53 protein-coding genes and 1 pseudogene (1 of these 54 running past the window's edge) are annotated in these 57,050 nt (G+C 63.7%); 26 read left to right on the top strand and 28 right to left on the bottom strand.

What is annotated here, in order from left to right; all coding sequences use genetic code 11:
* From RBA41_RS29170 to RBA41_RS29140, 7 genes are all read right to left on the bottom strand, one after another.
* Positions 1–1,783: the 5' portion of an EAL domain-containing protein gene (locus tag RBA41_RS29170; protein WP_306627874.1), read on the bottom strand. It extends 728 nt beyond the left edge of the window; the window shows 1,783 of its 2,511 coding nt (coding positions 1–1,783); the start codon lies at positions 1,781–1,783; its stop codon lies off the left edge, out of view.
* 1 nt (position 1,784) lies between these two features.
* Entirely contained in the window at positions 1,785–2,156 is a 372-nt protein-coding gene (locus tag RBA41_RS29165; protein ID WP_306627873.1) for a response regulator, read from the bottom strand.
* Positions 2,157–2,168: 12 nt separating this feature from the next.
* A complete protein-coding gene (locus RBA41_RS29160) occupies positions 2,169–5,087 on the bottom strand; it encodes a PAS domain S-box protein (RefSeq protein ID WP_306627872.1) in 2,919 nt (972 codons plus the stop codon).
* A gap of 327 nt (positions 5,088–5,414) precedes the next feature.
* Positions 5,415–6,845, bottom strand: coding sequence for a GntP family permease (locus RBA41_RS29155; RefSeq protein ID WP_306627871.1), 1,431 nt, complete (start codon positions 6,843–6,845; stop codon positions 5,415–5,417).
* 25 nt (positions 6,846–6,870) lie between these two features.
* Positions 6,871–7,293, bottom strand: coding sequence for a universal stress protein (locus RBA41_RS29150; protein ID WP_306627870.1), 423 nt, complete (start codon positions 7,291–7,293; stop codon positions 6,871–6,873).
* A 223-nt stretch (positions 7,294–7,516) separates the two neighbouring features.
* Positions 7,517–8,923: a DEAD/DEAH box helicase gene (locus tag RBA41_RS29145; RefSeq protein WP_306627869.1), complete on the bottom strand. Its 1,407-nt coding sequence runs from the start codon at positions 8,921–8,923 to the stop codon at positions 7,517–7,519.
* A gap of 415 nt (positions 8,924–9,338) precedes the next feature.
* On the bottom strand, positions 9,339–10,706 hold the full coding sequence (locus tag RBA41_RS29140; RefSeq protein ID WP_306627868.1) for a transglycosylase SLT domain-containing protein: 1,368 nt from the start codon (positions 10,704–10,706) through the stop codon (positions 9,339–9,341).
* Positions 10,707–11,189: 483 nt separating this feature from the next.
* Between RBA41_RS29140 and RBA41_RS29135 the strand changes: the two genes are divergently transcribed.
* Positions 11,190–11,759, top strand: a complete 570-nt coding sequence (locus tag RBA41_RS29135; protein WP_306627867.1) for a DUF1415 domain-containing protein — start codon at positions 11,190–11,192, stop codon at positions 11,757–11,759.
* 7 nt (positions 11,760–11,766) lie between these two features.
* The gene (locus tag RBA41_RS29130; RefSeq protein WP_229423505.1) at positions 11,767–11,952 is read left to right on the top strand and encodes a DUF1289 domain-containing protein; all 186 of its coding nucleotides are present in this window, start codon (positions 11,767–11,769) and stop codon (positions 11,950–11,952) included.
* Between the two features lie 53 nt (positions 11,953–12,005).
* Here RBA41_RS29130 and RBA41_RS29125 read toward each other — a convergent pair whose 3' ends face one another.
* Positions 12,006–12,512, bottom strand: coding sequence for a DUF1993 domain-containing protein (locus RBA41_RS29125; RefSeq protein WP_306627866.1), 507 nt, complete (start codon positions 12,510–12,512; stop codon positions 12,006–12,008).
* A 317-nt stretch (positions 12,513–12,829) separates the two neighbouring features.
* Here RBA41_RS29125 and RBA41_RS29120 point away from each other — a divergent pair, with 317 nt between their 5' ends.
* Together RBA41_RS29120 and RBA41_RS29115 are read left to right on the top strand one after the other, a co-directional pair.
* On the top strand, positions 12,830–15,958 hold the full coding sequence (locus tag RBA41_RS29120) for a bifunctional diguanylate cyclase/phosphodiesterase (protein ID WP_306627865.1): 3,129 nt from the start codon (positions 12,830–12,832) through the stop codon (positions 15,956–15,958).
* Between the two features lie 68 nt (positions 15,959–16,026).
* A complete protein-coding gene (locus RBA41_RS29115) occupies positions 16,027–18,309 on the top strand; it encodes a xanthine dehydrogenase family protein molybdopterin-binding subunit (protein WP_306627864.1) in 2,283 nt (760 codons plus the stop codon).
* A gap of 24 nt (positions 18,310–18,333) precedes the next feature.
* Here the strand turns inward: RBA41_RS29115 and RBA41_RS29110 are convergent, their stop codons facing one another.
* The 10 genes from RBA41_RS29110 to RBA41_RS29065 all read right to left on the bottom strand — a co-directional run bounded on the left by RBA41_RS29110 (position 18,334) and on the right by RBA41_RS29065 (position 28,054).
* On the bottom strand, positions 18,334–19,329 hold the full coding sequence (locus RBA41_RS29110; protein ID WP_306627863.1) for a DUF2059 domain-containing protein: 996 nt from the start codon (positions 19,327–19,329) through the stop codon (positions 18,334–18,336).
* The gene (locus RBA41_RS29105; protein WP_306627862.1) at positions 19,326–20,312 is read right to left on the bottom strand and encodes a DUF2059 domain-containing protein; all 987 of its coding nucleotides are present in this window, start codon (positions 20,310–20,312) and stop codon (positions 19,326–19,328) included. Before RBA41_RS29105 ends, RBA41_RS29110 begins: the two co-directional genes overlap by 4 nt.
* 85 nt (positions 20,313–20,397) lie before the next feature.
* Complete coding sequence (locus tag RBA41_RS29100; RefSeq protein WP_306627861.1) at positions 20,398–21,357, bottom strand: DUF2059 domain-containing protein; 960 nt, start codon at positions 21,355–21,357, stop codon at positions 20,398–20,400.
* Positions 21,358–21,427: 70 nt separating this feature from the next.
* On the bottom strand, positions 21,428–22,285 hold the full coding sequence (locus RBA41_RS29095) for a DUF2059 domain-containing protein (RefSeq protein WP_306627860.1): 858 nt from the start codon (positions 22,283–22,285) through the stop codon (positions 21,428–21,430).
* Positions 22,286–22,317: 32 nt separating this feature from the next.
* Complete coding sequence (locus RBA41_RS29090; RefSeq protein ID WP_306627859.1) at positions 22,318–23,379, bottom strand: hypothetical protein; 1,062 nt, start codon at positions 23,377–23,379, stop codon at positions 22,318–22,320.
* 169 nt (positions 23,380–23,548) lie between these two features.
* On the bottom strand, positions 23,549–24,703 hold the full coding sequence (locus tag RBA41_RS29085) for a tetratricopeptide repeat protein (protein WP_306627858.1): 1,155 nt from the start codon (positions 24,701–24,703) through the stop codon (positions 23,549–23,551).
* 40 nt (positions 24,704–24,743) lie between these two features.
* A complete protein-coding gene (locus RBA41_RS29080) occupies positions 24,744–25,808 on the bottom strand; it encodes a tetratricopeptide repeat protein (RefSeq protein WP_306627857.1) in 1,065 nt (354 codons plus the stop codon).
* A 30-nt stretch (positions 25,809–25,838) separates the two neighbouring features.
* Positions 25,839–26,615, bottom strand: coding sequence for a hypothetical protein (locus RBA41_RS29075; protein ID WP_306627856.1), 777 nt, complete (start codon positions 26,613–26,615; stop codon positions 25,839–25,841).
* Positions 26,616–26,869: 254 nt separating this feature from the next.
* Positions 26,870–27,538, bottom strand: a complete 669-nt coding sequence (locus RBA41_RS29070; protein ID WP_306627855.1) for a hypothetical protein — start codon at positions 27,536–27,538, stop codon at positions 26,870–26,872.
* A 93-nt stretch (positions 27,539–27,631) separates the two neighbouring features.
* Positions 27,632–28,054, bottom strand: a complete 423-nt coding sequence (locus RBA41_RS29065) for a thioredoxin family protein (protein WP_306627854.1) — start codon at positions 28,052–28,054, stop codon at positions 27,632–27,634.
* 117 nt (positions 28,055–28,171) lie between these two features.
* Between RBA41_RS29065 and tsaB the strand changes: the two genes are divergently transcribed.
* Genes tsaB through RBA41_RS29045 form a run of 4 tightly spaced genes read left to right on the top strand, consistent with a single transcriptional unit; the run spans position 28,172 to position 31,197 of the window.
* Complete coding sequence (gene tsaB / locus RBA41_RS29060) at positions 28,172–28,888, top strand: tRNA (adenosine(37)-N6)-threonylcarbamoyltransferase complex dimerization subunit type 1 TsaB (RefSeq protein ID WP_306627853.1); 717 nt, start codon at positions 28,172–28,174, stop codon at positions 28,886–28,888.
* Positions 28,885–29,355: a ribosomal protein S18-alanine N-acetyltransferase gene (gene rimI, locus RBA41_RS29055; protein ID WP_306627852.1), complete on the top strand. Its 471-nt coding sequence runs from the start codon at positions 28,885–28,887 to the stop codon at positions 29,353–29,355. The genes tsaB and rimI overlap by 4 nt, the downstream gene beginning before the upstream one ends.
* Positions 29,352–30,254, top strand: coding sequence for a uracil-DNA glycosylase (locus RBA41_RS29050; protein ID WP_306627851.1), 903 nt, complete (start codon positions 29,352–29,354; stop codon positions 30,252–30,254). Before rimI ends, RBA41_RS29050 begins: the two co-directional genes overlap by 4 nt.
* The gene (locus RBA41_RS29045) at positions 30,238–31,197 is read left to right on the top strand and encodes a DUF1853 family protein (protein WP_306627850.1); all 960 of its coding nucleotides are present in this window, start codon (positions 30,238–30,240) and stop codon (positions 31,195–31,197) included. The genes RBA41_RS29050 and RBA41_RS29045 overlap by 17 nt, the downstream gene beginning before the upstream one ends.
* Here RBA41_RS29045 and lplT read toward each other — a convergent pair whose 3' ends face one another.
* Complete coding sequence (lplT, locus tag RBA41_RS29040) at positions 31,198–32,460, bottom strand: lysophospholipid transporter LplT (protein WP_306627849.1); 1,263 nt, start codon at positions 32,458–32,460, stop codon at positions 31,198–31,200. It lies immediately after the preceding gene.
* Between the two features lie 127 nt (positions 32,461–32,587).
* Here lplT and alr point away from each other — a divergent pair, with 127 nt between their 5' ends.
* From alr to RBA41_RS29010, 6 genes are all read left to right on the top strand, one after another.
* Entirely contained in the window at positions 32,588–33,694 is a 1,107-nt protein-coding gene (alr, locus tag RBA41_RS29035) for an alanine racemase (RefSeq protein ID WP_306627896.1), read from the top strand.
* Positions 33,687–35,063: a DNA repair protein RadA gene (gene radA, locus RBA41_RS29030; RefSeq protein WP_306627848.1), complete on the top strand. Its 1,377-nt coding sequence runs from the start codon at positions 33,687–33,689 to the stop codon at positions 35,061–35,063. Before alr ends, radA begins: the two co-directional genes overlap by 8 nt.
* Before the next feature lie 60 nt (positions 35,064–35,123).
* Positions 35,124–35,444: a PilZ domain-containing protein gene (locus RBA41_RS29025; protein WP_306627847.1), complete on the top strand. Its 321-nt coding sequence runs from the start codon at positions 35,124–35,126 to the stop codon at positions 35,442–35,444.
* Positions 35,445–35,636: 192 nt separating this feature from the next.
* Positions 35,637–37,004 (top strand): flagellar filament capping protein FliD, encoded by a 1,368-nt coding sequence (gene fliD / locus RBA41_RS29020; RefSeq protein WP_306627846.1) that lies wholly within the window; start codon positions 35,637–35,639, stop codon positions 37,002–37,004.
* Between the two features lie 11 nt (positions 37,005–37,015).
* Positions 37,016–38,386, top strand: a complete 1,371-nt coding sequence (locus RBA41_RS29015; protein WP_306627845.1) for a glutamine synthetase family protein — start codon at positions 37,016–37,018, stop codon at positions 38,384–38,386.
* Between the two features lie 91 nt (positions 38,387–38,477).
* Entirely contained in the window at positions 38,478–39,527 is a 1,050-nt protein-coding gene (locus RBA41_RS29010; protein ID WP_306627844.1) for a hypothetical protein, read from the top strand.
* Between the two features lie 64 nt (positions 39,528–39,591).
* Here the strand turns inward: RBA41_RS29010 and RBA41_RS29005 are convergent, their stop codons facing one another.
* From RBA41_RS29005 to RBA41_RS28995, 3 genes are read right to left on the bottom strand one after another with little or no spacing between them, the layout of a single operon-like run.
* Positions 39,592–40,191, bottom strand: a complete 600-nt coding sequence (locus RBA41_RS29005; RefSeq protein WP_306627843.1) for a YdeI/OmpD-associated family protein — start codon at positions 40,189–40,191, stop codon at positions 39,592–39,594.
* A 30-nt stretch (positions 40,192–40,221) separates the two neighbouring features.
* Positions 40,222–40,632 (bottom strand): SRPBCC family protein, encoded by a 411-nt coding sequence (locus RBA41_RS29000; RefSeq protein ID WP_306627842.1) that lies wholly within the window; start codon positions 40,630–40,632, stop codon positions 40,222–40,224.
* Complete coding sequence (locus RBA41_RS28995) at positions 40,629–40,955, bottom strand: ArsR/SmtB family transcription factor (protein ID WP_306627841.1); 327 nt, start codon at positions 40,953–40,955, stop codon at positions 40,629–40,631. The genes RBA41_RS29000 and RBA41_RS28995 overlap by 4 nt, the downstream gene beginning before the upstream one ends.
* 391 nt (positions 40,956–41,346) lie before the next feature.
* Here RBA41_RS28995 and RBA41_RS28990 point away from each other — a divergent pair, with 391 nt between their 5' ends.
* From RBA41_RS28990 to RBA41_RS28940, 11 genes are all read left to right on the top strand, one after another.
* Positions 41,347–42,528: a type II secretion system F family protein gene (locus RBA41_RS28990; RefSeq protein WP_306627840.1), complete on the top strand. Its 1,182-nt coding sequence runs from the start codon at positions 41,347–41,349 to the stop codon at positions 42,526–42,528.
* Positions 42,529–42,548: 20 nt separating this feature from the next.
* Positions 42,549–44,201, top strand: coding sequence for a GspE/PulE family protein (locus tag RBA41_RS28985; protein WP_374709616.1), 1,653 nt, complete (start codon positions 42,549–42,551; stop codon positions 44,199–44,201).
* On the top strand, positions 44,182–44,838 hold the full coding sequence (locus tag RBA41_RS28980; RefSeq protein WP_306627839.1) for a hypothetical protein: 657 nt from the start codon (positions 44,182–44,184) through the stop codon (positions 44,836–44,838). Before RBA41_RS28985 ends, RBA41_RS28980 begins: the two co-directional genes overlap by 20 nt.
* Complete coding sequence (locus RBA41_RS28975) at positions 44,835–45,404, top strand: PilN family protein (protein WP_306627838.1); 570 nt, start codon at positions 44,835–44,837, stop codon at positions 45,402–45,404. Before RBA41_RS28980 ends, RBA41_RS28975 begins: the two co-directional genes overlap by 4 nt.
* Positions 45,401–45,946 (top strand): GspMb/PilO family protein, encoded by a 546-nt coding sequence (locus RBA41_RS28970; protein WP_306627837.1) that lies wholly within the window; start codon positions 45,401–45,403, stop codon positions 45,944–45,946. The genes RBA41_RS28975 and RBA41_RS28970 overlap by 4 nt, the downstream gene beginning before the upstream one ends.
* Positions 45,943–46,428 (top strand): hypothetical protein, encoded by a 486-nt coding sequence (locus RBA41_RS28965; protein ID WP_306627836.1) that lies wholly within the window; start codon positions 45,943–45,945, stop codon positions 46,426–46,428. Before RBA41_RS28970 ends, RBA41_RS28965 begins: the two co-directional genes overlap by 4 nt.
* Complete coding sequence (locus RBA41_RS28960) at positions 46,425–48,299, top strand: secretin GspD/PilQ domain-containing protein (RefSeq protein ID WP_306627835.1); 1,875 nt, start codon at positions 46,425–46,427, stop codon at positions 48,297–48,299. The genes RBA41_RS28965 and RBA41_RS28960 overlap by 4 nt, the downstream gene beginning before the upstream one ends.
* Before the next feature lies 1 nt (position 48,300).
* Complete coding sequence (locus RBA41_RS28955; protein WP_306627894.1) at positions 48,301–48,771, top strand: type II secretion system protein; 471 nt, start codon at positions 48,301–48,303, stop codon at positions 48,769–48,771.
* A complete protein-coding gene (locus RBA41_RS28950) occupies positions 48,746–49,129 on the top strand; it encodes a prepilin-type N-terminal cleavage/methylation domain-containing protein (protein ID WP_306627834.1) in 384 nt (127 codons plus the stop codon). Before RBA41_RS28955 ends, RBA41_RS28950 begins: the two co-directional genes overlap by 26 nt.
* Positions 49,130–49,736: 607 nt before the next feature.
* Positions 49,737–50,792: a pectate lyase family protein gene (locus RBA41_RS28945; RefSeq protein WP_306627833.1), complete on the top strand. Its 1,056-nt coding sequence runs from the start codon at positions 49,737–49,739 to the stop codon at positions 50,790–50,792.
* Positions 50,793–50,856: 64 nt separating this feature from the next.
* Entirely contained in the window at positions 50,857–51,669 is an 813-nt protein-coding gene (locus RBA41_RS28940; RefSeq protein ID WP_306627832.1) for a pectate lyase, read from the top strand.
* 90 nt (positions 51,670–51,759) lie between these two features.
* Here the strand turns inward: RBA41_RS28940 and RBA41_RS28935 are convergent, their stop codons facing one another.
* From RBA41_RS28935 to RBA41_RS33520, 4 genes and pseudogenes are all read right to left on the bottom strand, one after another.
* Positions 51,760–52,275 (bottom strand): type II secretion system protein, encoded by a 516-nt coding sequence (locus tag RBA41_RS28935; protein WP_306627831.1) that lies wholly within the window; start codon positions 52,273–52,275, stop codon positions 51,760–51,762.
* On the bottom strand, positions 52,268–52,966 hold the full coding sequence (locus tag RBA41_RS28930; RefSeq protein ID WP_306627830.1) for a FadR/GntR family transcriptional regulator: 699 nt from the start codon (positions 52,964–52,966) through the stop codon (positions 52,268–52,270). Before RBA41_RS28930 ends, RBA41_RS28935 begins: the two co-directional genes overlap by 8 nt.
* 239 nt (positions 52,967–53,205) lie before the next feature.
* Entirely contained in the window at positions 53,206–53,535 is a 330-nt protein-coding gene (locus RBA41_RS28925; RefSeq protein ID WP_306627829.1) for a hypothetical protein, read from the bottom strand.
* A 154-nt stretch (positions 53,536–53,689) separates the two neighbouring features.
* Positions 53,690–53,786: pseudogene (locus RBA41_RS33520) on the bottom strand (IS5-like element ISDge16 family transposase); the annotation flags it as partial.
* Between the two features lie 266 nt (positions 53,787–54,052).
* Here RBA41_RS33520 and RBA41_RS28915 point away from each other — a divergent pair.
* Positions 54,053–55,192: a polyamine ABC transporter substrate-binding protein gene (locus RBA41_RS28915; RefSeq protein ID WP_306627828.1), complete on the top strand. Its 1,140-nt coding sequence runs from the start codon at positions 54,053–54,055 to the stop codon at positions 55,190–55,192.
* Positions 55,193–55,525: 333 nt separating this feature from the next.
* Here RBA41_RS28915 and RBA41_RS28910 read toward each other — a convergent pair whose 3' ends face one another.
* Both RBA41_RS28910 and RBA41_RS28905 read right to left on the bottom strand, forming a co-directional pair.
* The gene (locus RBA41_RS28910) at positions 55,526–55,951 is read right to left on the bottom strand and encodes a hypothetical protein (protein WP_306627827.1); all 426 of its coding nucleotides are present in this window, start codon (positions 55,949–55,951) and stop codon (positions 55,526–55,528) included.
* Between the two features lie 150 nt (positions 55,952–56,101).
* The gene (locus RBA41_RS28905) at positions 56,102–56,629 is read right to left on the bottom strand and encodes a PEP-CTERM sorting domain-containing protein (protein WP_306627826.1); all 528 of its coding nucleotides are present in this window, start codon (positions 56,627–56,629) and stop codon (positions 56,102–56,104) included.
* Between the last annotated feature and the right edge of the window lie 421 nt (positions 56,630–57,050).

Raw genomic sequence — 57,050 nt, 5'->3', positions numbered from 1 at the left:
GCTGCTTGAGCCTGTGCAAGATCTCGGTGGTGCGCTCGGTATTGGCCATTAAGGACGTCTCGGTCAGCTCCAGATCGAGCAGCTCGGCCGGAATGCCGTGCAGCGCCAATCCCTTGATGACGTCTCCATCCAGGTCGCCTTCCGCAAATTGCCTCCCGGAGACGTTGACCGCCACCTGGATCGGACCAACCGGCGAACGCAGCCACAAGCCGATCTGGCGGCACGCCTGCGCCACGACCCAGCTGCCGACTTGCACGATCATCCCCGTCTCTTCCAGCACCGGAATGAATGCATTGGGCGGGACCAGGCCATGGCCGGGGCGGTCCCAGCGCAGCAGCGCTTCCAGACCGGCGACGCGCCCGCTGTTGAGGTGCACCTTCGGCTGGTAATGGAGCACGAATTCCTCGTTTTCGATGGCCTTGCGCAAGGCGGTTTCGAGCGTCAGGCGGGCCAGCACGTCGGCGTTCATTTGCGCGGTGAAGAAGCGGTAGGTGTCGCGCCCGGCGTGCTTGGCCTGGTACATCGCCGTATCGGCGTACTTGATCAGCGTATCCGGATCGGAGGCGTCGTCCGGATGGACGGTGATGCCGATGCTGGCGGTGATCGTCACTTCGTGCCCGCTCAGGATGAATGGCGCGCGCAAGACGTCGCGGATCTTCTGGGCGATCACCACCGCGCCCTGCTGGCAATCCTGCATGATCAGGATCAGCGCAAATTCGTCTCCCCCCAGGCGGCCGACCGTGTCGCGCACGCGCACGCACTGCATCAGGCGGTTGCTGAACTGCAACAGCAGCTCATCGCCAATCGCATGGCCCAGGGTATCGTTGATATTCTTGAAATTGTCGAGGTCGAGGAACATGACCGCGACCAGCGCGCCGCTGCCGCGCGCCAGCGCCAGGGTGCGCTGCAAGGTGTCATAAAATAGCGTGCGGTTGGGCAGACCTGTCAGGGAGTCGTGATGGGCCAGGTGGGTCAGGCGCTTTTCCGCCTGCTTGCGCTCGGTAATGTCGCGCACCACCACCACAATGGTCCAGTCGTTACCGGAGCGCAGCGCCTGGCTGTGCACTTCCACCTGCACGCTCAAGCCATCTTTGCGCGTCATCATCATTTCCCGCTGGTCGCGGTCGGCGCCGTCGACAATGAGTGCGTCATACTGGCACTCCAGCGCAGCGCGGCTCGTCTTGATCAGTTCGGCAGGCCCCATGCTCAGCAGGTCCGCGCGCGAGTAGCCGAGCAAATGGCATGCTGTCTCGTTGACCTCGCTAAAGCGCATGCTCGCGCGGCTGATCAGCATGATGGCATCGGCGGTGGCATCCATCGCCGTGCGAAAGCGCTGCAGGTCGACCGTGCGCGCCAGCACCTGGCTCTCCAGCCTGGCGCTGTGGTCCTGGAGGTCGCCGTACGCTTTCAGGCGCAACAGGTTGCGCACCCTTAACCATAGTTCCGCCCGGTCGACCGGTTTGGTCAGGAAGTCTTCGGCCCCGGCGTCCAGGCCGGCCAGGCGCGCGGTGCGCTCCATGTGCGCGGTGACCATGATGATGGGAATATTGGCGGTGGCCGGATCGGCCTTCAGGATGCTGGCGACCCGATAGCCATCCATGCCCGGCATGGTAATGTCGAGCAGGATCAGGTCCGGGGCCGAGGCGCCGATGGCGGCCAGCGCTTCCTCGCCGCTGGCCGCGCCGCAGGTGCTGTAGCCCTCGGGCTGCAACAGTACCGCCAGCAGGCGCCGGTTCTTGGCTTCGTCGTCGACGATCAGGATGGTGGGTGCGCGCAGCGTCATGTTACTTCTCCGGGGGCAGCAAGGCGTCGATCGCGGCATACAGTTCCTGATGGCGCAGCGGCTTGGCGATATAGGCATCGCAGCCGGCGCTTTCGCTTTTTGCCCGGTCTTCCTTCATTGCCATCGCGGTCAGGGCGATCACGGGGATGGCACCGGTGCCGGCATCCTGTTTCAGCAGCGCGGTCGCCGCCAGCCCGTCCATGCCGGGCAGCTGAATATCCATCAGGATCAGGTCGGGTTTGTCGGTACGCGCCATGGTCAGGCCGCTTTCGGCGTCGGGGGCGCACAATACCGCATGCCCGGCATGGCGCAGCAGCAGCGAGGCCAGCTTCATGTTGGCCGGGTTGTCTTCAATGATGAGTATCCTTGCCATGGCCGGTCCTCCCTAAGGGGAGAGCACGGCGCGCCGCACCTCGGCGACGAAGCGGGCCTGGTCGAGGCCGCGCTTGTCGGCGCTCTGCGGCCCGGTCGCCTGGGCCGCCGCGCCGACCAGGACCGGGATGCGCGCCGTCGCCGGGTTGCGCTGCAGCGCCTCGGCCACGTCGATACCGCTCAGGTCCGGCAGCATCAGGTCCAGCAGGATCAGGTCGGGGCGCATGTGCTGGGCCAGGAAAATGGCTTCGCTTCCCGTGTAGGCGCGCAGCACCGCATACGCGGGGCTGGGCAGCAAGCCGGCGATGGCTTCGACCGCCCTGGGGTCGTGCTCGACCACCAGCACCGTGCATGTGCGTTCGAGCGATGGCTGCAAGCCCAGGCCGCTCAGCGAGGCTTGCAGCTGGGCGTGGCTGATCGGCTTTTGCAGCATGGCGGCGGCGCCCCCGGACAGGGCCAGGTTGGCATCGGCGATGCCTGAAATGACCACCACCGGCACCCGCGCCAGCGCCGGATTCTCGCGCAGGCGCTGGAGCAACTGCCAGCCATCCATGCCGGGCAAGCGGATGTCGAGCGTGATCAGGCTCAGCGCCTGCCGTGGCGCCATCTCCAGCGCCTGCTCGGCGCTCGCAGCGCGCAGCACGGTAAAGCCTTCCGCTTCGAGCAGCAGGCGCGCCAGTGCCGCGGCCTGGTCGTTGTCTTCCACCACGAGTGCGATGCGCTCGGCCGGGCCGGGGCGCGCGGGGGCCATGGTATCGGGCGCGGGCGGCGCTGCGGCGCCGTGCAGCGCGGGGCGCGCCCCCGGCACCAGCGTGCGCAGCGGCAGCCAGACGGCGAAGCGCGATCCCTCTCCCGCGCGGCTGGCGACCGCCACCGTGCCGCCCTGCAGCTCGGCCAACTGCCTGACCATCGCCAGGCCGAGGCCGGTGCCTTCGAATTTGCGCGCCAGGCTGCTGTCGATCTGGCTGAAGGCCTGGAACAGGGTCGCCATGTCCGGCTCCGAAATCCCGATGCCGCTGTCGCTGACGCACAGTTCGAGAAAATCGTTGTACTCGTTGTCGGCCAGGGGGAAGCCATGCACCGGCCAGTGTCCGGCAAGATGGCCGACGGCGCGGCGCGGCACGCGCCGCGCGTGCAAGGTGACGGCAGCGCCATTGGCGCTGAATTTGACGGCGTTCGAGAGCAGGTTGTAGACAATCTGCTTGGTCTTGCGGATGTCCAGTTGCGGCATGCCGAGGTCGTCGCCAATCTCCAGGCTCAGCGCGATGTTCTGGGCCGCCGCCTTTTCGCGCACGATGGTCAGGCTGTTCGGCAAAAGGCTGTGCAGGTCGACGGCGTCGAGTTCGAGCGCCATCATGCCGGCTTCGACTTTCGACAGATCCAGGATGTCGTTGATCAGCGAGAGCAAGTGCAGGCCGCTGCTGAAGATGTCGCCGACGCATTCGTGCTGCAGTGTGCTGGTCTGGCCCAGAAAACCGTCCTTGAGCGCCTCGGAAAAGCCGATGATGGCGTTGAGGGGCGTACGCAACTCGTGCGACATGGTGGCCAGGAATTCGGACTTCATGCGGCTGGCGCGTTCCAGCTCAATATTTTTCATCTCCAGCGTGTGCTCGAAACGCTTGCGCTCGGTGACGTCGCGCGCGGCGGCGAACACGCCCTGCAGCTTGCGGTCGCGGTCGTGGAAGGTGGCGGCGTTGTACGACACCACGGTTTCGACCCCGTTGAGGGCACGCACCGTCAGTTCGTAATCGGTCACCTTGTTTTCCTGGAGCACGCGCTTGATGGCCGCATCGGCCTGGCTCTGGTCGGTAAAGAATTTCTTGCTGGGGGCGCCGATCAGTTCATCGCGGGTGCGCCCGGTGAGGGCGACCATCTGCTGGTTCACGTCCGAGATGATGCCTTGCGGGTCGGTCATCATCAAGGCGTCGAGATTGGACTCGATCAGCGAACGGGTATAGAACTGCTGGTCGCGCAGGCGCTGGTCCAGCAGCGCCTGCGCCGCCTCGACTTGCTTGCGGGCGGTATTGTCGGTGCCGATCAGCAGGTAGCCGATGATGTCGTCGTGGGCGTCGCGCAGGGCGGTCACCGAGACGATGGCCGGAAAGCGGCTGCCATCCTTGCGCACGTAGGTCAGCTCGTAAATATCTTCAATGCCGCGCGACGCCTTGAACACCAGCGCTTCAAAGCCGGGCGTGATGGGCGTTTCCAGCTCCAGGCTGAGGGCCTTGGCGCGCGCGATCACTTCCTGGGGATCGGAGATATCGGCCGGGGTGATCGTGTTCATCACTTCGAGCGCCGTGTAGCCGAGCATGCGTTCGGCCCCGACGTTGAAGATCTGGATGACGCCCTTGGCGTCGGTGGCGATACTGGAAAAATTGGCGCTGTTGAAAATGGCGCTCTGCAGCGCGCCGGCCTTGAGCAGGGCTTCTTCGGCCCGCTTGCGCGCGGTATTGTCGGTGCCGATCAGCAGGTAGCCGATGATGGCATTGTGATCGTCGCGCAAGGCGGTGACCGACACGAGCGCCGGGAAGTGGCTGCCATCCTTGCGGATATAGCTCAGCTCGTAGATGTCTTCGATGCCGCGCGAGGCCTTGAAGACCAGGGCTTCGAAACCGGGCGTGATGGTGGTGTCGAGTTCGAGGCTCAGTTCCGCTGCCCGCGCGATCATTTCCTGCGGATCTGAAATGTCGGCCGGCGTGATGCGGTTGACGACGTCCAGCGCGGTATAGCCCAGCATGCGCTCGGCGCCGACGTTGAAAATCTGGATGACGCCCTTTTCGTCGGTGGCGATGCTGGAGAAATAGGCGCTATTGAAAATGGCGTCCTGTAAAGCGCCCGTCTTGAGCAAGCTTTCCTGGCGCTTGAATTCGATATTTCCGTCTGTAATTAATTTATGCTCGATCGTGCCGATGTCAAACCCGGGCGTATGCATGTGCTCTTTCGCGTGAACGACTTATGATCAGTCTGTGGCACGAAATTGGCGCACTCGCAACTGCAGAACAGGCTGGCCGAAAGGCTGGGAAAGTTACGTTGCCGACGCGGCGAGAAATGTAAATACGAATAAAGTATAGCAGTTACTACGCTTTGCAACCGGAAAAACGTAGTCGTGCGGCAACAAGAGGCCGGCGGCGCGCGGTATATGCCGCAGCGGGACGCGCGTGGTGGGCACGCGGGGGCGGTTGTGTGTTCGACAACGAGCGGCAGTTTCCAGCCGGAGCGCGACGATATTCTTGCCCGCTGCCGTACCTGCGCACTCTGATCAGAACGATCCTGCCAGGCTGCCCAGCGTGACCACGACGGCCAGTGCGGCCACGGGGCCGGCGACGGCCACCATGAAGATATCGCCGTAGGCGCGGCGGTGATCGAGCTTGCAGATCGACAGCAAGGTGATGACGGCCCCATTGTGGGGCAGTGCATCGAGACCACCCGTGGCGATGGTGGTGACCCGGTGCAGCAGCTCGGGCGCGATGCCGGCGCTGCGCGCCAGCGCCAGATAGTCGGGGCCAAGGGTCTGGAGGGCGATACTCATGCCGCCCGACGCCGAGCCGGTGATCCCGGCCAGCAGGTTGACGGCGATCGCCAGCGAAATGAGCGGTTGCCCGGGTGCGATCCCGAGCACCGCGTCGCGGATCGCGGAAAAGGCGGCCAGCGAGGCGATGACCGCGCCAAAACCGACCAGCGATGCCGTATTAAAGATCGGCAGGATGGCGCCATTGGCGCCCTCGTCGAGGACCTGGCGCAGGTCGTGCAGGCGCTGGCGATTGAGCGCCACCAGCATCAGGATCGAGAGCGCCAGCGCGCACAGGATGGACCAGATGCCGCTCACCTGCGCCAGGGTGGCCGGACCGTAGGGCGCCAGGGCCAGATAGGAGGTGTCGAGTGCGGCGAAGACATGGGCGGAGAACACATAGTTGAGCGTCAGCACCAGCACGATCGGCAGCAGCGCCACCCAGGCCGGCGGCGCGGCGCCGGCCTGGGTGGCGCCGCACGGTCCGCCCGCGCCCATGCCGTCGCCCGGCGGGCCCGGGGTGGGCCCGCCGATGGCAGCCGCACAGGGCTCGTCGCGGCCGTGCAGCCGGCGCGCGCGCCAGTTCAGCCAGGCCATGCCCAGCCCCAGCATCACGGCCCCGGCCAGGATGCCCAGGCCGGGAGCGGCGAACGGGGTGGTCTGGAAATAGGGCATCGGAATCGCGTTCTGGATCGCCGGCGTGCCCGGCAGCGCCGTCATGGTGAAGGTGAAGGCGCCCAGCGCGATACTGGCCGGTATCAGGCGTGCGGGCAGGCGCGCGCGCTCGAACAAGGCGGCGGCGATCGGATGCACCGCGAACGCGACCACGAACAGCGACACGCCGCCATAGGTGAGGATGGCGCAGGCAAGCACGATGGACAAGATGGCGCGCTGCGGACCGAGGTGCGCGCTGAACCAGTTGGCCACGGCGCCGGCGGCGCCGCAGGCTTGCATCAGCTTGCCGAAGATGGCGCCCAACAGGAACAGCGGAAAATACAGGGCGATGAAGCCGGCCAGGGCCTTCATGAAGACCTGGGTATAGCTGGCCAGCAGCGGGGCGTCGGCGCTAAACAGCGCGGCCAGCATGGCCAGCAGCGGCGCCAGCAGCAGCACGCTGACGCCGCGGTAAGCGAGCCAGACCAGCAGCGCCAGGGCCAGCGCGATACCCGCGATGCCGCTCATGCGGGCCAGCCGGCGGTGCGCGCCCTCATTTGACCAGCGTTACCGGCACACTGACAAGTTGCAGCACACGCGTGGCGACCGAGCCGATCAGGATTGCGGCGAACGCTCCCATGCCGCGCGTGCCCATGACGAGTGCATCGCATCCGGCTTCGTGGACATACAGGGCGATCTCGGAGGCGGGGGAGCCGGCGCGGCAGTGCAGTTCGACGCTCAATCCGGCGCTCTCGAACGCCTGGACGGCCGGCGCCATGAGGGCGGCGGCCTCGGCGCCGTAGCGGCTGTCGACTTCGTTGCGCACCAGTGCGCCGTGCGGCGCCAGGGTCACGGGATCGAACACGTGCAGCAGGCTCACGCGCAGGCCGGGAATCAGGACGGCCAGCTCGGCGGCGTGGCGGGCGGCGCGGGTGGCGCTGGGGGAGCCGTCGAACGGCAGCAAAAGGTGTTTCATCGGAGGGCTCCGGGTAAGCGCTGTCTGGCGGTAAAGCAAAGGTTACCGATTACATCCACCATTTCCCTTGACCTGCATCAAAAACATGGGGCTTGCTTGCCGGTGAAACGCGTATGGCGATCCCTGATGTCGGTGCAGCGTCGTTTGATGCGCAAAAAAGCGAGGGACGAAAAAAACGGCCGCCGAAGCAGCCGTTCTCTGGTCAGTCGCAACAAGCGAACGATTAACGGTCGCCGTACGAGCTGCGGGTGCGCTCGGAAGCCGGACGCGGGTTCGAACCCTTGTAGCCGCCGCCGGTCGCGCCTTCCTTGCGTGGGGCTGCGCCCGGCTTGCTGAACGTACGCTGGCCTGGCTTGGCGCCGCCGCGGTTGTCGCCTGGTTTCCAGGTGCCTGGACGGGCAGCCGAACGTGGCGCCGACGCGGTTTTCTTCGGCTCGAAGCCTTCGATCACGTTGACCGGAATGAGCTGCTTGGTGAAGCGCTCGATGCGCTTGACGTTCATGCCTTCGGCATGGTTCACCAGCGAGATCGCCAGGCCATTGCGGCCGGCACGGCCGGTACGGCCGATACGGTGCACATAGTCTTCAGGGAACTTGGGCAGGTCGTAGTTGAACACGTGGGTGATGTTCGGGACATCGATACCACGGGCAGCAACGTCGGTCGCGACCAGCACGCGGACCTGGCCGCGGCGCAGGCCGTCCAGGGTACGGTTACGCGCGCCCTGGTGCATGTCGCCATGCAGTGCCGCTGCCGAGAAACCGGCGATGTTCAGGCGGTCGGCGATGGTGTCGGCATCACGCTTGGTGGCGGTGAACACAACAGCCTGGTCCAGCGTTTCGTCGCGCAGCAGATGGTCGAGCAGGCGGTTCTTGTGCGACAGGTCGTCGACGAAGTGCACGCGCTGCACGATGTTTTCGTGCTTCGATGCCGAACCGGTGATCTGGATGGTCATCGGGTCGGTGGTGATGCGGCGGGCCATGTTGCCGACCATGCCGTCGAGCGTGGCCGAGAACAGCATCGTCTGGCGGTTCGCTGGCGTGGCGGCGATGATTTTTTCGATGTCGTCGATGAAACCCATGTCCAGCATGCGGTCAGCTTCGTCCAGCACCAGGATTTCGAGTTCCGAGAAATCGATCTTGCCCGATTCCATATGGTCGATCAGACGGCCAGGGGTAGCGACCAGGATTTCCGGGTTGCGTGCCAGCAGTTGCATCTGTTTAGGATAAGGCATGCCGCCCAGGATCGACACGGCCTTGATACGGCGGATCTGGGTGCCGTATTTTTCGGTCGCGCTGGTCACTTGCAGTGCCAGTTCGCGGGTCGGGGTCAGCACCAGCATTTTAGGCTGTGCAGCTTTGAAACGTGGACGCTCGCCGCGGGCACGCGCATTCTGCGCTTCCTGGGCGGCGTTCTTGGATGCCTGCGATTGCTCGGCAACGGCGAATTTGTGGAGTGCTGGCAGCATGAATGCTGCGGTCTTGCCGGAACCGGTCTGCGACGAAACCAGCAGGTCGCGGCCGCTGATGGCGGCAGGAACGGCCTGCTCCTGAACTGGGGTCGGAACGGTGTAACCGGCATCGGTTACTGCTTTTACGATAGACGCGTGGAGGCCTAATGCTTCAAAACTCATTATGTTCTTTTCTTTCGGTATAGATCAGCGCCCGAGCACATGCTCCGAGCGCAAAATAGCAACGCCAACCAACACAACGAAATGACTCAGGATGAAAGAAATTTCGGCACAAAAGCTTTGCGCCGGGACGGTGTCAGGTGCGACACACAAGGCGGGAGGGCTTTATTGAGGGTATCCGTGGGATACGCCTAGGCTTGCGAAGCTGCTAGTTTTACTTCTTTGTTACTGCCAAGGGCCATCGCTTCAGTCTGATTGCGAGAAACGTATTGCAGCGCACAAACAACACTATACAGTAGTTTCACTGTAGTTGTATAGGTAAATCCGAATAGTGTGTATCAAAAAGCTGGATTTACCGGGGAAGTCTTGGTAGATAAAGCGGCATGGCGGGCGCACCGGATGCACCCGCCACCGGCGGTCAGCCGCCGCGCCGTTTGTAGCGCGACGTTTCGTTGGCTGCGGCTTTGGCGTTGCGGCCGGAGACGCGCGTTTTCAGTTCGGCGACCTTGCCCTTGATGCGCTGGGCGTTGGTCTGCTTTTCGGCGCGCCCACCGCGGCGGCCGGCGCGTTCGGCTTCGAACGCCATGACGGCATTGTCGACGACGTGCTCGGCGATATCGTTGTGCACCGAGGTCGAGATTTTCGGCACCAGGATGGTGGAGCCGGCCTTCAGGCGGGTTGCCGCCGGAATATTGTTCGCCTGGCGGATCACTTCCGGCGTGGTGCCGAAGCGCGACGCCAGCGAAGCGATGCTGTCCTTGGCGCCGGTAATCTTGTGCGTGGTCCAGGTCGACAGCGAACGGCCCCATTGCGCCAGGTTCAGGTGGAATTTTTCCGCATTTTCCTGTGGCAACAGAATCTTGGTCTGCTCGCCGCCGGTGATGACCGGACGGTTGAACTGCGGATTGAGCGCCTTGAATTCCTCGACCGACAGTTCGGCCAGCTGGGCGGCGATGGTCAGGTCGATATCGCTGGTCTTGTCGATCGCGGTGAAGTAGGGCGTGTTGTCGATAATCGGCAGCGACACGTGGTACTGGGCCGGGTTGGCGATGATGTTCTTGACCGCCTGCAGTTTCGGCACGTATTCGCGCGTTTCGGCCGGCATGTGCTCGTACAGGCTTTCGTAGTCGGTCGGTTTGCCGAGCGCCTGGTTCTTCTTGATGGCGCGCTGGACATTGCCTTCGCCCCAGTTATAGGCCGCCAGGGCCAGCGGCCAGTCGCCGAACATGCCGTACAGGCGCTGCAGGTAGCTCAGCGCGGCATCGGTCGAGGCCAGCACGCCGCGGCGCTCGTCCTTGAACATGTTTTGCTTGAGATTGAAATCCTTGCCGGTGCCGGGCACGAACTGCCACATGCCGGCGGCATTGGCCTTGGAATAGGCTTGCGGATTGAAGGCCGATTCAATAATCGGCAGCAATGCCAGCTCGGTCGGCATATTGCGCTTCTCGAGTTCCTGGACCACGTGGAACAGGTAACGCGAGGCGCGCGCCGAGGTGCGGGCGATATAGTCGGGACGGGTGCTATACCACTTGACGTGCTTGGTCACGAGCTCGTTGTCGATGTCGGGAATGGCGTAACCGGTGCGGATACGGCCCCAGACATCGGCTTCCTTGTATTCATCTGCCTTGACGGCAGGGAAGGGATGCAGTGGAGCAGGTGCAGGCTTGACCGTCGGGGCGAGCGGCGCAACGTTGGTTGAGACGGAGTCGACCGCGTGGCTGAGCGCAGGCGCGAGCATCAGAACGAGGACTGCAAGTGAAGTGGTATTGCGTGTCGTTTTTTGCATAGCGTTCCATTGTTGGGTCCGAAAACTGCCGGACAGACGAATAGATAAGGTCGGAGTGTACGTACCACTTATCGTTTGAGTCAAGTCAAATGTATGTGTGCGCGGCAAATATTTTGATAACACTTTCGACCAGTATTGTTGCATCGGAAAAGACCAATTGCCGGGAGTATGCCTTAAAAGTGCCAGGATGCTATCAGTGTATGGACGGGGTCGCTTGGGATACTCCCAGGGGGTATGCATGATGTTCTCCTATGGCAAGGATGCGCGGGAGAGCGCTGCGCGGGGCCGGCGGGGGCGGATGCGGCAGGCCCGCGAACAATACCAAAACCGCGGCGTCGCCGCTGCTGGCCGCGAACCGGGCGTCGGCCTCTAAACTACGCGCACACGCGGGCGCACCTATGAGGTGGCGCAAAGAGTGCGTACAATTTGGTTTTTGCGCGGGCGTTTGCGTCTCGCGCATTGTCTATTACTGAAAGCATCAGCATGAACACCCCCAATCTGAACGCCGACGATGAGCAGATCATTGCCGCTACCCAACAATGGCTGGAAAAAGCCGTCATCGGACTCAATCTGTGTCCGTTCGCCAAGGCCGTTCATGTGAAAAAGCAGGTGCGCTACGTCGTTTCCAGCGCCACCACACCGGAAGTCTTGCTCGAAACCCTGATGAATGAGCTGCAACTGCTGTCCGATACCGACCCGGAAGCGATCGACACCACCTTGCTGATTCATCCCTTCGTGCTGGGCGACTTCCTCGACTACAACGAATTCCTCGACGTGGCCGATGCCGCGCTGGAAGACATGCAGCTCGACGGCGAACTGCAGGTAGCCAGTTTCCATCCGCAATATCAGTTCGCGGACACCCATATCAACGATATCAGCAACTTTACCAACCGCGCGCCATACCCCATCCTGCACCTGCTGCGCGAAGACAGCATCGAGCGGGCGGTCGCGGCGTTCCCGGAAGCGTCCGAGATCTTCGACAAGAATATTGAAACCATGGAAAAGCTTGGCCATGACGGCTGGGATGCGCTCGATGTCGGCCCCGCCAAGTGAGGGCGCCATGAAGCCGCCTGAACGGCCGGACACGCCCTGTGTCGCCGTCTGCTCGACGACCTTCGACGAGATCTGCCGCGGCTGCGGACGCAGCGTGGTGGAAGTGGCGCACTGGGTATCGATGAGCGACGCCGACAAGGAAGTGGTGTGGGTCCGCATCCTTGCCCAGGGCTACCCGCGCCGCAATACCTGAGCCGGCGGACAGGGGAGGCGCGCGGCTCCCCTGACTAACTATATATATGCGGCTTAAAACGCGCCGATGAAATCCTTCTTGCCCACTTCCACGCCGTTATGGCGCAGGATCGCGTACGCGGTCGTGGCGTGGAAATAGAAGTGCGGCAGCGCGTAATGCACCAGATAGACCTGGCCCTTGAAGTGCTTGGCGTTGGCGCCGCTGCTGGTGCTGATGTCGCGCTGGGCGCTCGCTTCGATGCCGTCCTGCGGCAGGCCGTTGATGAATTCCAGCGTCTTGGCGATGCGCTCTTTCAGGTCGGCGAACGTCTGCTCGGTATCTTCATAGCGCGGCACGTCCACGCCAGCCAGGCGGGCGCAGCAGCCCTTGGCGAAGTCGGCCGCAACCTGGACCTGGCGCAGGAAGGGAAACATGTCCGGATACAGGCGCGCCTGCAGCAGGGCGGCCGGCTCGATCTTCTTTTCGGCGGCGTGGGCGTCGGCCTTGTCGATGATGGCCGACAGGCTGGTCAGGATCTGCTTGAAAACGGGTACCGAGGCGTCGTACATGGAAAAAGTCATGGGGAATCCCTTTTAGAAAAGTGCTGCGATGATAGCAAGTCGGCGCGATTCGCGCTGAGCGGCGGTCCGTTTGCATTTGCCAACGAATGAGACGACATCGATTCGACCGCGGCATTGGCCCGGATGCCAGGATCAACTACATGGCCGCCTTGGCGTCAGCAATAACGTCAACTGTTTTCATTTCCCCGTCTGTAAAACGCCTCATCGGCCCGTGCCGTTGGTGACTTGACGAGAGCTTCCGTGCATAATTCCGTATAGAAAACTTTCTTGCCTAACTTATCATTCAGGCATCTTCCCCATGCTTTCAGACTTGCTGCATGCTTAGCACGGCCTACCAACGTTTCCGTACCAAGCTGAGCAGGCTGTACGGGCTGTCGATTTACGGCGCGCTGATGCTGGTCGTTTTCGGCGGGCTGGTCATTCCCGCAATGATCGGCAGCTATGTGCTGATCGGGGTGCAGGAGCGGACGGCGGCCAAGGCGGTGCTCAACGAGTCGCTGCGCCGCAATGTCGACATTCTCGCCCTCGGCATGCAGGAGTCGCTCTGGAACATGAACGCCGAGTCGGCCCAGTCGCTGGTCGAATCGGTGATGCGCGATCCGTCGGTGCTGCGCATCCAGGTGATCGGCCAGTCGGACGCCCCCTTCATCAACATCCACTCGGCCCAGCGCCGGGCGGGCCATATCTACCGCGCCCAGCGCGACATCCTGGTGCGCGGCGAGCGTATCGGCGTGGTGGTGGTCGAGATGGACGACGCCCGCAGCCAGCAGGAATTGCGCGGCAAGCAGTCCAGCTACGCCTTCGTGCTGGCGTTCCAGCTGACCGTGTCGCTGGTCCTGATCGTCCTGTTCCTCAACAAGCGCCTGCTGGTGCCGCTGCGCCAGCTGATGAAGTTTTCCGACCGCCTCTCGCACGGCGACTTCGAGACGCGCCTCGACCTCGAAGGCAGCGATGAACTGGGCCGCCTGGCCAAGCAGATGGAGCAGATGCGGGTCGCCATCAAGCACCTGTTCGAGGATATCGGCCGGCGCGAGGAGCGCTTTCGCACCATCGTCACCCAGGTTCCCGGCGCGGTGTTTCGCGTGCGCCCGGGCGGCTCGATCGATTTCGTCAGCGACGCCATCGAAGACATTTCCGGCTACCCGGCCGCGCTGCTCATGCGCAGCTCCACCGATGCCTGGTCGGACCTGATCTGCCCCGAAGACCGGCGCATGCAGAGCCGCACCGTGCGCGAAGCGATGGCCAGCGGTCGCCCGTACGAAATCGAATACCGCATCATCGATGCCGGCGGCATCGAGCGCTGGGTGTCCGAGAACGGCCAGCCGCAGGCGGGGGCCGTGCCCGAAAAATCGTGGGTGGACGGGATCATTTCCGACATCAGCGAACGCAAACACAACGAGATGCGCATCGCGGCGCTGCTGACCGAGCAAAGCGCGATCCTCGACAACGTCATGTTCGGCGTGATGTTCGTGCGCGAACGGCGCATCGTCTCGGTCAACCGCCGCTGCGAAGACCTGTTCGGCTACGCCAGCGGCGAGATGACCGGCAAGCTGGCCGACATCATGTACCCGAATCACGATGAATTCGTGCGCGCCGGCGAGCAGCAATACGCGGCCCTGGCCGAGGGCAAGGACTACAACGAAGAGCGCCAGTACATGAAAGAGGACGGCACCGTCTTCTGGTGCCGCGTGAGCGGCTGCGCGCTCGACCCGGGACGCCCCAACGGCGGCAGCATCTGGGTCTATGCCGACGTCACCGAGCGGCGCGAGGCGGAGGAAAAGCTGCGCCTGTCGGCCACGGTGCTCGAACATATCGCCGACGCCGTCATGGTGATCGACGTCGACCTGGGTATCGTTGCCGTCAATCCGGCCTTCACCCGGATCACGGGCTTTAGCGAGAGCGAGGCGGTCGGCAAGGATGTGCGCCTGACCCGCTCGCACACCGAAAACCCGGCCATGTACCAGCAGATGTGGGCCGAACTGGGCGAAGTCGGTTTCTGGCGCGGCGAGCGCTGGGACACGCGCAAGAGCGGCGAAACCTACCTGCAGTGGCTCACCGTGTCGGCGGTGCGCGACAATCATGGCGTCACCACCCAGTACGTGGCCGTGTTCAGCGACATCACCAAGGTCAAGGAATCGCAGGAGCAGCTCGATCACATGGCGCACCACGATTCGCTCACGGCGCTGCCCAACCGCCTGCTGTTCCACGACCGCCTGCTGCACGCGCTCAAGCGCGCCGCGCGCGACGGCCAGCAGCTGGCGGTGCTGTTCATCGATCTGGATCGCTTCAAGAACGTCAACGACACGCTCGGCCACCACGTCGGCGACGAGCTGCTCAAGCAGGTCGCATCGGCCCTGCAGGGCAAGCTGCGCGAAGGCGATACCCTGGCACGGTTGGGCGGCGACGAATTCATCGTGCTGCTCGAAAACGTCAGCGGCCAGGCTGGCGCCGGCCAGGTGGCCGAAAAACTGATGGCCATGTTCGAGCAGCCCTTCATCGTCTCCGACTACGAGTTGTTCGTCACCGGCAGCGTCGGCATCAGCATGTTCCCGGACGACGCGGCCGACCTGAATATGTTGATCCGCAATGCCGACGTGGCGATGTACCAGGCCAAGGCGCGCGGCCGCAACGGCTACCAGTTCTACGCGCCGTCGATGACGGGCGAAGGCGTCGAGCGCCTGCGCCTCGAAGCGATGCTGCGCCGCTCGATCGACAAGAACGAGATCTTCCTCAATTACCAGCCGCAGGTCGAAATCGATACCGGCCGCCTGATCGGGGTCGAGGCGCTGGTGCGCTGGAATAATCCGGAACTGGGCAACGTGCCGCCGGTGCGCTTCATTCCGCTGGCCGAGGACACCGGTTTCATCAACCAGCTCGGCAAGTGGGTGCTGGACGAAGCCTGCCGCCAGATGATCCGCTGGGAGGCGGCCGGCCTGCACGTGCCGAAAATCGCGGTCAACCTGTCGGTCAAGCAGTTCGAGCGCGGCAGCATCGTCAACATGGTGGCCGATATCCTCAAGGAGACCGGCCTGGCGCCCCAGCGCCTGCAGCTGGAAGTGACCGAGTCGGTGATCATGAATACGGGCGACGCGCTGGTCTTCATCAACGACCTGCATTCGATCGGCGTGGGACTGGCGATCGACGATTTCGGCACCGGCTATTCGTCGCTGGCCTACCTCAAGCAGTTGCCGGTGCAGACCCTGAAAATCGACCGCAGCTTCATCAAGGATATCTCGACCGACGTGAACGACGAGGCGATCGCGATCGCCATCATCCAGCTTGGCAAGAGCATGAACCTGTCGGTGATCGCCGAAGGTGTCGAAACCGAGGAGCAGGCCGCCTTTTTGCTGCGCCACGGCTGCAACCAGGCGCAGGGCTACCTGTACAGCCGCCCCGAGCTGCCCGATACCATCCTGGCACGCTGGCCGGCGCGCGTGCCGGCGTAAACACCGTCTGTCGCGCCGCACCGGTGGCGTGCTACAGTGCGAATCCCCGCGCACGCCATGAGAATGCAATGAGCCAGTCGACACCAAAGAACAAGACCCGCCGCCGTTTTCTGCTCGGCGGCCTCGCTGCCGGCGGCGCCCTGGTGGTCGGCTGGGGCATCCAGCCGCCGCGCCAGCGCCTGCACACCGCGCAGCCCTTGCCGGTGACCGGCGGCGCCGTGGCCCTGAACGGCTGGGTGGCGATCGCGCCCGACGGCACGGTGTCGGTGGTGGTGCCGCGCTGCGAAATGGGGCAGGGCGTGAACACCGCGCTGCCGATGCTGCTGGCCGAGGAGCTCGACGTGCCGCTGTCGCAGGTGCGCATCACCCAGGCGCCGATCGACAAGATCTTCAGCAATCTCGAAGTGCTGCGCGAGAACCTGCCGTTCCATCCCGACGACCGCGGCAGTCTCAAGGAAGGCGCGCAGTGGATGCTCTCCAAAGTTGCGCGCGAGCTGGGCATCATGATGACGGGCGGGTCGAGCAGCATCAAGGATGCCTGGCTGCCGATGCGCGAAGCGGGCGCGGTGGCGCGCGCCATGCTGATCGCCGCCGCGGCGCAGGAATGGGGCGTGCCGGCCGCGCAATGCAAGGGCACGGGCGGCTTCGTGGTCCACCCGGGCGGCAAGCGCGCCTCGTACGGCAGCCTGGCCGCCAGGGCGGCGGCGGCAGGCCTGGATATTTCCCCGTCCGACGTGCGCCTCAAGCAGCCCGGCGAATTCACCCTGATCGGCACGCCCCAGGCGCGCCGCGATTCGCCGGCCAAGGTCAATGGCAGCGCCATGTTCGGGATCGATGCGCGCCCGCCCGGCATGCTGTATGCGGCGGTGGCGATGTCGCCGGTGGTGGGCGGCACGGTCGCGTCGTTCGATGCCGCCAAGGCCAAGGCGATGCCGGGCGTGGTGGGCGTGGTCGACGTGTCGTCCTCGCTGTCCGGCAAAACCGGCGCCGGCGCGGGCGTGGCGGTGATCGCCGACTCGTACTGGCGCGCGCGCCAGGCCCTGGGCGCGCTGGCCGTCAAGTGGAACGAGGGCGCCAATGCCACCTTGTCGAGCGCCGATATTTTCAGGCAGTTCGCCGGCGCGCTCGATACCGAATCGGGCTTTACCTATTACGAAAATGGCGACGTGGCGCTGGCCACGGGCGCGGTCAAGACCATCCGCGCCGAATACCGCGCGCCTTTCCTCGCGCACGCCACCATGGAGCCGATGAACTGCACCGCGCAGGTGGCGGGCGGCAAGGTGATGCTGTGGGCCTCGACCCAGGTACCCAGCATGTGCGTCGACGTGGCGGCGAAGGTGGCGGGCGTGAACCGCGCCGACGTGTCGGTCGACGTGCTGCTGCTGGGCGGCGGCTTCGGGCGCCGCCTGGAGGTGGACGTGGTGGCGCAGGCAGTCGCCGTGGCCATGGCGGCCGGCGGCAAGCCGGTGCAGCTGGTCTGGTCGCGCGAGGACGACATGACGCACGATGTGTACCGTCCGGCCGCGCTGGCGCGCTTTACCGGCAGCGTGGACGCCAGGGGCGGCATCGTCAGCTACGACAACAAGTCGGTCAGCGGCTCGATCGGGCACCAGTATTTCCCGCGCAACCTGGGCCTGCCCGGCGTCGGTCCGGACAAGACCACGGCCGAAGGCGAGTACGACATGCAGTACGAGATCGATAACCAGCGCGTGGTGCACGTCATCGTCGACAGCCAGGTGCCGCTCGGCTACTGGCGCTCGGTCGGCCACTCGCACAATGCGTTTTTCAAGGAGAGCTTCATCGACGAACTGGCGCATGCCGCCGGCCAGGATGGGGCGCCGTTCCGGCGCGCGCTGCTGGCGCGCCATCCGCGTCACATGGCGGTGCTCGACGCGGCGCTGGCCAGGGCCGGCACCGCGCCGGCCGGCCGCGCGCACGGCGTGGCGCTGCACCAGTCGTTCGGCAGCATCGTGGCGCAGGTGGCCGAGGTGTCGGTGGCGGACAAGCAGATCCGCGTGCACCGCGTGGTGTGTGCGATCGATTGCGGCCTGGCGGTCAATCCGAACATCATCGCGCAGCAGATGGAGTCGGCGGTGGTGTTCGGCCTGTCGGCCGCGCTGGCGGGGGAGATCACGCTCAAGAACGGGCGCGTCGAGCAGGGCAATTTTGGCGACTATCCGGTGCTGCGCATCGACAGCACGCCCGAGGTGGAGACGGTGATCATCAAGAGTGCCCAGCCGCCCGAGGGAGTGGGCGAGCCGGGCACGCCGCCGATCGCGCCGGCGGTGGCCAACGCGGTGTTCAAACTGACCGGGCAGCGCTTGCGCAGCCTGCCGCTGCGCCTGGCCTGACGGCCGCTCATTGCGCCGCGGGCCTTAGTTGGTGCGCGCCGGTTTGTGCGCCTTGATCGCTATCTCTGGCGTGGCGGGCTCGATCGTTTGCTCTTTGCGTTGCGCCATCGTGGCCAGGCCGCGCAGATCGATCGATTGCAGGTACGCGTGCACGTGGGCCGCCAGCTCGGTCTCGGCCAGTTCGATCTTGATGCGTTGCGCGGCGCGCTCCGGGTTCCGGTTGTTTTCGATGAGCGCGGCGATGTCCGCCTCGTCCAGTTCCGATGCCATCACGCGCGCTTCGACGGCGGCGATCTCTTCAAACTTGAATTGCTCCCTGAGCATGCGGGCAAAGCGCCTCGATTGCTCGCTTTGCCCGGCGCTTTGCACGACGCCGTCGGCGCCGGTCACTTCCACCGCCATCGTCTCCAGCCTGGCCATGTTGGCGTCGAAGCGCGCGCGTGCAGCTGGCCACTCCAGCATCATGGCCAGGGCCAGTGCTTCCTTCGAGCCGGCGCGCGGCAGCGGGAGCGGGACGGCAGTGAAGGTGCTGTCGGGGTTGAGCGTCATGAATTGCGCCGTGCGTTCGGCAATGTGCGCCTGGACGGCCGGCGCCCGCTTCCGCATCGCCGGCGCGATCTTGTCGATGAAGGTCTGGCCGAACGGACTTTGCGCCTGAGCGATCAGGGCCTGCACCTCGGACTCCTGAAAGTGCTGCTGGTAGATCGCGACGGCCCCCGGTTCGATCACGCTCCAGCCGGCGCGTTCGCGCAGGATGGCGCTCATGAGCTCATGCGTCGCCTTCCTTTCCGCCTGTTTGCCGGTATCGGTTTGGTCCGGCCATGGCGGCGCGGCGGCCTCCAGGATCGCCGCGGCCATGCTGTCGCTCAGGCGCTCGGTCTTCGAGATCGAAAAATAGCGACCCAGGCTTTCCCTGGTAGCCGGTTCGGCCCAAGCCGGCTGGGACAGGGCCAGGGCAACCATGCAGGCCCGCGCGAGCGAACGCGCGGCGCCGATGACGGGCATGTGCAGCGGCTTCATTTCTTTGCGGGCGCCTTGGCTGCCCTGGCCGGCTTGCGTGGCGTGGCCGGCGTGGCCGGCGCTTCCTCATCGTCCGCGTCGGCGAGCTGTTTGAGTACGTCGCCCGACTGCATCGCGGCGCTCATGCGCGTCATCAGTTCGGCGTCGGCCTGCGCGATCTTGATCCGTTGGGCGGCGCGCGCGGGATTCTTGTGCTCCTCGATCAGCGCGACCATTTCCGTTTCGCTCAATTCGCCGGCGATCATGCGCGCTTCGATGGCGGCCATCTCTTCGAACTTGATCTCGTTGCGCATCGCCTTGGAGAAGCGCCGCACTTCCTCGCCGATACCGGCGGTCGCTTCGCCGTCGAACGCGGCCGCGATTTCCAGTCCGCGCGTTTCGATGGCGGCCATGTTCTTGTTGAAGTCATCGCGCGCGCCCGGCCAGTCGAGCATCAGGGCCAGGGCCAGCGCTTCTTTCGAGCCGGCCGGCGGCTGGGGCAGCGCGACAGGGGGCGGCACGCTGCCATCCTTGCGTTCCCTGAGTTCTACAATGCGCCTGGCCAGGTGGTCCGCCACCACGGGCGGCTGTTTCAGCAGTGCCGGCGTGACCTTGTTGATGATCATCTGGCCGAGCGGGCTTTGGGCCTGCACGAGCAGTTCCTGCACATCGGACTCCTGCAAGTGCTTCCGGTAGCTCTCGATGGCGACCGGCTCGACCTTGTTCCAGGCGATCTGCTGGCGAATAATGGCGCTGGTGCGCTCGAAGCGGGCCTTGAGGTTCGCCTTTTTCTTCGGATCGCTCTCGTCCTGCCATTCCCGAGCCTCGATCTCCAGCATCGCGTCGATTGCGGTGCCGATCATGCGCTCGGATTTGGCAATCTCGAAGTAGCGGCGCAGGCTTTCCTCGGTGGCCGGTGCGGCGTGGGCGCCGTGCGCCAGGGCCAGCATGACAATGCATGCCTGCGCGAGCGCGCGCGCAGCGTTGATGAGCGGTGTGTGCAAGACGTTCTTTCCTGGATGCCGGTACTGGCTGGTAGTGATTAACGGCGGCCCCCTGGCAGGAGCGAGGCTGCCGCTGTACAAAAGCTTATTGCTTGCTGGTGGCTTTGCCAGCCTTGGCCGGTTTGGCCGCGGCTTGCTCGCCCGCGAGCAGTTTCCGCATCTCTTCCGACTTCAGGGAGGCGCCCGCGCGGCCCATCAGTTCAGCCTCGATCTGCTCGATATTATGACGCTGCGCGAAGCGCGCGGGATTTTTGTTTTCCGCCGTGAGCGTAGCGATGTCCGCCTCGTTCATTTCCTCGGCGATCATGCGCGCCTGGACCGCCGCGACCTCTTCAAACCTGAATTCGGTCCGGACCGCCGTGGCGAAGCGCCGTACGCGCTTGGCCAGGTCGGTATTGCCCTGGCTCTCGAACGAAGCCGCCTGTTCCAGCGACTTTTCCGCCACCTGCGCCATGCCCTTGGTGAACTGCTCGCGCGCGCCGGGCCATTCGAGCATCATGGCAAGGGCCAGTGCTTCCTTCGAGCCGGCCGCCGGCTTCGGCAGCGCAACAGGCGGCGGCACGCTGTCGTCCGTGCGCGCCTTCATTTCCTGGATGCGCTTGGACACATAGCCATCGACCACGGCCGGTTGCATCTGCAGCACCGGGTTGATCTTGTCGAGGAAGTTCTGGCCGAACGGGCTTTGCGCCATGACGATCATGTCCTTCACATCCGCTTCCTGCAAATATTGCTGGTAGTCGGCGATGGCCTTCGGTCCGAACACGGTCGAGACGACATGCTTGCGCACGATGCCGTACAGGCGCTCATAGCGGGTGGCCAGCTTTGCCTTTGCCTTGGGGTCGTTCTCCGCCTGCAATGCGCCCCCTTCGTTCCTGAGCATGGCTTTGGCCGCCGTGTCGGCGATGCGCTCGGACTTGGCGGCGTCGAAGTAGCGCTGCAGGCTTTCCCTGGTGGCTGGTGCGGCGTGGGCTGCCTGCGACAGGGCCAGGGTGACGATAAATGCTTGCGCGAGCGAACGCGCGACTTTGGTGAACGTTGGTTGCAAGATGGGCTTTCGTTAGAGGTTGAGGAAATGTGAAACATCCGGCGCTGGTGCCGCCGTGACGGGCCGGCGCTTACATGATTCCCATCATGCGCCCCTGAAATTCCTGCTCGGCCTTGCGCACCTTGCGTATCTGCGCCTGGCGTTCCGGGCGGCGGTTGTCTTCGATCAGCATGTTGATCTCGTCGGCGCTGAGCACATTGGCGAGCATGCGCGCCTTGAAGGCCGTGACGTTGTCGAACGAGAGGCGCTTCTTCACGCTGGCGACTGCGCGCGCGATTCGCGCCTTGGATTTGGCGCTTTCGTTCCTGGTGAGGGCGCTGGCCATCATGTCCACCGTCGGCGCGATGCGCCCCTCGAACTCTTCCCTTTCGCCAGGGATGTCGCGCAGGAAGCTTTGCAGCAGCGCGTCGTTCGGTCCTGGCGGCGGCATCGCAGGGAGAGGCTTGGACGGGCCTTTTCTGTTGGTGAGCTCGGAAAGCACCGCCATCAGGTACTGCTGGATCGTCGGCAGCTGCCCGAGCAGCGCCGGGATCAACTTCTGATTGCCTACTTTCCCGGCCGGGCTGTTGGCGTGCGCGATCATTTCCTGCACATCGCCGTCGCTCAGCTCTTGCTGATAGCTCTCGATGGCGAGCGGCTCGAGCTTTTCCCACACCAGTTTGGTGCTGACCACCTCGTTGAAGTGGTCCATGACGATTTTCTTGCTTGCCTTTTGTACCGGATCGCGTTCCTTGCTCCAGTCTTCCTCGTAGCCTTTCTTGAATGCCTCGCTGGAAATGCTCAAGTGACGTTCGGTGCCGACGGCCTGGAAATACTCGCGCATGCGCGCGTCGGTGGCGGGGGCGGCCTGGGCGGCCTGACACAGCACCAGGCTGGCGAGGGCAAGCTGCGTGACGAAGCGGACTGCTGACGATAGGGGAGTGTGCATGGAGGTTTTTTTTCAAGTAATGGTGAAGGGGGTTACGGCCGGCGCGCTTGCGCGGTATCGCGCACCCACTGGTTGGTGGCGGGAACGAACAGCAGGATGGTCCCGGCCAGCACGATGAGCTGGGTGATGACCGCCAGCGAGCCGTACAGGGTCGACACCACGAACGCCGTCTTGAAGGCATTGATGGAATTGAAGAAGCCGATGATGGCCAGCACCAGCCAGATCCAGCGTGCCACGTTCGAGGCGCGCGCGATAAAGTACATCAGCAACATCACGACGAAGGTGCCGACGATCAGGCTGCCGTACACGAGGTTTTTCATCAAGCCTGTGCCGAGCGACACGCTCTGGGCGGCCAGCACGTCGGGCATGAAGATCAGCGAGATGACCATGCCGGCCAGCGAGGCCAGCACGCACAGCGCCAGGCCCACCGTGGCGGTGAGGGGGCGCGGCGGGAGCACCACCGGGGCGAGGGCCGCGCCGGACAAGCCGGACAAGCCGCCCGGCGGCGCATACGGATCGTATGCCTTACCATCGGCCGGGGCGGCGCCCTGCCAGGCCGGCGGCGGTGCCGACTGCCGGCGCGGATTGTTGCGCAGCTCCTTGAGCTGGCGGAACCACGCATTGCTCGACGGCGCGAACAGCAGGCAGCTGAGCACGACAAGCATCACGTACACGGCGCACTTGATCATGGCCGCGTCCGGTGCGTACTGGAACATCAGGGCAACCCAGACCAGCGCCAGAGCGCTGCCGGCCAGCATGCACACCAGCAGCCAGACCCAGCGCGCCCAGCCGCGCCCGAAAGCGATCAGCGCCAGCACGCCGCCCATCACCGCCGTGACGAACAGGATGGTGTTCATTTCGTTGGAGCGCAGCGCTTCGTAGGTGGTCGCCTTTTGCTCTGTCATGCTGAGCGTGTAGTTCACCCGCTCGGACAGGAAGGCGAAGTCGATCGCGGTGATCAGCAGGATGCACAGGGCAATGAGCATCAGCGTCACCAGCAGAAGGCGCGGGCGCGGCGCGGCAACGCCATAGTTGGCCGCGGCAGTGAAGAAGCCGCCGGCGGGTACGGCGTCTGGGGAAGACTGTGGGTTCATGGCGTTCTCGTCGAGAGGTTGGGGGGGCGCCGGCATCGAAACCGGTGGTGTGCCCGGGGGTGCTGCCCGCACCGTGACGGTGCAAGGCGGGCCATGATGAAAATGTACACACATCCGCGCGCCAGGTCCATCGGCGCACGCGTGCGCCGGATGGCGGATGCGCGGAAGATTATTTCAGGAAAGTCGCAAGCGGCAGCCTGGTGTCGCACGCCTGTTTCGCGGCCTTGGCCTTGCCGGCCCACAGCGCCGCGTCGGCCGCGCTGGCGGCCACGCCTTCGCCATGGCGCAGCGCGCGCGCATAGCGGCACTGGCCCGGTGGGTGCGCCGCTTCGGCGGCCTGCTTGTACAGCGCTACCGCCTTGTCGCGCTCGGCCTCGGCGCCGCGGCCCAGGAACAGCATGTCGCCCAGGTTCACCGTGCCGTCCAGGTTGCCGCCTTCGTGGGCGCGCTCGAAATACTCGCGCGCCTTTTTCACGTCTTTCGGCAAGACCTTGCCGTTCTTGTAGAAGGTGGCCAGGTTGTTGAGCGAGGCCGGATTGCCCTGGCGCGCGGCGCGTTCGTACCAGGCCACCGCTTTACGCACGTCGGCCGGGCCGCCGCGGCCGAACTGGTACATCACGCCCAGGTGGTGCTGGGCCTGGCTTTCTTCGCCGGCCGCGGCCAGCGAGAGCCACTGGCGCGCCTTGGCGTAGTCGCGCGCCACGCCATCTTCGCCGGTCAGGTAGATCATGCCGAGGATCGACTGGGCGCGCACGCTCGGCGTGTCGGCCTGGGCCGCCAGCAGCAGCAGCTTGAGGCCGCCGGGCCCGTCGCGCGGCACGTCGAGGCCGAAGAACAGGGCCTGGCCGGCATAGAACGCACTGTTGGCGTCGCCCAGCGCGGCGCCCTGGCGCCACAGGCGCAGCGCTTCGGCCGGGTCCTTGGTCACGCCGGTGCCGTTGGCATGGCGCACGCCCAGCGCGAGGTAGGCGTCGGGATAGTTGGCGGCGGCCGCCTTGCGCGTCCATTCGAGCGACTTGGCGGCGTCGGCCGGCACGCCGAGGCCGTCGCGCAGCATCAGGCCCAGGTTGAACTGCGATGCGCTGTGGCCCTGCTCGGCCAGCGGCAGCCATTGGGCGTAGGCGGCGGCGTGGCGCCCGGCGGTCGAGTGTTCGAGCCCCAGGTCGCGCCGCAGTTCGCCTTCTTCGGTCAGTTTGCCGTTCTGGACCAGCACCCCGTACTGGGGCGTGGCCTTGGCGGCGTCCGTGCCCGGCGTGCTGGCGCAGCCGGACAAAAAGAAGGCGACAGCCACGCTGGCGAGGAGGGGGCGGAGGGCGATGTTCATGGGTTGGGCGTCTGCTGATGAATGAGAGTGAGGTACTTGCTTACTTGCTGAGGCTATCGGCCGCGGCGCGGTCGAGCTTGCGCAGGCGGCCGAGCGCCTTGCGCCGTGCCGGCTGGTCCTGGCGCAGGCTGTGCAGCACCACCAGGCTGGTCCAGGCGTTGACCGAGCCCGGATCGAGGGCGACCGACTTGTTCAGGGCGATCAGCGCCTTGGCGAAATTGCGTTTTTGCAGATAGCGCACGCCCAGCCCGTGCCAGGCGGCGGCGTAGGCCGGGTCGAGCCGGATCGCGCGCCGGCTGGCGTTGACGGCGTCGTCGATGCGTCCGATCGAGGCCATCGAATTGCTCATGCCGTGCCACACGGCCGGGTCGTCGGCGCGCTGCCGCACCGCGTTGCGGTAGACCTGCAGCGCGTAGGCGTACTTGCCTTGCGCATGGAGCAGCGACGCCAGCGCGACGGCGGTGTTGTCGCGCGCCGGGGCCAGTTCCAGCGCCTTGCGGTAATCCTGCTCGGCTTCCGGCATCAGGCCGAGTTTTTCGTGCACCGTGCCGAGCGTGTGCCAGGCGAAGCTGCTGGACGGATCGAGTTCGATGGCACCGAGCAGGGCGGTGCGGGCCGGCTGGTATTTGCCGGACGCGGCCAGCACCGCGCCCAGGTTCTCGGCCACGGCCGGCAGGGTCGGGTCGGCCTTGCGGGCGCGCTCGTAGTAGCCGATGGCCGCTTCGCGCCTGTCGCGGCTGTTGGCGATGATGCCCAGCTCGTTGAGGGTCTGGGCATCGTCCGGGGCCAGGGTCAGCGCGCGCTTGAGCGCGGTTTCGGCCTCGGTCGTTTTGTCGAGGTGGTGCAGGGCCTTGCCGAGGTAGTACCAGGCGCGCGCCGAGCCCGGATTGCTGCGGGTCCAGGCGCGCGCCAGCGGCAGTACCTCGGTCCAGCGCTGCTCGAGGACCAGGGCGGCGATGGTGCTGTCGCCCAGGCTGTCGATCTGGGCGCGCACGGTGTCGTCGGCGGGCGGCTGGGGCGCCGCGCCGTGGGCGGCCAGCGACAAGGCCAGGCAGGCAGCGGCGATCGAGGTTTTCATCATGGCGGTGCGGGCGGAAAGGAGCATGGTGTCAGCGGGCAGTCAGGTGGATGAAGCTCAGGTCGATTCTTGGTTGTCCGTAGTCTTCCTGGAACCGTTTTTGCGATCGTTCTTGAATTCCTTCTTAAAAATCAGGTAAGCGGGTGTCTTCATGATGTTGGCGAACTGCGGATCTTCATCGAGCGCCAGCTTGCGTGCGTCGGCGCGTACCAGCGTATCGAACAATTGCTGCTGGTATTTGTTTTTGGTCACAGTGTTGGCCTTGAGATACACCATGGCGCGCGTTTCGTAAAAATTGTCGAGCACCGCGGCGTCTTCGATCGGCGAGACGGTATCGAAGCACTGTTCGATCTGGGCGATGGCTTCTTCGTGCTGCGCGACCGTGGCGGCGACCGCGCTTTGTTCGTAGGCCAGCATGTTGTGGCAGGCGCGGCGCGCGGCGCGCACCACGTTGAACTCGGCCAGGTAGGGCCAGTCGTTGGGCGCGAGCACCTTGACGGTCTGGCGGCAGCTGGCCACCGCCGCTTCCTGCTCGCCCATTTCGTACAGGGCGAAGCGCTTGAAGTCGAGCACGTAGGCCCACTGCGACTTCTCGCCGTAATCCGGGTCGACCCGTTTCAGGGCTTTTTCGAGCTCCAGCACCTGTTCCCTGACGCTGGCGTAGCGCTTCTCGCTCATGGCTTTCTGGGCCGCCTTCATGCGGGCGTCGAAGTAGGCGTCGAAGTCGGCGTCGGCCTTGGCGTCCGGCTTGGCGGCCGCGGGCGCGCCGGCTGCCAGTGCGGGGCTGGCCAGGGCGGCGAGGAAGATCAGGCTGAGAAGTCGTTTAGTATTCATTCGGGCGCGGATTGATCCAATCCGGCAACGGTGTTGCGCGCCAGCGGGCTGTGGCCGGCGTCGTTCCCGATGTCGTTTTGGAAGAGTTTCAATAATTACACGAGGTCGACAGAATACCAGTAAATGCTGCTCTAAGGACAATATTCGCGCAAGTACAATGTGAGGCGGGGCGTGGATGAGGCCGGATGCGCCCTGCGGGCGTAAAAAATCCCCGGCTTGCGGGGATGCGGCAGGCGATTCGACTGGCGGACCGGCTAGTTGACATATTTCGCAGCGGCGAAGGCGAGGCCTGACAGGGCGATGGAGAGTCCTGCCAGCGCGATGCCAGTCCGGACGAACCATTTGAGCATGGTAGCCTCAAGTACCGCTATCGATACTTGCACCGCCGCTATCGATTCTTGCGTAGAGCTTTGCAACGCCGCTATCGATCCTTGCGTCGAGCTTTGCACCGCCCCTATCGATCCTTGCAGGGAGCCTTGCACCGCCGCTATCGATGCATGCACCGCCGCTATCGATTCTTGCGTCGAGCCTTTCAACGCCGTGATCGATTCTTGCAGCGAGCCTTGCACCGCCGCTATCGATACCTGCACCGCCGCTATCGATTCTTGTGTCGAGCCTTTCACCGCCGCAATCGATTCTTGCAGCGAACCTTGCACCGCCGCTATCGATACTTGCACCGCCGCGATCGATTCTTGCGTCGAGCCTTTCACCGCCGCTATTGATCCTTGCGTCGAGCTTTGCAACGCCGCGATCGATCCTTGCAGCAAGCTTTGCACCGCCGCCAGGTCTGCCTTGGTGGCGTAATTGGCGCGGATGACGGCAACATCCCGCTCAACGGTCTCAAGACGGTCGAGAATTTTTTCTGTCACCGACTCAAGTTTGACAATCCGGGCTTCCATGTGGTCCATCATCTGCGCTTTCAAAAAAGTTGTCAACCAAGCTATACTATGGTCGACTATCCCTCTTCCGGCGCTGTTGACTTGACTCAAACGAATGCATGTCGGTTCTTTTGTGGATCAGGTGCGCCGCAGCAGCGCGCGCAGGTTGCATTGCTGCTGCCACAGGCGGCGCTCGTCGCTGCTGCGCGCCTGGGCGGCCAGCTCGTCGTCCGACTGGGCCACCTGGGCCTGGATCAGCCGTTCGGCCAGGGCCGGATCGGGCAGCATGGTGCCGAAGAAGGTTACCATGTCATGGCGCTGGATCAGCAGGGTAGGGAAGTTGTCGACATCGAGGTCGCCCACCACCTCGGCCTGGTCTTCGATATCGATCCAGACAAAATGCTTGTCCGGGTGGCGCGCGGCCAGGCCGTCGAAGGCGGCGCGGTAGGACGCGCAGGTGCCGCACCACGCGGCGCACAGGCAGGCGACGATCCAACGGTCGCCACCCAGCGCTTGCGCGATGGTGTCGCGGTTGTCGGAGGTGAGTGTGTGGCTGTGCATGAGCGGCATTCTACCTCGCCCGGCGATGGCCTGCTTGGCGCATCGCCTTGGCGCGCCGCCTTGGCGCGCCGCCTTGGCGCGTTGCCTCGGCGGGGCTCGGTCAGGTTAAAATACTGCATGTCTATTATTCTCGCTATTGAAACCTCCTCCGAGATGGCGTCCTGCGCCTTGCTGCGCGGTGATACCGTCCTGTTCCGTGAATCGTCCGGCGTGCGCACCCACTCGCAATCGATCCTGCCGATGGTGCAGGAACTGCTGGCCGAAGCCGGCATCGTGCTCAAGGAGTGCAACGCCATCGCCTTCGGCGCCGGTCCCGGTTCGTTTACCGGCGTGCGCACCGCCTGCGGCATCGCCCAGGGCCTGGCCTATGGCGCCGGCTTGCCGGTGCTGCCCCTGATCACGCTGGAAGCGATGGCCGTGGCTTGCCGCCAGCTGCATGGCGCCCCCGATGTCGTGGCCGTGCTCGACGCCCGCATGGGCGAAGTTTACTGGGCCCAGTACCATTACGACGATGGCGCGGCGCGCTGGGACGTGCTGGCCGCGCCAACGCTGTGCGCGCCAGACGCCGTGGCGCCGCTGCCGGTGGCCGGTCCGCTGGCAGCCTGCGGCAACGGACTGGCGGCCTATCCGGACGCTTTCGGCGCGCACGCGTTTGCGCACGCCTATCCGGAGATCATGCCGCACGCCGCGCAGATGGCGCTGCTCGGACGCAGCGCGCTGGCTGCGGGCGCGGCAGTCAGCGCGGCCGAAGCCCAGCCGCTGTACCTGCGCAACAAGATCGCCTACACCAGCGCGGAACGCAGCGTGATCAACGCCGCCAAGGCTGCCGCATGAGTGCGGTGCGCGACGACGACTACCTGCACTACGCGCCGATGGTGATGGCCGACATCGACGATGTGTTCGAGCTCGAAAAGCAGGTCTACCCGCATCCCTGGACGCGCGGTAATTTCGCCGACTCGCTCGGCAGCGGCTACAACGCGTGGGTGCTGCGCGACCGCGAGGGCGTACTGCTCGGCTACTATCTGCTGATGGCGGTGGTGGACGAAGCGCATCTGCTCAACGTGGCCGTGGCCGCCGGGCGCCAGGGAGAAGGCTTGGGACGCTACCTGCTCGACAAGGTCGCCGCCTGCGCGCGCGGCCTGTCGATGGACTCGATCCTGCTCGAAGTGCGTCCGTCCAACCTGCGCGCGCTGGCCGTCTATGAAAAATATGGCTACGCCGAAATCGGCCGCCGCCGCGGCTATTATCCCGCCCATGACGGCAAGCGCGAGGATGCCATCGTGATGAGGTTCGTCTTATGAGTACCAGCGCACGCGACAACGCGTTTTTGCAGGAAATGGGCATCGGCCCGCTGTGGACCCTGCGCAATGCCCAGCCGGACGAGGCACTGCCCGACGCGCTGGCGGCACCCGCGCAGGAAGCTGCTTCCGAGGCTGCTCCCATGCCTGCCGCCGTGCCTACCGCTGTGCCTACCGCCGTGCCTACCGCCGTGACCATGCCCGCGCCGCCTGCGGTGGTGGCCAGGGCCGTGCCGCCCGCCGCCACGCCGGCAGCGAGTCCTGCCACCGATTCGGCCTGGGGCGAGGAGCCGCCCGGCCCGCCGCCGACCGAGGAGGACATCGCCGCCATGGACTGGGCCCAGCTCAGGAACGCCATCGCCAACTGCACCCGCTGCGGCCTGTGCAAGGGCGGGCGCAAACCGGTCTACGGCAACGGCGCGCAGCAGGCGCGCTGGTTCGTCGCCGCCGGCGCCTCGACCGCCTCCGACGAAAAGGAACGCCAGCCGGTGTCGGGCGAGCCGGGCAAGCTGCTGGCCAACATGCTGGCCGCGGTCGAGCTCTCGCGCGACAGTAATGTGTATGTAACTAACCTGATCAAATGCCGGCCCACCAGTGCCAACGGCGGCGACCGCGCCCCGAGCGCCGAGGAAGCGCTGGCCTGCCGTCCCTACCTGGACCGCGAACTGGCGCTGTCCGGCGCGCCGCTGGTGCTCACGCTCGGCCAGATCGCCGCCAACGCCTTGCAGGGTAAGCCATTGCAGGAAACGCTGGCCGGCTCGCGCGGGCAGGTGCACGAGGTGGGCGGGGTCAAGCTGGTGGCCACCCTGCATCCGGGCGAGCTGCTGCGGCGCGGCGCCGACAAGGCGCTGGCCTGGGCCGACCTGTGTCTGGCACGTGCGCACGATGGCCGGCCCGGCTGAGAACTACCAGGCCGGCTTCGAGCGCCGCTGGGGACAGCTGGCGCAGCCGCACGTGCGCGCGCTGGCCTGGCTGCTGCACGCGCCCGACCTGCTCGATCCGGCCGACCCGCACTGGGAAGGCAAGATCGCCAGCCTGGGCGCGCTGCCGGCGGCGGTCGACGAGTGGCTGCTGCGCCTGGACAGCAACCCCGCGCCCCTGCTGGAGGCGCTCGGTACGCGCAATTACACGCGCCTGGGCCTGTATGCCGAAAAGCTGATGGCCTTCTATTTCCAGGAACATGGCTTGCTGGTGGCGCACGGCCTGCAAGTGCGCGCCAGCCGCAACGATACCGTCGGCGAATTCGACTTCCTGCTCGACCATGGTGATGGCGGCCTGGAGCACATCGAGTTCGCCACCAAATTCTATCTGCTCGAAGGGGAAGCGGCGTCGCGCTTCGACACCTTTGTCGGCCCCAACCTGGCCGACAGCCTGGGCGCCAAGATGCGCAAGATTTTTGAGAGGCAACTGGCGCTGGGCACCCATCCGGCGGCCCAGGCCGTGCTGCCGCGTCCCGTGACGCGGGCGCGGGCGCTGGTGAAGGGATGGCTGTTCTATCCGGGCGGCGCGGGGCAGGCGATGGAGGGCATCTCCGGCCAGCACTGCCGCGGCTTCTGGTGCCCGCTCGACGACGTGGCCGCCCTGGCCCCGGACGCCTTTGTGATCTTGCCGCGCCTGCAATGGCTGGCGCCGTTCCGATCTTTGGACGATGCCGGTTTGCTGAGCCGCGAACAATTGCAGGCCACCCTGGCGGACAAGTTCGGCACGGTGCCGATGCCGGTGCTGGTGGCCAGCGTGCGCGCGGCCGCGGGCGGCCTGGTGGAAACGGGACGCGGTTTCATCGTCCCCAACGACTGGCGCGTGCGCGCCGCCTTCCGCCAGCAAATGATCAGGCAGCCTGCCTGATCAGTGCTTGTGCTCGCCGATCAGGGCGAGCGAATCGTGCTCGGCCTGATTCATCTTATGTTTTTTCATGATCAGGAACATGATGCCGGCCACCGACAGGCCGAAGCCGACGATCACGAAGTTCAAGTCCACATTGAGCGTGATCAGCATGGCGTAGATGGCCAGCATGGTCAGGATCGACAGGTTTTCATTGAAATTCTGCACGGCGATCGAGTGGCCGGCGCTCATCAGCACGTGGCCGCGGTGTTGCAGCAGCGCGTTCATCGGCACCACGAAGAAGCCCGACAGCACGCCGATCAGCAACAGCAGCGGGTAGGCGAGCATGACCGAATGGACCATGGTCATGCACATCACGACGATGCCCATGGCGATGCCGAGCGGGATCACGGTCAGCGACTTTTTCAGCGGAATCATCTTGGCCGATGCGGCGGCGCCCACGGCCACGCCGAGCGCGACGATGCCGATCAGGGTGGTCGCTTTGTCGAGCGGCATGTGCAGCGATTTCTCGGCCCACTTGAGCACGATGAACTGCAAGGTCGCGCCGGCGCCCCAGAACAGGGTCGTCACGGCCAATGAAATCTGGCCCAGCTTGTCTTTCCACAGCAGCGACGAGCAGTTGGCGAAGTCGGCGATGAGCCTGGCCGGGTTGCGCTCCTGGTGGGCATATTTGGCAAGGGTATCGGGAATGCGCAGGTTGAACAGGGTGGCCAGGATATACACGGCCACCACCACGCACAGCGCCGCTTCGGTGGTGGTGGTGATGCCGGTCTCGATCAGCGGCACATCGAAGCCGAGCATGAAGGCCGAGGCCTTGGCGCTGACCAGCGCGCCGCCCATGACGGTGCCGAGGATGATCGACATGACGGTCAGGCCCTCGATCCAGCCATTCGCCTCGACGAGTTTCTCTGGGGGCAACAATTCAGTCAGGATGCCGTATTTGGCCGGCGAATAGACTGCCGCGCCGAAGCCGACCACCGCGTAAGCGAGCAGCGGATGGACATGGAAGAAGATCAGCGCGCAGCCGAATACCTTGACCAGGTTCGCGATGAACATGACCTTGCCCTTGGGCATGGAGTCGGCGAAGGCGCCGACAAATGGCGCAAGGAGCACGTAAAAAAGGACGAAGGACAGCTTCAGCAAAGGCGTCAGGGAAGCTGGCGCGTTCATGGAGATCAGCAGGTCAATCGCCACGAAGAGCAGGGCGTTGTCCGCCAGCGACGAGAAAAACTGCGCCGCCATGATGGTGTAAAAACCACGATTCATTCGAGAAGTCTAAAAGCTAGTGTGGGTTGCTTTATACCATGAATGGCTGGGAAGCCAAAGAAATCGGCATGTCGTGACGGGCTGCGTCCGGTAAAATAGCAGCTTGCCAATCACTCCATTTCGCACCATGCCGCGCCCGCTTATCGCCACGATTCACCTTGATTCCATGCAGCATAACCTGATGCGGGCGCGCGACTGCGCACCGCACGCCAAAGTCTGGGCGGTCGTCAAGGCCAACGCCTACGGCCATGGGCTCGAGCGCGGCATGCGCGGCTTCGCCCACGCCGACGGCCTGGCCCTGATCGAAACCGAGAACGCGGTGCGCCTGCGTGAACTGGGCTGGACGCGCCCGATCCTCTTGCTGGAGGGGATTTTCGATGCCAGCGATGTCGACTTGCTGGTGCGCCACCAGCTCAACAGCGCCGTGCATACGGTCGAACAGATTGTCATGCTGGAACAAGCCACGCTGAGCGGCCCGATCGATGTGCATCTGAAGATGAATACCGGCATGAACCGGCTCGGTTTTCGGCCGGAAGCCTTTGCCGCCGCCCATGCGCGCCTGCGCGCCATTGCGCAAGTGCGCGAGATCACCCTGATGACCCACTTCGCCAATGCCGACGAGCTCGAACACCCGCGCCTGACCGTGCTCGAACAGGTGCGCCGCTTCTGCCTGGGCGCGGACGGCTTGCCGGGCCAGCGCAGCCTGTCGAACTCGGGCGGCGTGCTGCACCAGGCGTCCCTGTCGGCCGAATTGTCGAACGACTGGGTGCGTCCCGGCATCATGCTGTACGGCGGCACGCCAGGCGGGCGCAGCGCGGCCGCATTCGACCTGCATCCGACCATGACCCTGGCCAGCGAAATCATCGGCGTGCAAGACCTGGTCGCGGGCGACTCGGTCGGCTACGGCAGCGGCTTCCAGGCCGAATGGCCGATGACGGTCGGCATGGTTGCCTGCGGCTACGCCGACGGCTACCCGCGCCATGCCCCGCACGGCACGCCGGTCATGGTCGATGGCGTCCTCACCAAGCTGGTGGGCCGGGTGTCGATGGACATGATGGCGGTCGACCTGACCCATGTGCCGCACGCCGGCGTCGGCAGCAAGGTCGTCTTGTGGGGCGCCGGGCTGCCGATCGATACCGTGGCCAACGCCGCCGGCACCATCGGCTATGAATTAATGTGCGCGCTGGCGCCCCGCGTGCGCGTCGTGGAAGGCAATCTGGATTTCAATGGCTAAAGCTAAAACGCAATACACCTGCAGCGACTGCGGCGGGATCAGCAGCAAATGGACGGGGCAGTGCAGCGCCTGCCATCAGTGGAACACGATGGTCGAGACCGTGGTCGACACGCCCGGCGTGAACCGCCTGTCGCAAACCCAGCACAAAAGCCTGGCGCAGACCGCGCCGGTGCTGTCGCTGGCCGACATCGAGGCGGTCGACGTGCCGCGTTTCGGCACCGGGATCGAGGAATTCGACCGTGTGCTGGGCGGCGGCCTGGTCTCGGGTGGGGTGGTGCTGATCGGCGGCGACCCCGGCATCGGCAAATCGACCCTGCTGCTGCAGGCGCTGGCCAATATTTCACATATAAAGAGTACTCTATATGTGAGCGGCGAGGAGTCGGGTGCCCAGATCGCCCTGCGCGCGCGCCGGCTCGGTGTCGATGGCAAGGAACTTAAACTGCAGGCCGAGATCCAACTCGAGAAGATTCTCGGCACGCTGGCCGACCTGAAGCCTGAAGTGGCGGTGATCGATTCGATCCAGACCGTGTATTCCGACGCGCTCACCTCGGCGCCAGGTTCGGTGGCGCAGGTGCGCGAGTGCGCCGCGCAGCTCACGCGGGTGGCCAAGCAGACCGGCGTGACCATCATCCTGGTCGGGCACGTGACGAAAGAGGGCGCGCTGGCCGGTCCGCGCGTGCTGGAACACATTGTCGATACGGTGCTGTATTTCGAGGGCGATCCCCAGTCGAGCTTCCGGCTGGTGCGCGCCATCAAGAACCGGTTTGGGGCGGTGAACGAGCTGGGCGTGTTCGCCATGACCGAAAAAGGGCTGAAAGGGGTATCCAACCCGTCGGCGCTGTTTTTGTCGCAGCACGACAACCAGGTGCCGGGTTCGTGCGTGATGGTGACGCAGGAAGGTACGCGCCCTTTGCTGGTCGAAATCCAGGCGCTGGTCGATACCAGCCACCTGCCCAACGCGCGGCGCCTGTCGGTGGGGCTGGAACAGAACCGGCTGGCGATGCTGCTGGCGGTGCTGCACCGGCACGCGGGCATCGCCGCGTTCGACCAGGATGTCTTTATCAATGCGGTGGGCGGGGTCAAGATCACCGAACCGGCGGCCGACCTGGCGGTGCTGCTGGCGATTAACTCGTCGATGCGCAGCAAACCGCTGCCGCGCGGACTGGTGGTGTTCGGCGAAGTGGGGCTGGCGGGCGAAATCCGGCCGGCGCCGCGCGGCCAGGAGCGCTTGCGCGAAGCAGCCAAGCTGGGGTTCTCGATTGCGATGATTCCCAAGGCGAATGTGCCCAAGCAAAAAATCGAAGGCATGACGATTGTTGCCGTAGAACGTATCGATGAGGCATTTAACAAGCTGCGCGAGCTCGATTAGTTAACATCTGTTGCCATTTGGCACTATAATGTAAATATCAGGTATGTCAACGGGCACAACGTGTTTAACGAACAAAGACAGTCGCAAAGAAAAATATTGAAGGTCAAAGCCCATGTGGTGGTGGACGGCTTCGCGCCGGTCACGGTGCGCACGGTCGATATCAGTTCGAGCGGGATGTGCGTCATGTCGCCCGATCCGATCCAGGTGGGGGCCAATGCGCTGTTGCGCTTCGACCTGGTGGTGGACGGCAATGTGACCGCGATCGAGGTCCGTTCGCGGGCCTCGTACTGCATTCTCAGCCATGGCGACTTCAAGGTCGGGTTCAACTTCCTCAATCTGAGCTTGTCGGGGATGACGCAGCTGGCCAAGTTCATGCGCTGACACCGTCCTGCGCGGATCCATCGTTCCTGCCGCTGGCGCAGCCGGCGGATGCGCGGGGAGGGCGGTATGAAGTCAGCACAAGGTTCTTTCCCAGCGCCCTTGATTTGCCTCACGTTCCCGTCAAGAATTTGAACGCGGTGCCGGAGACGAGTGTGTTACCTTTACGTTAAACGTAAAAAAAGGTACATCATCATGGCGCTGCCCATCACTTCCAACAATGTCCTGAACGGGCTCAATTCGGGCAACGCCAGCTCCGCCGAGATGTACGGCCGCGTCAGCAAGACCTTGCTGGCGCAAAACGTCAGCATCCAGAAACTGACCGGCCAGCTCACGCGCGACCAGACCCGCCTGTCCGGCCTCGGCCAGCTGCAAAGCGCCCTGGCCAATTTCCAGTCGCTCACCCAGTCGCTGTCCGGCGCGGGCCTGCAGACGGGCGCCACGTCCTCCAGCCCCAACGTACTGACCGCGCTGACCATGACTGGCGCCAAGGTGGGCAGCTACGCCATCGACGTGCAGCAGCTGGCGCAGTCGCAAACCTTGCTCGCGCGCCCGCAAAAAGACAAAGACACGGTGATCGGCAGCGCCGCCGCGACCGCCATCAAGGTCGAATTCGGCAGCGAGTCCGGCAACGCGTTCACGCCTAACGGCAGCGTTCGTTCGATCACGATTGACAGCAGCAACAATACCCTGCAGGGCATGGCCGACGCCTTCAAGGCGGCGGGCATCGACGCCACCATCGTCAAAAGCAGCGCCGGCTACGCGCTCAAGCTCACCGGGCCGGAAGGCGCGGCCGGCAGCATGCGCATCAGCGCCGGCGGCGATGCGGCCGTCGAAAAACTGCTGGCATACAACCCGGCAGGTCTCAAAAACTTGACTGCGGGCAGTGCCGCCCAGGACGCCGTGCTCAACATCGACGGCAAGCGGATCACCAGTTCCAGCAACGTCATCACCGGCCAGATCGGCGGCACGGCGCTGGCGCTGACCGGCAAGGGCAGCTCCACAGTGGTCGTGGCGCAGGAAAATGGCGCCATCACCAAGAACATCGGCAACTTTATCGATGGCTTCAACAAGGTGTCGTCGACCTTGCAAACCCTGCAGCAGGGCGGCCTCAAATCCGACCCGGCGTTGCGCCAGGCGCAGGATCAATTGACCAGCATGATGCGCAGCAACAGCGCCGCGCTGGAAAAAGCCGGCATCACGCTCGATAAAAACGGCACGCTCAAGGTCGACGCCAAGGCGCTCGAAGCGGCGGTGCTGGCCGATCCTGGCGCGGTCAGCAAGCTGTTCACCGATGGCGGCAACGGCATTGCCGACAAGCTTGACGCGCAACTCGGCCAATTGCTCGGCGCCGGCAGTAGCATCAGCAAGGAAAAACTCACTATCGACCGCGGCATCGCCAACCTGGCGAGCCAGAAAACCACCCTGACCAACGCGCTGACGGCGCAGGCGACCAACCTGGTCGCGCGTTACACCGACATCAGCCAGGGTGGCGGCGCCAACAGCGCCTTGCCCGGCCTGCCGGGAGGTGGCGCCAAGTCGCTGTTCGACTTCATGGCTTAAGGAGATGTGGAATGGCAGTTCGCAAGAACTTTACTTATAGCGATATGGACCTGTGGCTCAATCAGCGGCAGGTCACCGAAATCGAGTGCCTGGTGCCGGACCTGACTGGCGTTGCGCGCGGCAAGATCCTTCCGCGTACCAAATTTACCGATGAACGCGGCATGCGCATGCCCGAAGCCGTGCTCGGCATGACCGTCACCGGTAATTATCCGACCAGCGACGTGGCGTACTTCCGCGCCATTTCCCAAACCGACCGCGACATGGTGCTGCGGCCCGATCCGTCCACCATCACCGTGGTGCCGTGGGCGCTCGACCCCACCGCCCAGGTCATCCACGACTGCTACTTTTCCGACGGCAGCCTGGTCGATTTCGCCCCGCGCAGCGTGTTGCGGCGCGTGCTCAAGCTGTACGCGGACAAGGGCTGGTCGCCCAGCGTGGGGCCGGAGCTGGAGTTCTACCTGACCGCCCGCAACAACGACCCGGACCTGCCGCTGCGTTCGCCGATCGGCCGCAGCGGACGGGCTGAAACCAGCCGCCAGATCTATAGCATCGATGCCGTGAACGAATTCGATCCGCTGTTCGAGGATATCTACGATTTCTGCGATCGCATGCAGCTCGATGTCGACACCCTGATCCACGAGATCGGCGCCGGCCAGTTCGGCATCGACCTGCTCTCATGCGAGCCCTTGACCATGGCCGACAATGTGTTCTTCTTCAAGCGCACCCTGCGCGAGGCGGCGCTCAAGCACAATATGTATGCCACCTTCATGGCCAAGCCGCTGGCCGACGAGCCGGGCTCGGCGATGCACGTGCACCAGGGCGTGACCGATAGCCGCACCGGCATGAATCTGTTCAGCACGCCGGAAGGGGCGCCGTCGCCCGCCTTTTATCACTACATCGGCGGGCTGCAGCGCTACATGCCGGCGGCGATGGCGCTCGCCGCGCCCTACGTCAATTCCTACCGGCGCATCGTGCGCCACACCACCGCACCGATCAATGTGCAATGGGGGCTGGATAACCGCACGGTCGGCTTCCGGGTGCCGGAGTCGACGCCGCAGGAGCGCAAGGTGGAAAACCGGGTAATCGGCGCCGATGCCAATCCTTACCTGGCGTTTGCCGTCACGCTGGCGTGCGGCTACCTTGGCATGATCGAAGAGGTCGAACCGAGCCCGATGACGGTCGGCAGTGCGCACGCGCTCGACTTCGAGTTGCCGCAGGGCTTGCCGCAAGCGCTGCACCTGCTGCGCGCCGAGGACAAGCTGCGCGAAGTGCTGGGCGAGCGCTTCGTCGATGTGTATGCGGCCATCAAGGACCAGGAACACCTCGAATTCATGACCGTGATCAGTCCCTGGGAACGCGAGCACTTGTTGTTGCACGTGTAGGGCAGTGGCGTGGCTGTTCAGAACAATATGCCAAGTGCGGACACCAGCCCGTCCTTGACCCATTTCAAAACGCTACCTCCGGAGAGCCCTGATGCCGAGTCCGGAACATGAGTTCATCGTATCTGAATTGCACAATTCGCTTGCGCGTCATGCTGGCAGCGCGCTTTTCGGTATTGCAGAAGCAGAGCGCAAGAAGTTCGACTACGGATGTCTCTTGCACAGGGACCTGTCGAGGCCACTCGTTGCGCAAGTCCTGTGGGCACACCCGGAAGGTATCGACAAGGATCTACGCACGCTCATTCATGATGATGAAGCCATTCTCAAGCTGTACCTGGTGCGGCACAGCGCAAGGAATCTCATGCGATTTGATGAAGTCGTTCAGTCATATCGCCGTGACACGACACTGTCGCGTAAGCTTGCCGGGCTGAGGCATATACCAATTCCCGCGGACTTTGATGCGGACCAGGCGAGTCACCGCGCATGGCTTTCGGACCATTTGGACGCGCGTCTCCAAAGCGATGTCTTGTTCGGTATCGTGTTCGGGCGCCTGACCGCGCGTGACTTCGCGACCTTTCACCGGCACGGAGGACCGATCGGACTAAAGGTTGCAATACTTGACGCCATTTCCAGTCACGGGCTTGTCACTCATTCAGAGCTCAAGGAACGCATCAACTACGGCACGACCGGTCCCATCCGGGAGGTAATCGCCATGTTGACCGGAGCCGGCTTCATCGCGCCACTCGGTGCTTCCGTACTCTGCATGCCGACTCCCAAGGGCCGCTCACTTCTCGATGTGATTCGGAAGCTTTACTTTGAGTGGTCGCAACAAGAAGGCTGGAGCTCGGAAACTGCGCTGCTGCTTCGCGCACTGGGCATGACGGAGCTGGCCTTTCCCAAATTACTCAAGCCAACGGCGGAAAGCGCCGGTTTCGTCGAGCAACTACTTGTCAGCTGTGTTTACAGTGAAAAGGAATTCAACGCGCGCCTTCTCGCAGGCATTGATGCCGGCAATCCAAGGTTCTACGCCGATTTCCCTTGCGATTACTTCCTGCAGCGGTTTGCAGGCACACCCCACACGAACGAGAACATGTTTGACGACCCGGACGCTTTGTTTTTTCCAAGAAAAACAAACAAAACCTGAGGGCGGTAACGCTTGATTGCGCTGAAAAATACATCGGAATACAGGCTCGTGGCGAGCGCGTCGCTTACCGGTCGTTGAGTCCAATGCCATCGAGAATCAGCGGTATGCAGTTTTCCACTCTTGACGCTCGGGTTTTCGACTGCTTGGCGCCGGAAAAATGAAGCAGGTAGGCGCGCTGGCGGCCGGGTGTCAATGCCTCGAAGGCACTCCTGAGCGCGGGTAGCTGTGCCAGCCTGGCCTGGAACTCTTCGGGCAACGCAAATTCGGCCGTCTCCCTGAAGGCGACTTTCAGGCCCGCGCGTTCCACCTCGATTGCCTCCAGGAGGTAGGCGTTCAAGGCCGCGCGCTGCCGCTTGATCTGCGCAAGGCTGGTGAACCTGGCCTGACGCGCGGACTGCACGTTCTCCGTCTGCATGACCAGGATGCCCTTGGGATCCTTGAGCAACGCGCCCTTGAAGAACAAAACGGCACAGTACTCCTTGAAGCCATGAATGAGGACGATGTTCTTGCCCTCGTACGAGTAGCAGGGCTGGCCCCACTTCAATTCTTCCGTCAGGCCGCAGTTGAGCGCGATCGATCGCAGTAGCGCGAACTCGTCGCCCCAGCTCGTCGTTCGTTGCAGCATCGCGTCGACCTTGGGATTGGTGCTGGTCACTTGATTCATCGCCGAATTGCTCCTCATCTCCCCGATCACTTAATCTTCCCTGGACAGCACATTCTCCAGTTCCGCCATGAATGTCGTCCAGCCAGTTTGCGCACCGCGGTAGGCCTGCTCCTGCTCCGGACGAAAGCCGGTCTGTTCCATCCGCAGGTGCGTTCCGGTGCTCGTGGGGCAAAGCGTCCAGGTCACCACGCTCTCCAGTCCCATGGCGGACCAGGTGTACGACAGGGAACTGTTTGGTTCGATCACCACGACTTCGCACGCCACCGAGCCCCAGTCCGCGTTGAAGCTGAAGCGGTGACCGGGCACGGGTGCGAAATCGCTCTTCATCAGCCAGGCCTCGATCAGGTGCGGCTGGGTGAGCGCGCGCCAGATCTTCTCGGCTGGATGCGGAAAGTCGCGTTCAACGATAACGGTGCGGGTATGGGGCGAAGCGTCGTTCATTGGTCCATCCTTTTCAAGAGGTCTTCCAGGGAGTCGAAGCGGCTTTCCCAGAAAGCAGTCATCTGGGCCGTCCAGTCCAGCAGGGGAGCAAGTGAGCGCGGCTGTGCACTGAAGTGCGTTTGCCGCCCTTCGTGCCGGTCGCGGACCAGGCCCGCTTCTTTCAGGTTCTTCAGGTGCTTCGACACGGCCGGCTGCGATATCCCGGCCTGCGCCGTCAGTGCACCCACGGTCAGCTCGCCGTCCCGGCACAGCCTCTCGAAGAGGGCTCTGCGGGTTGGATCCGCAAGCGTTCTGAACAGCACCTCACTAAGGTCGTTTTGCATGTGAAACCCATAGCTGGTTGGTTATGGATTTAATTATAGCCAGCCGGTTATGAATCAGTCAAGCGCATCTGCGCCGTGTTGCAACGCTGTGACGCCTAAGCTTCTGGCAGTGTTCATCTGGCACGAGAATAGACGATTTTGCAATGAAAAATTGCGGAAGTCGTGTCTTTAAAGTCACATATCCAAATGATATTAACAGTAGTAGAATGCGAATTGGTCAGGCCGAAAACTAACTGGTATGACCGATGATGTGCAAGTGGGCGGGCACCTTCGCCGAGTGGCAAACCACCGCTTGTTCGAACGGGAATTTTTGAGAGCAGGGGCAGCATGAATTCACTTCCACGCCGGCAGTTGCGCGGCCTTGTCGCCGGCGTCACGCGCTGATCCGCCCGTGCGCTTCGCGATTCGTGCTGTAGGACCCGACAACCGGGTCCAGATGCTGGAACTCGATGCCAGCGACGCCATCGCGGCATCGCGGGCCGCCGTCGAACGGCGCCTGACCGTTCTCGAAGTGCGGCCGGTGGCGGTAAGCGTCCAGCGCCGCGGCAAAACCTTTTCCCTCGTGCTGTTCACCCAGGAGCTGCTTGCGCTGCTCGAAGCGGGGCTGGGCCTGGTCGAAAGCCTGGAAGCGCTCAGCGAAAAAGAATCCCACACCGATACCGGCGCGCTGCTGGCCCGCCTGCTGGCGCGCATGCGCGACGGCTTGCGTTTTTCGGTGGCGATTGCGGCCGAACCGGCATCGTTCCCGCCGCTGTTCGGCGGCATCGTCAAGGCGGCCGAGCGCACCAGCGACCTGCCGCAGGCGCTGACCCGCTACATCGAATACCAGGTGCGCGTCGATGGCGTGCGTAACCGCCTGGTCAGCGCCTCGATCTATCCGGTGATCCTGCTCACCGTCGGCAGTGCCGTCAGCATGTTCCTGCTCGGGTACGTGGTGCCCAAGTTCTCCGCCGTCTACCAGGGCAGCGGGCGCGAACTGCCGATGCTGTCGCAGTGGCTGATCAAGTGGGGCGCCGCGGTCGCCGGCCATGGCATGGCGATCATGCTGGCCATGGCCGGCATCGGTGCGGCGCTGTTCTTCTGGCTGCGCCGCATGCACCGCTCGGGCCAACTGATGCAGATGTTCACCCGCCTGCCGGGCGTCAGGCAGCGCATGCACATCCTGGAACTGGCGCGCCTGTACCTTACCCTCGGCATGCTGCTCGAGGGCGGCATCGCCGTGGTGTCGGCGCTGGACATGGTCAGCGGCGCCATATCGCCGGGACGGCGCGCGGCACTGGCGGCCGCGCGCCACGCCATCGCACAAGGCGGCAGTTTTTCCGAGTCGCTCGAACAGAACGGCCTGACCACGCCTATCGCGCTGCGCATGCTGCGGGTGGGCGAGCGCTCCGGCCAACTGGGGCTGATGCTCACGCGCGCCGCGCTGTTCTACGACGCCGAGACCACGCTGTGGATCGAGAAATTCAGCAAGACCTTCGAGCCGGTGCTGATGGCGGCGATTGGCGTCGTCATCGGCGCCATCGTGGTGCTGCTGTATATGCCGATCTTCGACCTGGCGGGTACCCTGCAATGAACCCGATGGAGATGGCGCCCATGATGGAGTCCCTGCGCACGGCGCAGCACAACGCGCGCCAGTCGGGCCGCGCCTTTTTCGCCGAACTCGAAGCGCTCACCCGGTCCGAACCGCGCCTGCTGCTGGCGCAGGCGGCCGATGTGTTTCGCCTGCCCGCCATCGACATGGCAGGCATGCTGGCCTGCACGCCGGCCTTCGACCGCTTGCCGCTGGCGCGCGCGCAGCAGCGCCAGTGCGTGCTGCTGCGCGACGCCCACGGTCTTTGCGCGGTGCTGTGCGACCCGTATGCGCAGGATCTGCAAGTGTGGGCCGAAACGCTGGCCAGCGCGCCGGTGCGCTGGCGCCTGGCGCTGCCGGCCGACCTGCATGCCTATCTGTCCAAGCAGGAGGAATCGGTGCGCTCGATCGACTCGCTGGTCACCGGCGAGGCGGGCGAGGGCGATTCCGCGCGCCTGATGGAGAGCCTGAGCTACGCCTCGCTCGGCGACGCCGGCAGCCCCGCCGTCAAGCTGGTCAACTCCACCCTGTACGATGCGCTCAAATCCGGCGTCTCGGACATCCACTTCGAGAGCACGCCCGGCGGCATGCTCACCAAATACCGCATCGACGGCGTGCTCGATCAGGCCGCGCAGGTGGCCGGCAGCGCGCTCGCGGAGCAGGCCATCTCGCGCATCAAGGTGCTGGCCGAACTCGATATAGCCGAACGCCGCGTGCCGCAGGACGGCAGCTTCCGGGTCGAGGCGCAGGGGCGCGAGATCGACCTGCGCGTCTCGATCATGCCGAGCGTGCATGGCGAGGACGCCGTCATCCGCATTCTCGACAAGCAGTCGATGATCAGCGCGCACGGCACGCTGACGCTCGATTCGTCCGGCTTCGCAGCCGACCACCTGGCCACCATGCGGCGCCTGGTGTCGGAACCGTACGGCATGGTGCTGGTAACTGGACCGACCGGCTCGGGCAAGACCACGACACTGTACGGCGCGATCACCGAAATCAACAGCGGCCACGAAAAAATCATCACCATCGAAGACCCGGTCGAGTACCAGCTGCCCGGCATCTTGCAGATTCCCGTCAACGACAAGAAGGGCCTGTCGTTCGCGCGCGGGCTGCGCTCGATCCTGCGGCACGACCCGGACATCATCATGGTCGGCGAGATCCGCGACAAGGAAACCGGGGAAATCGCGGTGCAGTCGGCCCTCACCGGCCACCTGGTGCTCTCCACCGTCCACGCCAACAACGTGTTCGACGTGTTCGGCCGCTTTGCGCACATGGGGATCGACCCGTACTCGTTCGTGTCGGCCCTCAATGGCGTGATCGCGCAGCGCCTGGTGCGCCTGTCGTGCCGCCAGTGCAGCGCGCCGTACACGCCGGACGCCGAGGAACTGCTGCGCAGCGGCCTGACCCGCGCGGCTGTCTCGCACTACAACTTCCGGCGCGGCGCTGGCTGCGGCGAGTGCCGCGGCACCGGCTACAAGGGACGGCGCGCCGTGGCTGAAATTCTGATTCTCGACGATGCGCTGGCCGAACTGGTGATCGAACGGCGGCCGCTGCGCCAGATCAAGGAACTGGCCCGCGCCGGCGGCATGCGCAGCCTGTTCGACGATGCGCTGGCGCTGGTGGCCAGCGGCGAAACCACATTGGAAGAGGTGAAACGTGTCACGCTGGCAGGTTGAAAACATCGGCGTCGACATCGGCGCCCACGCCATCGCGCTGCGGCGCGGCGCGCAACGCACCACGCTCAAGGCGCTTGGCGGCGACTGGGCCGCGATGAAAGCCGAACTGGCGCAACTGCTGCCGGCGCGCGCGCGCCTGTCGGTGCGCGTGGCCGATTGCTGGAGTCGCACCTTTTTGCTGGAACCGCCGGCCGGCATTTCCGGCCTGCGCGATTGCCGCCTGCTGCTCGCCGCCCGCTTCGAGACCCTGTACGGCAAGGCGCCGGCGGACTGGCTCCTGCAGGCCGACTGGCAGGCCGACGCGCCGATGCTGGCCTGTGCGATTCCGCGCGGCCTGCGCCAGGCGCTGGCCGGCTTTTCGCTGGCGCGCGTGCTGCCGGCGCTGTTGCAGGACTGGAACCGCCACTGCGCAGCGCTGCCCGCCGACGGCGTGTGGTGCGCCGCGGCCGACGGCGTGGTCAATCTGCTGCTCTGGCACAAGGCGCGGCTGCAACTGGTGCGCCAGCAGCCGGGCCAGGACGTCGACGGTTTGCTGGCGCTGGAACTGGCGCGCCTCGGCCTCGTTTTGCCCGCTGCGCGCTTCTGGTCCGGTCCCGCCATGCCGGCCGGCTGGACGCAGCTGGAGGCGGCCGCGTGAAGCTGATGATGATCGATTTTGCCGACCAGCGCAGCGTGTGGCGCTGGGACTGGCGCATGCGCGGCACCCAGCTGGGCATCGCCTTTACGCTGCTGGCGGGCGTCCCTGGTTTTCTGACCGTCGAACGCGTGCTGCAGGTGCGGCGCGACCTGGAGCAGGCGAGGGTGGCGCAGGCCGCGCGCGTGGACGCCAGCGAGCAGCGCGCGCGATCCGAGCGCAGCCGCCTGCAGCCGATGGCCGAAGAAGCGCAGCTGCTGCGCCAGTCCATGCTGCAGCGCGCGCAGCCCTGGGAAGAGATCTTCCGCGCGTTCGAACGCGTGCCGCAGGCGCGCCTGCAATCGTTCGAGCCGGATCTGGCGCGCGGTGTCGTGAAGGTCCAGGCCAACATGGCCGACGTCGCGGGGCTTCAGGAATACCTGCGCTCGCTCCATGGCAGCCCGGTCTTTGCGCGTCTGAGCCTGATGCGCCACGAAGCAGCGGCCGAAGGCGGCATCAACTTCCACTACGAAGCGCAGCTGGCGGCGCCGTACCGCCTGCCCGATGCGGAACCGCGGAGCGCGCCATGATGCAATTGAACGCGATGCGCTGGCGCCTTGAGGTACTGGCGGTGCGCCACGGCCTGTGGATGCTGCCCGGCGCAGTCTTGCTGCTGGGCGCACTGCTGGCGTGGGGCTGGTGGCTGCCGTCGCAGGAAGCGGCCTTGCGCGAGGCCCTGTCGATGCAGGCGAACGAACAACCGAGCACGCGCACCCAGGCGGCCCAGGCCAGCGCACCACATGGCGCGCCGCACAGTGCACTGCCACCGGCGGCGCGTGCCGATGCAGCGGTGCAGCGCCTGTTCGCCCTGGCCGCCGAACACGGACTGACGATCGCGCAGGCCGACTACCGGCGCCAGGAAACGGGGCGCGTCGGCCGCTGGCAGGTACAGATGCCGGCCACCGGCACCTATCCGCAGGTGCGCCGTTTCCTGCGCGCGGCCCAGGCCATTCCCGGCCTGTCGCTCGACGAACTAGGCATCCACCGCGCCCCCGTCGGCGCCGGTATCGAGGCGCGCCTGCTCTTTTCGGTCTGGTTTACGGTGCAAGCACCGGCGGAAAGGGCGTCGTGATGTCGACCCGCCTCAAGATCATGCTGGCGGTGATGCTGGGCGTCGGCTTGCTGATGCTGTTCGACAGCCCGCCCGAACCCGAGGTGGTGGGCGTGAGCGAACGTCCGCGCCGATTGCAAACGGCGCTGGCCGCGCTGGCGCCGGTGCGCGCGCCGCCCGTCATCGCCGATGCGGCCGATCCTGTGCCCGACCTGTTTGCCGGCGGCCCCTCGGAGCCGGCGGCACAGGGCACGGAGAGCGCGGCGGCGGATGCCACGGACGCCAGCGAGAAGCCGGTGGCGCCGTTCGTGCTGCTGGGTTTCAAGCTGGAAGACGGCGTGCGCGAAGCCTACTTGCTGCGCAACGACGCCGTGCTGCTGGCGCGCGCCGGCACCGTGCTCGAAAAACGTTATCGCGTGCTGGCCTTGCGCCAGGAATCGGTGAACATTCAGGATCAACAAACCGGCAAGGAACACCGGATCAGTTTCGGGACAGAAGAATGAGAAAAATCGCACGCAATGTGGCATTGGTATGCAGCCTGGCCGGCCTGGCTGCGTGCGCGGCCGGACCGCAGCCCATGCCGCCGGAAGTGCGCGCCTTGCTCGATGCCGGCAAGCTGGAAGAGGGCATGTCGCGGCTGGAGCAGGTGCTGGCCGCCGCACCGGGCCATATCGAGGCGCGAGTCCTGTTGGCCAATACCCGCATCCAGCTGGCCAACCAGGTGCTGGCGCAGGCGGCGCAGGATGTGGCACGCGGATCGTGGGATGCGGCGCAGGACGGATACCGCCGCGCCGCCGTCCTGGGCGCGGTGGACCAGTCCATGATCGGCATGCGCAGCCTGGCCGCGGCGCAAGCGCAGGCGCAGGCGCTCGCCGGCGCGGAGCAGCTGCTTGCCGCCGGCATGCGCGAGGAAGCGGGAGAGGCCTTGCGTGCGCTGCTGGGAAAATACCCCAGGAACCAGCGCGCGGCAAAACTGCTGCAAGCCCTGCGCGAGCGCGCGGAACGCGCGCCGCCCAGCACGGCGCTGGGCAAGGCGTTCCAGAAGCGACTGAGCCTGCGCTTTCACGACGCGCCGTTGCGCGCGGTGCTCGAATCGATGTCGCGCACTTCGGGTATCAGCTTCACGCTCGACAAGGACGTGCCGGCCGACCTGCGCGTCACGCTCAATCTGCGCGACACGACCATCGAACAGGCGCTGCGCAATCTCTTGATGAGCGTGCAGATGGAACAGCGCATCGTCGACGAGCACACCGTGCTGCTGTACCCGAACGACTCGGCCAAGCAGCGCGAGTACCAGAAGCTGACGATCCGCAGCTTCCGCATCGCCAACGCCGAAGCCAAAACGGTGGCCAACAGCTTGCGCACCTTGCTCAAGACGCGCGACCTGGTGGTGGATGAAAAACTCAACATGCTGGTGCTGCGCGATACGCCCGAGACCATCCTGATGGCGGCCAAGCTGGTGGCGCTGCACGACGTGGCCGAACCGGAGGTGATGCTGGAGGTCGAGATTCTGGAAGTACAGCGCAGCGACCTCGAGTCGCTGGGCGTGAAGTGGCCGGGCAACGTGAGCCTGACGCCGCTCGGCGCATCGACCGTGATGTACGACGGGAGCGTCACCACCAGCCCGTTCACCCTCAGCGACCTGAAAAGCCTGAACTCGCGCGGCCTGCTGGCCAGCGTCGATCCGATGCGGCTGTCGGCATCGGTGAACCGCGATAACGTCAGCGTGCTGGCCAATCCGCGCATCCGCATCAAGAGCCGTGAAAAGGCGCTGATCCGGGTCGGCGAGCGGGTGCCGAGCGTGTCGGCCAACGTCACTTCGACCGGCGTGACCTCGCAGTCGGTCAATTACCTCGACGTCGGCCTCAAGCTCGAAGCCGAGCCGATTGTGTATATGGACGATGAAGTGTCGATCAAACTCAGTCTGGAAGTGAGCAGCATCCTGGGCACGATCTTCGACAGTAACGACCAGCCTTACGGCTACCGCATCGGCGCGCGCAATGCCAGCACGGTGCTGCGCCTGCGCGATGGCGAAAACCAGGTGCTGGCGGGCCTGATCAGCGATAACGACAAACGTTCGTCGAGCGCCATTCCGGGCCTGGGCGAGCTGCCGATGCTCGACCGCCTGTTCGGCAGCAAGGGCAGGGAGCGCACCAAGACAGAGATCGTCCTGTCGATCACGCCGCGCGTGCTGCGCAACCAGGCGCGTGGCGCCGGCGGCGAGGTGGAGTTCGATGCGGGTACGGATGGCAGCCTGCGCGGGCAGGGCGGCCACGCGGGCCAGCCCGGCCAGCCGGTGCCGCAGGAGCCGGCGCCGCCATTGCCTGCGCCAGCGCCGACCAGCCCGCTGCTGCCTGAACGGAGTGGTGGCTGACATGCGCATGCGCGGCTTTACGCTCATCGAACTGATGGTGACGCTGGCGATCGTGGCGCTGTTGTCCACCATTGCCTTGCCATTGGCGCAGGTGGCAGTGCAGCGCCAGAAAGAGCAGGAGCTGCGCCTGGCCTTGCGCGACATCCGCACCGCGCTCGACGAATACAAGCGCGCGGCCGGCGAGGGCCGCATCGCCAGCCTGCTCGATGGCAGCGGCTATCCGTCCAACCTGCAGGCGCTGGTGGACGGCGTGCCTGACCAGCGCAGCGCCAAGGCGCGCAAGGTGTTCTTTCTGCGCGCGCTGCCGCGCGATCCGTTCCATGACGATCCGTCCGTGCCGGCGGAACAGACGTGGCGCCTGCGCTCTTACCAGAGCGACCCGGCCGACCCCAAGCCGGGCGAGGATGTCTACGATGTGCACTCCAATTCTGAACAGGTGGGCCTGAATGGCATTGCGTACAGGCGCTGGTAAGCGCGGCTTCACGCTGATCGAACTACTGGTGGTGCTGGCGATCCTGGCGCTGCTGCTGACGATCGCCGCGCCGCGTTTTTTCCGCAGCATCGACCAGTCGAAAGAGACGGTCCTCAAGGAGAACCTGCACATCACGCGCGGGGTGATCGACAAGTTCTATGGCGATAACGGACGCTATCCGCAGACGCTCGGGGAGCTGGTGGAGCGCAAATACCTGCGCACCCTGCCACTCGATCCCCTGACCGAAAGTACCTCGACCTGGATTCTTGTCGCGCCCGACAGCGGCGCCGGCGTCTACAACCTCTACAGTGGTGCCCCCGGCAACACTCGCGACGGCATGCCTTTCAGCCGTCTCTGAATCACCCCTTCATTATTCGATTTTTTTGGTCAGGCCAAAAATAGCCAGAACGACTCATTATCAACATTATATCGCCATGTGGACTGACCAATAAGCGCAATGGATCGACCGGTAGCGCAGGTTGGTCATACCAGATGTTGTTTTTTGAGCTTGTATTTTACATTTTTAATAAGCATCAGGTCTTATCGATCTTGAAATGCAGGCAGATTTGCCCACTTTGCATCGCGAACATCATCTTGGCGACGTTGATACGTGTTTAGCACATATAAACAGACGTTACCCAAAAAATAAAGTCATTCGCTGTGACAATCTCACATCCGTGCATTCGCTAACCGGCACCCGTCGCGACAATTGGTATCTTAATAATGCTTTTAATCATTTAACACGATATTGACACGTCATCATAAAAACGAGCATCCTCGCAGCAGACCTGGCGAACGTTGATTTATTTGCATGACGGCCGACCCGCAGTACGCATTTACCCATGCTTTCAGTGGATGCAATACGGCAACAATGCGGCGCTCCGTTCGGTCTACATCGCTGCCAGCGGAAATCATCCCGGCCGGTCCGGCGTTTTAAAAAATACCAATACTTACGGAGTAAGCGCATGAACGTATCGACATTGAAACTGACCCTGGCAGCCGCCGCTGTGCTGGCCGCGACCCAGGCGGTTGCCGGACCGGTGGGCTACGGCGCCGCCACCACGGGCGGCGGCAGCAAGGCTGCCGTGAACGTATCTTCGCTGGCCGAGATGGCCGCGAAGATCAGGGCGTATTCGGGCAGCGGCGGCCTGGTACTGAACTACACCGGCAAGTTCGACTTCGCCAGCGTCAAGGATGTCTGCGCGCAGTGGAAGAAACCGGCGCAAACGCTGGAAATCAAGGGCAAGAACGACATCACGATCCGCGGCGCGGCCGATTCGTCCGCCAACTTCGGCATCCGTATCGTCGGCGATTCGAGTAACGTGATCGTGCAGAACATGACCATCGGCCTGCTGCAGGGCGGCGAAGATGCCGACTCGATCTCGATCGAAGGCACGTCGAGCGGCAAGCCAAGCAAGATCTGGGTCGACCACAACACCATCTTCGCTTCGATCAAATCGTGCCCGGGTGCCGGCGATGCGTCGTTCGACGGCGGCATCGACATGAAGAAGGGCGCCAACCACATCACGGTGTCGTACAACTACGTGTACAACTACCAGAAGGTGGCGCTCAATGGTTTCAGCGAAAAGGATACGCTCAACGCCGGCTCGCTGACCACCTACCACAACAACCGCTTCGAGAACGTCAAGTCGCGCCTGCCGCTGCTGCGCTACGGTAAAGCCCACATCTTCAACAACTACTTCGGCAACGTCGACACCTCGGGCATCAACGTGCGCATGGGCGCGATGGCGCTGGTCGAGTCGAACTACTTCGAGAACGTCAGGAACCCGGTCACCTCGCGCGACAGCGCCAAACTCGGTTACTGGGACCTGCGCAACAACTTCGTTGGCAGCGGCATTACCTGGGGCGCGCCGGAAGACGGCATTTACGCCAACGCCACCGACTGGAAAACCACCAAGGCCTACGGCCCTACCGGCTACGCCTACACCGCCAGCGCGGCTGCGGGCGTGAAAGCGAAAGCCATCGCCACCGCCGGTGCGCGCACCAACCTGGCGCAGTAATTTCGCCCTGTTCGGGCCATCCCCTGGCGGGGGTGCTTACTTCATTCATCCATCAGGAGTCAGCATGAAACGATTCAACGCCCTTCTTTTCGCAGTCGTCGGACTGTTCGTCGCCACCAGCGCATCGGCCGCCCCCGGCAAGCGCGCCATCCCGTCGTGCACCAAAGTGCTGGTCACGCAAACGACCGACGTACCGGCCAACACCGTGTTCGATGGCCTGGTCAAATACGGCAAGATGGTTTGCCTGGTCGGTAATACCAAGAAGATGGATGGCAGCCAGTCGGAAAGCCAGATTCCCCACTTTACCCTCGGCGTTGGCGCCACCCTCAAGAACGTGGTGCTGGGCGACTCTGCCAAGGGCGCCGGCCGCAACCTGACCGCCGGCGGCGCCGATGGCGTTCATTGCGCGGGCAACTGCAAGATCGAGAACGTGTACTGGGGCGATGTGGGCGAGGATGCAGCCACGATCAAAGGCGCCGGCACCATGACCGTCACCGGCGGTGCGGCTTACAAGGCAGCCGACAAGATGTTCCAGAATAATGGCGCAAACAGCAAGATCGTCATCACCAACTTCTACGCGGAAGAAGGCGGCAAGCTGTATCGTTCGTGCGGAAATTGTTCGAGCCAGTCGGCACGCACCGTCACCATCAACGGCGTGACGATCTATAACGTCAATGCAGGCGTGGGCGTGAACAGCAGCTTCGATGCCTCGAAACTGCCAGTGCTGGCCAAGGCCTACGATGTCGCCACCATGACCGACTTCGTGTCGAACAAGGCGTCGTCGCGTTGCGCCACTTTCGTCGGCACCTCGAAAGGCAATGAGCCAGGCAAGGACACCAACGCCGCCAACATCGCGCGTGCCTGCGTATTCAGGTAATCAATCGATCAGGTGAAGTAGCGGCCCTTGTGGCCGGTTTGGCCACGCGCAAGGGCAACCTTGTGCGTGGTTCTTTTTCGTTTGTGGATCTCAGTCTTCGGGCTTGAGCGTGTCCTTGCAGTTCCCGCCGCACGCCATCACATACGCGAACTGCCAGTCGCAGTAGCGCTTCTGGCCATCGAGGTACATCCAGTCGCCGTCGAGGAAGCTGCGCCGTATCGTCGGCGCGCACGATGCGCTGCGCACCCCCATCACGCCGCCGCCCGGCGCGCGCACCAACTGCCAGTCGGCCTTGCCGGTGATCGGATCGGGATAGATCTGGCGCAGGTAGCGCTTCATGCCCGGCTGGCGCGGGTCCTGCAGCAAGTCTTCCAGGCGCGATGGCGCATGGCTGGCGTGGCCTTCCGGGGTATTGAGTTCGTATTCGAGAAAGGCGCGGATGTACTGCTTGCCGACGAACAGAAGCTCGTTCTCGGCTTCGCGCCGGCGCGCCAGGTCGCCCACCGAGACGGTGGCTGCCGTCGCCACGCCGATCACCGCGACCATCACCATCAGCCCCACGTAGGTAAAGCCGCCGGTGCGCGGCGCCATGGCCCGCTTACGCACGGGAGAAGGTCCGGGTGACGCGTTCGAGGTGGGTGCGCATGGCGTGGCGCGCGCCAGCCACGTCGTGCGCGGCGATCGCCGCCAGGATGTTGCGGTGGTCGATCAGCGTCTGCTTGCGCAATTCCTCTGTCTGGAAGTGTTCCTTGAGCTTGTGCCAGAGCGTGCCGCGCTGGTTCCACAGGTAGTCGATCGCGCCCACCAGCGCCGTGTTGCCGGTGGCGCGTGCCAGCGCCAGGTGGAAGTTGCGGTCGGCCTGTTCGTTGCTGGCGCGGTCTTCATGGTCGCGCTCCATTTCCAGCACGGCCGTGAGGATGGCGTCGATGGCTGAATCGGTGGCCATCTTGGCGGCGATGCCTGCCACCTCGGTTTCGATCATGCGGCGCGCCGCCAGCACCTCGAACGGTCCCGGGCCGACTTCGGGCGCCTGGCTGGCGCCGCCCGCCTGCGCGCTGACATACACGCCCGAGCCGCTGCGCACCTCGACCACGCCACCCAGTTCGAGGGCGATCAGCGCTTCGCGCAATGAGGCGCGGCTCACGCCCAGGCGCGCGGAGAGATCGCGTTCGGCCGGCAGGCGCTGGCCGGGCCGCATGCCCTCGGCGGCGATCAGGGTCTGGATGCTGTCGGCCACCACCCGGTACATGCGTGGTTCCGGGGTGTTCCCGTCGGGTGCCGCAGGGGTTGTTTTCATCGTCGGAAACTGTCCGGGAAGGGGAGAAGCGGAAAGGATACCGCAAGAGGGACGATGTGAGCTAGGGTCTGTCTGGTCGCGGCTTGGGCGGCAGGTGTACTGCGAGCCGCTGCCATTGCTGTTCGGGTAAATCTGTTCGACCCACGATGTTCGGACAATTGTTCACCTGATCGCCCTTAGACTTCTACACACCTATGCAGTTCTCTCAGGCAGACCTTAGCGCCCATGCCTACGCGCCGTTATCGGCGCTTCCACATCAGATAAAGATCCCAGATTACCGCGATCGCCATCAACAGCGTAAACAGATTCGGTTGTGCGCCCGGTTTATCGACCATCATACCGAATGAACCGAGCAGCAGCAGCCAGTAGGTGATGCGATACCCGCGCGACAGCGGATACTTGAACTTCTCGCTGCATGCCGGGCAGCCGTACTGCTGAAATCCCAGAAAGGTTTTTTTTGGCGTTCCGCGAAAAGCCTCATCGCAGTGCGGACAGGTGACTGGGTGCGAGTTCGTATTCAGGAATGAGATGGGGGGACTATTGGATTTGGGTGGTTCGTAAGGATTCATCGTGTCCAGTTGGAAGTTGGCGCAACTGCGGGAAGACTCTCAGTATAAACTCGAACAATTCCCATGGGCAATAACAACCGTGGCCTTACTTATCATTGGTCAATTCCGGATCTGAATTGTAAAGTTGTGCAAGCCAGGGTCTGTTTGGTTGAATCTGGAAGCGCCATAGAAGAATAGTGGCGACAGACTGTGGCAAGGAAGTGATGACCACGTTTGTCGTAGCGAGTCGCGGCGGCGCGGAAGTCTTTGAGATCGGCATGAGCCTGCAATATCTTGAGTAAGCGATGCCAAGTGCCATCGCATGACCAGCGCACAAAGCGGTCATAGCACGTTTGCCAAGGACCATAGCGCGCCGGTGCAACTGATCGCCCGTAGACTTCTACACTACCGACGTAGTTCTGTCAGACAGACCCTGGCTCGGCATGCGCGGCGGCGCTTGCCAACGGGGCCGCAATGCCCGATCATTCTGGCAGTGCGCCCCGATATGCGGGGCTTTCATCTACTTACGGAGGCATCAATGGTGGCAGTCAATCGGCATACGCACGCACAACGTCGGCTCGGGCTCGGTCTTGCCGCCCTGGCCGCGGTGATCTGGTCGGGCTCTCCTGCCCAGGCCCAGGCGCCGGAGGAAAAGGTCCTGAACGTGTATAACTGGTCCGACTACATCGGTGACGACACGATCAAGAACTTCACCAAGGAGACCGGCATCACGGTGCGTTACGACGTCTTCGACAGTAACGAAGTGTTGAACGCCAAGCTGGTGGCCGGGAAATCGGGGTATGACATCGTGGTGCCGACGGCGCCTTGGGCACGCCAGCAGATCGACGGCAAGCTGCTGCGCAAACTCGACAAGTCCAAGCTGCCGAACCTGGTCAACCTTGACCCGGGCGTCCAGGCCAAGCTGGCCACCCTGGACCCGAACAACGAGTATCTGGTGGACTGGATGTGGGGGTACACGACGGTTGGCATCAATGTCGACAAGGTCAAGGCCGCGCTGGGAACGACGCCGATGCCGGCCAATGTGTGGGAGCTCATTTTCAATCCCGTGTACACGTCCAAGCTCAAATCGTGCGGCGTGTCCTTCCTCGATTCGCCGTCCGAGGTGTTTCCGGCGGCGCTGCATTACATGGGCAAGCCGGCGTATTCGAAGAACGCGGCCGATTATGCCGAAGCGGGCAAGGTGCTGCAGGCGGTGCGTCCGAGCGTGACCTTGTTCAGTTCTTCCGGGTATATCAACGACATGGCCAATGGCGCCATTTGCGTAGCCTTCGGCTGGGCAGGGGATATCAATATCGCGCGCCAGCGCGCCATCGATGCCAAGAAGGGCGTCAAGATTGAGGCGCTGGTACCGAAGAACGGCGCGCCGCTGGTGTTCGATACCATGGCCATTCCGGCCGATGCGCCGCATCCGAACAATGCGCATCTGTGGATTAACTATATCCTGCGTCCGGAAGTGCAGGCCGGACTGACCAACAAGGTGTTTTTCGCGAATCCGAACAAGGCAGGCATGAAGTTCGTGCGCAAGGATATTGCGGAGAACAAGAGCGTGTTTTTGTCGGACGAGGATATGAAAAAGATGGTCGCGCCGGAAGCGGTGCCGCAGGATATCCGCAGGGTGATGACCAGGACGTTCACGAAGTTCAAGACGGGGCGCTGATTCGCGTTGCCTGTCGTATCAGTCGGGCGAGGGGATGGCTTGCATGCTTTGTGCAATGCCATCTGCCGCATAGGCTTGCCGGAAATGCGGGCTGCTGAAATTGCGCGCCTTTAGATGGATCCGCATGGTGATTACCATGACGTACGCGAAGTTCAAGACGGGACGGTGATTGACCATGAGTCCATCACGGTAGCCCAACAGAATTCGTGGAAAATCAAAAAAACGTGATCAAAAATCACACTTTCCTCATGCTGGCCGGTTCACTGAATAGTTTTGCAATTGGCTCAGCCTGTCTTAGGTTCGATTATTGTTATATATTTCCCTATCAATAAATTAGCCCTGCAGCTTCCATATTGCAGTGCCTGTATTGAATAACGCTAGCTGGTCAAGCTCAATAATAAATTGCTCAGTGGGCTCTGGCATTACAAAAGCCGTGATTTTATTTGGGGCAGTTTTACCTTTTTCCGATTCATTTGAAAACTTTATGTCCAATTTTGAAAGCGCCCCAGCTTTCGCAAGGTGAAATTCCACCCCACCTCCAGCATCGGTGGGATCAAATGTTCCAAAAGAAAAATTGCACGAAGACTTATCTGTTCGCTTTTTATACTCTCGTAGGACATGAGCAAAAGTAGCGAGACGGTCATTCTCGGAATATAGCTCTACAATTATATCGCCGTCTGTAGGAATTGATAGTCGAAGTAAAACTAAGTCGTCTTGCGCACCTGAAGTCTTATGTATGGATACACTATTTTGGATCATTGCCGTTCTCCATAATTATGCTGGCTCTTTGAATCCTATACAGCCGTATTCGTACGAATTTTTGAGTTTCGTTTGCCCCCGACACCAGCTCGACCAAGCGTGATCGCCGCTAGGTTGGCAAAGCTGGCGACTAGATGGCCCGGTTGCGAGTCAACTCGCCTTGCGGCGACGCGCTACAGAGCCGATGGCGAACAGACCCGCGCCCAGCATGAGCCATGTCTGCGGTTCCGGTACGGCACTGACGCTCCATTTAACATCGGGCGTCCAGTAGCCGCTACCGTAGTACGGCTCGTTCAAACCAGAGCGGACGGAAAAGCTGTAGCGCACTCCCGTGTGCAGCATTTCATTCATAGAAAAATCGCCGCCATCGTGATACGAGTAATGGATAGAAAACTCCGGTGCCTGGCCAGGTATCCATGCAAAGCTGTCGATCATGCAGCCGCTGCACTTAACATAGTCCTTGAAACTATACTCGAGGGACACCAGCTCCGACGTGTCGAACTTTCCGTTGGCGTCCAGGTCGTTCACGATGAAGCTACCTTGGAGGGTGGCTTTTTTAGGAGCGCCGTAGTACTCCAAGAAGCCGCCGGTGAAGCTCCAATCATAGGTTTTGACAGCAGCATGGGCGGGAACGAGACAAAGCGTGGTGGCCGCTGCGCATAAGAAGTGACGAATCATTTTGGTTTTCGGTCAAAATTGTTAGAAAAATAACATCATACAAGATTTCCTACATAGTGAAGCCTCCCTTGTCAGGCGAACGCGATGGTTATGCGCAGGTAATTGTTGCGATGGTAGCAACTGATGGACTTGACGCACGCGGCTGTCGAAAAGGCAGTCAAGGTCTCCGGACGTGACGCAGACGCACGCGATGCCGCACGGTTCGATCAGCCAACATTGATAATGAGAAACGTATTCGGCGCCCGAGACATCGAGGGATATGGTGGGCGCTGCGGTTAGCCCTCAGCGAGATCTTGTGCCCTAATTTCCAAGTCATGCAAGGCGTCCATCACCGCCAAATGCAGCGCGTGAAGCCGGTTGTACACCGTCACTTCGCTAGAGCGTAATTCGGCCGCGATACGCTTCACTGTCATCGATCCCG

It is taken from the genome of Massilia scottii (genome assembly GCF_030846495.1).
Taxonomy (GTDB): Bacteria; Pseudomonadota; Gammaproteobacteria; order Burkholderiales; family Burkholderiaceae_D; genus Telluria_A; species Telluria_A violaceinigra.
Note: the sequence above shows the minus strand (reverse complement) of the source record. Positions and strands in the feature narration are given on the sequence as shown.

Bases quoted from the DNA above. Each gene is read 5' to 3' on its own strand.
- RBA41_RS29090 (WP_306627859.1), bottom strand. From the start codon at position 23,379: ATGAACCCACAGTCTTCCCCAGACGCCGTACCCGCCGGCGGCTTCTTC.
- RBA41_RS28940 (WP_306627832.1), top strand. From the start codon at position 50,857: ATGAAACGATTCAACGCCCTTCTTTTCGCAGTCGTCGGACTGTTCGTC.
- RBA41_RS29080 (WP_306627857.1), bottom strand. From the start codon at position 25,808: ATGCTCCTTTCCGCCCGCACCGCCATGATGAAAACCTCGATCGCCGCT.
- RBA41_RS29075 (WP_306627856.1), bottom strand. From the start codon at position 26,615: ATGAATACTAAACGACTTCTCAGCCTGATCTTCCTCGCCGCCCTGGCC.
- RBA41_RS28960 (WP_306627835.1), top strand. From the start codon at position 46,425: ATGAGAAAAATCGCACGCAATGTGGCATTGGTATGCAGCCTGGCCGGC.
- RBA41_RS28905 (WP_306627826.1), bottom strand. From the start codon at position 56,629: ATGATTCGTCACTTCTTATGCGCAGCGGCCACCACGCTTTGTCTCGTT.
- RBA41_RS29130 (WP_229423505.1), top strand. From the start codon at position 11,767: ATGAAGCCGCCTGAACGGCCGGACACGCCCTGTGTCGCCGTCTGCTCG.
- RBA41_RS29085 (WP_306627858.1), bottom strand. From the start codon at position 24,703: ATGAACATCGCCCTCCGCCCCCTCCTCGCCAGCGTGGCTGTCGCCTTC.
- lplT (WP_306627849.1), bottom strand. From the start codon at position 32,460: ATGAATCGTGGTTTTTACACCATCATGGCGGCGCAGTTTTTCTCGTCG.
- RBA41_RS28970 (WP_306627837.1), top strand. From the start codon at position 45,401: ATGATGCAATTGAACGCGATGCGCTGGCGCCTTGAGGTACTGGCGGTG.
- RBA41_RS29115 (WP_306627864.1), top strand. From the start codon at position 16,027: ATGAGCCAGTCGACACCAAAGAACAAGACCCGCCGCCGTTTTCTGCTC.
- RBA41_RS29095 (WP_306627860.1), bottom strand. From the start codon at position 22,285: ATGCACACTCCCCTATCGTCAGCAGTCCGCTTCGTCACGCAGCTTGCC.
- RBA41_RS29145 (WP_306627869.1), bottom strand. From the start codon at position 8,923: ATGAGTTTTGAAGCATTAGGCCTCCACGCGTCTATCGTAAAAGCAGTA.
- RBA41_RS28915 (WP_306627828.1), top strand. From the start codon at position 54,053: ATGGTGGCAGTCAATCGGCATACGCACGCACAACGTCGGCTCGGGCTC.
- RBA41_RS28930 (WP_306627830.1), bottom strand. From the start codon at position 52,966: ATGAAAACAACCCCTGCGGCACCCGACGGGAACACCCCGGAACCACGC.
- radA (WP_306627848.1), top strand. From the start codon at position 33,687: ATGGCTAAAGCTAAAACGCAATACACCTGCAGCGACTGCGGCGGGATC.
- RBA41_RS28955 (WP_306627894.1), top strand. From the start codon at position 48,301: ATGCGCATGCGCGGCTTTACGCTCATCGAACTGATGGTGACGCTGGCG.
- RBA41_RS28910 (WP_306627827.1), bottom strand. From the start codon at position 55,951: ATGATCCAAAATAGTGTATCCATACATAAGACTTCAGGTGCGCAAGAC.
- RBA41_RS29150 (WP_306627870.1), bottom strand. From the start codon at position 7,293: ATGAAACACCTTTTGCTGCCGTTCGACGGCTCCCCCAGCGCCACCCGC.
- RBA41_RS29160 (WP_306627872.1), bottom strand. From the start codon at position 5,087: ATGCATACGCCCGGGTTTGACATCGGCACGATCGAGCATAAATTAATT.
- RBA41_RS29010 (WP_306627844.1), top strand. From the start codon at position 38,478: ATGCCGAGTCCGGAACATGAGTTCATCGTATCTGAATTGCACAATTCG.
- fliD (WP_306627846.1), top strand. From the start codon at position 35,637: ATGGCGCTGCCCATCACTTCCAACAATGTCCTGAACGGGCTCAATTCG.
- RBA41_RS29015 (WP_306627845.1), top strand. From the start codon at position 37,016: ATGGCAGTTCGCAAGAACTTTACTTATAGCGATATGGACCTGTGGCTC.
- RBA41_RS28945 (WP_306627833.1), top strand. From the start codon at position 49,737: ATGAACGTATCGACATTGAAACTGACCCTGGCAGCCGCCGCTGTGCTG.
- RBA41_RS29135 (WP_306627867.1), top strand. From the start codon at position 11,190: ATGAACACCCCCAATCTGAACGCCGACGATGAGCAGATCATTGCCGCT.
- RBA41_RS28925 (WP_306627829.1), bottom strand. From the start codon at position 53,535: ATGAATCCTTACGAACCACCCAAATCCAATAGTCCCCCCATCTCATTC.
- RBA41_RS29125 (WP_306627866.1), bottom strand. From the start codon at position 12,512: ATGACTTTTTCCATGTACGACGCCTCGGTACCCGTTTTCAAGCAGATC.
- RBA41_RS29155 (WP_306627871.1), bottom strand. From the start codon at position 6,845: ATGAGCGGCATCGCGGGTATCGCGCTGGCCCTGGCGCTGCTGGTCTGG.
- tsaB (WP_306627853.1), top strand. From the start codon at position 28,172: ATGTCTATTATTCTCGCTATTGAAACCTCCTCCGAGATGGCGTCCTGC.
- RBA41_RS29000 (WP_306627842.1), bottom strand. From the start codon at position 40,632: ATGAACGACGCTTCGCCCCATACCCGCACCGTTATCGTTGAACGCGAC.
- RBA41_RS29065 (WP_306627854.1), bottom strand. From the start codon at position 28,054: ATGCACAGCCACACACTCACCTCCGACAACCGCGACACCATCGCGCAA.
- RBA41_RS29165 (WP_306627873.1), bottom strand. From the start codon at position 2,156: ATGGCAAGGATACTCATCATTGAAGACAACCCGGCCAACATGAAGCTG.
- rimI (WP_306627852.1), top strand. From the start codon at position 28,885: ATGAGTGCGGTGCGCGACGACGACTACCTGCACTACGCGCCGATGGTG.
- RBA41_RS29045 (WP_306627850.1), top strand. From the start codon at position 30,238: ATGGCCGGCCCGGCTGAGAACTACCAGGCCGGCTTCGAGCGCCGCTGG.
- alr (WP_306627896.1), top strand. From the start codon at position 32,588: ATGCCGCGCCCGCTTATCGCCACGATTCACCTTGATTCCATGCAGCAT.
- RBA41_RS28995 (WP_306627841.1), bottom strand. From the start codon at position 40,955: ATGCAAAACGACCTTAGTGAGGTGCTGTTCAGAACGCTTGCGGATCCA.
- RBA41_RS28985 (WP_374709616.1), top strand. From the start codon at position 42,549: ATGATGGAGTCCCTGCGCACGGCGCAGCACAACGCGCGCCAGTCGGGC.
- RBA41_RS29140 (WP_306627868.1), bottom strand. From the start codon at position 10,706: ATGCAAAAAACGACACGCAATACCACTTCACTTGCAGTCCTCGTTCTG.
- RBA41_RS29005 (WP_306627843.1), bottom strand. From the start codon at position 40,191: ATGAATCAAGTGACCAGCACCAATCCCAAGGTCGACGCGATGCTGCAA.
- RBA41_RS29050 (WP_306627851.1), top strand. From the start codon at position 29,352: ATGAGTACCAGCGCACGCGACAACGCGTTTTTGCAGGAAATGGGCATC.
- RBA41_RS29120 (WP_306627865.1), top strand. From the start codon at position 12,830: ATGCTTAGCACGGCCTACCAACGTTTCCGTACCAAGCTGAGCAGGCTG.
- RBA41_RS28950 (WP_306627834.1), top strand. From the start codon at position 48,746: ATGGCATTGCGTACAGGCGCTGGTAAGCGCGGCTTCACGCTGATCGAA.
- RBA41_RS29110 (WP_306627863.1), bottom strand. From the start codon at position 19,329: ATGAAGCCGCTGCACATGCCCGTCATCGGCGCCGCGCGTTCGCTCGCG.